Annotated in this window: 48 protein-coding genes and 1 pseudogene (2 of these 49 running past the window's edge); 23 read left to right on the top strand and 26 right to left on the bottom strand. The window is 43.2% G+C overall.

All coding sequences use genetic code 11. The annotated features are described in order from the left end of the window. From dinG to xthA, 5 genes are all read left to right on the top strand, one after another. A protein-coding gene (gene dinG, locus EXA13_RS00735) for an ATP-dependent DNA helicase DinG (protein ID WP_238131417.1) crosses the window boundary here: on the top strand, window positions 1-540 show its 3' end. The gene continues 1,569 nt to the left of window position 1, outside the view; only the last 540 of its 2,109 coding nucleotides appear in the window; its start codon lies off the left edge, out of view; the stop codon is at window positions 538-540. A 195-nt stretch (window positions 541-735) separates the two neighbouring features. Continuing rightward, window positions 736-1,515 carry a sulfite exporter TauE/SafE family protein gene (locus EXA13_RS00730; protein WP_238131416.1) on the top strand — a complete coding sequence of 260 codons (780 nt, stop codon included), beginning with the start codon at window positions 736-738 and terminating at the stop codon, window positions 1,513-1,515. Further along, on the top strand, window positions 1,512-2,075 hold the full coding sequence (gene priC / locus EXA13_RS00725; protein ID WP_238131415.1) for a primosomal replication protein PriC: 564 nt from the start codon (window positions 1,512-1,514) through the stop codon (window positions 2,073-2,075). Before EXA13_RS00730 ends, priC begins: the two co-directional genes overlap by 4 nt. A gap of 16 nt (window positions 2,076-2,091) precedes the next feature. After that, entirely contained in the window at window positions 2,092-2,271 is a 180-nt protein-coding gene (locus tag EXA13_RS00720) for a DUF2496 domain-containing protein (protein ID WP_238131414.1), read from the top strand. Between the two features lie 100 nt (window positions 2,272-2,371). After that, complete coding sequence (gene xthA / locus EXA13_RS00715; RefSeq protein WP_238131413.1) at window positions 2,372-3,187, top strand: exodeoxyribonuclease III; 816 nt, start codon at window positions 2,372-2,374, stop codon at window positions 3,185-3,187. Window positions 3,188-3,256: 69 nt separating this feature from the next. On the opposite strand, the gene EXA13_RS00710 is transcribed toward xthA, so the two are convergent. The 4 genes from EXA13_RS00710 to EXA13_RS00695 all read right to left on the bottom strand — a co-directional run bounded on the left by EXA13_RS00710 (window position 3,257) and on the right by EXA13_RS00695 (window position 6,437). Beyond that, entirely contained in the window at window positions 3,257-3,934 is a 678-nt protein-coding gene (locus EXA13_RS00710; protein ID WP_238131412.1) for an ABC transporter permease, read from the bottom strand. After that, on the bottom strand, window positions 3,934-4,677 hold the full coding sequence (locus EXA13_RS00705) for an ABC transporter permease (protein ID WP_238131411.1): 744 nt from the start codon (window positions 4,675-4,677) through the stop codon (window positions 3,934-3,936). Before EXA13_RS00705 ends, EXA13_RS00710 begins: the two co-directional genes overlap by 1 nt. A 117-nt stretch (window positions 4,678-4,794) precedes the next feature. Next, window positions 4,795-5,571, bottom strand: a complete 777-nt coding sequence (locus EXA13_RS00700) for an ABC transporter substrate-binding protein (RefSeq protein ID WP_238131410.1) — start codon at window positions 5,569-5,571, stop codon at window positions 4,795-4,797. A gap of 95 nt (window positions 5,572-5,666) precedes the next feature. Next, window positions 5,667-6,437: an ABC transporter ATP-binding protein gene (locus EXA13_RS00695; RefSeq protein ID WP_238131409.1), complete on the bottom strand. Its 771-nt coding sequence runs from the start codon at window positions 6,435-6,437 to the stop codon at window positions 5,667-5,669. Window positions 6,438-7,043: 606 nt separating this feature from the next. Here EXA13_RS00695 and EXA13_RS00690 point away from each other — a divergent pair. From EXA13_RS00690 to EXA13_RS00675, 4 genes are all read left to right on the top strand, one after another. Further along, window positions 7,044-8,588 (top strand): DUF3360 family protein, encoded by a 1,545-nt coding sequence (locus EXA13_RS00690; protein ID WP_238131408.1) that lies wholly within the window; start codon window positions 7,044-7,046, stop codon window positions 8,586-8,588. A 338-nt stretch (window positions 8,589-8,926) separates the two neighbouring features. After that, window positions 8,927-11,203, top strand: coding sequence for a formate C-acetyltransferase (gene pflB, locus EXA13_RS00685; protein WP_238131407.1), 2,277 nt, complete (start codon window positions 8,927-8,929; stop codon window positions 11,201-11,203). 193 nt (window positions 11,204-11,396) lie between these two features. Next, window positions 11,397-12,137 carry a pyruvate formate lyase 1-activating protein gene (gene pflA / locus EXA13_RS00680; protein WP_238095984.1) on the top strand — a complete coding sequence of 247 codons (741 nt, stop codon included), beginning with the start codon at window positions 11,397-11,399 and terminating at the stop codon, window positions 12,135-12,137. Between the two features lie 243 nt (window positions 12,138-12,380). Continuing rightward, the gene (locus EXA13_RS00675) at window positions 12,381-12,881 is read left to right on the top strand and encodes a YfbU family protein (RefSeq protein ID WP_238131406.1); all 501 of its coding nucleotides are present in this window, start codon (window positions 12,381-12,383) and stop codon (window positions 12,879-12,881) included. 57 nt (window positions 12,882-12,938) lie between these two features. Here the strand turns inward: EXA13_RS00675 and EXA13_RS00670 are convergent, their stop codons facing one another. Next, window positions 12,939-13,694, bottom strand: a complete 756-nt coding sequence (locus EXA13_RS00670; RefSeq protein WP_430794457.1) for a MipA/OmpV family protein — start codon at window positions 13,692-13,694, stop codon at window positions 12,939-12,941. A gap of 297 nt (window positions 13,695-13,991) precedes the next feature. Between EXA13_RS00670 and EXA13_RS00665 the strand changes: the two genes are divergently transcribed. The 3 genes from EXA13_RS00665 (at window position 13,992) to EXA13_RS00655 (ending at window position 18,863) form a co-directional block, all read left to right on the top strand. Then, complete coding sequence (locus EXA13_RS00665) at window positions 13,992-15,926, top strand: PrkA family serine protein kinase (protein WP_238131405.1); 1,935 nt, start codon at window positions 13,992-13,994, stop codon at window positions 15,924-15,926. 115 nt (window positions 15,927-16,041) lie between these two features. After that, entirely contained in the window at window positions 16,042-17,313 is a 1,272-nt protein-coding gene (locus tag EXA13_RS00660) for a YeaH/YhbH family protein (RefSeq protein ID WP_238131404.1), read from the top strand. Window positions 17,314-17,324: 11 nt separating this feature from the next. After that, the gene (locus tag EXA13_RS00655; RefSeq protein ID WP_238131403.1) at window positions 17,325-18,863 is read left to right on the top strand and encodes a SpoVR family protein; all 1,539 of its coding nucleotides are present in this window, start codon (window positions 17,325-17,327) and stop codon (window positions 18,861-18,863) included. Window positions 18,864-19,060: 197 nt separating this feature from the next. Here the strand turns inward: EXA13_RS00655 and kdsB are convergent, their stop codons facing one another. Genes kdsB through EXA13_RS00630 form a run of 5 tightly spaced genes read right to left on the bottom strand, consistent with a single transcriptional unit; the run spans window position 19,061 to window position 25,005 of the window. After that, window positions 19,061-19,810, bottom strand: coding sequence for a 3-deoxy-manno-octulosonate cytidylyltransferase (gene kdsB, locus EXA13_RS00650; protein WP_238131402.1), 750 nt, complete (start codon window positions 19,808-19,810; stop codon window positions 19,061-19,063). Further along, window positions 19,810-19,989 carry a Trm112 family protein gene (locus EXA13_RS00645; protein ID WP_238131401.1) on the bottom strand — a complete coding sequence of 60 codons (180 nt, stop codon included), beginning with the start codon at window positions 19,987-19,989 and terminating at the stop codon, window positions 19,810-19,812. The genes kdsB and EXA13_RS00645 overlap by 1 nt, the downstream gene beginning before the upstream one ends. Beyond that, the gene (gene lpxK / locus EXA13_RS00640) at window positions 19,970-20,977 is read right to left on the bottom strand and encodes a tetraacyldisaccharide 4'-kinase (protein WP_238131400.1); all 1,008 of its coding nucleotides are present in this window, start codon (window positions 20,975-20,977) and stop codon (window positions 19,970-19,972) included. Before lpxK ends, EXA13_RS00645 begins: the two co-directional genes overlap by 20 nt. A gap of 3 nt (window positions 20,978-20,980) precedes the next feature. Further along, window positions 20,981-22,729, bottom strand: coding sequence for a lipid A ABC transporter ATP-binding protein/permease MsbA (gene msbA, locus EXA13_RS00635; protein ID WP_238131399.1), 1,749 nt, complete (start codon window positions 22,727-22,729; stop codon window positions 20,981-20,983). A gap of 32 nt (window positions 22,730-22,761) precedes the next feature. After that, complete coding sequence (locus EXA13_RS00630; protein WP_238131398.1) at window positions 22,762-25,005, bottom strand: DNA internalization-related competence protein ComEC/Rec2; 2,244 nt, start codon at window positions 25,003-25,005, stop codon at window positions 22,762-22,764. 8 nt (window positions 25,006-25,013) lie between these two features. Here EXA13_RS00630 and EXA13_RS00625 point away from each other — a divergent pair, with 8 nt between their 5' ends. The 3 genes from EXA13_RS00625 (at window position 25,014) to EXA13_RS00615 (ending at window position 28,320) form a co-directional block, all read left to right on the top strand. After that, window positions 25,014-25,529 (top strand): DUF2062 domain-containing protein, encoded by a 516-nt coding sequence (locus EXA13_RS00625; protein WP_238131397.1) that lies wholly within the window; start codon window positions 25,014-25,016, stop codon window positions 25,527-25,529. 251 nt (window positions 25,530-25,780) lie between these two features. Beyond that, window positions 25,781-26,401, top strand: a complete 621-nt coding sequence (locus EXA13_RS00620; protein ID WP_238131396.1) for an NAD(P)H-dependent oxidoreductase — start codon at window positions 25,781-25,783, stop codon at window positions 26,399-26,401. Continuing rightward, on the top strand, window positions 26,398-28,320 hold the full coding sequence (locus EXA13_RS00615; protein ID WP_238131395.1) for a monovalent cation:proton antiporter-2 (CPA2) family protein: 1,923 nt from the start codon (window positions 26,398-26,400) through the stop codon (window positions 28,318-28,320). The genes EXA13_RS00620 and EXA13_RS00615 overlap by 4 nt, the downstream gene beginning before the upstream one ends. Before the next feature lie 58 nt (window positions 28,321-28,378). On the opposite strand, the gene lolE is transcribed toward EXA13_RS00615, so the two are convergent. Genes lolE through lolC form a run of 3 tightly spaced genes read right to left on the bottom strand, consistent with a single transcriptional unit; the run spans window position 28,379 to window position 31,504 of the window. Beyond that, window positions 28,379-29,617, bottom strand: coding sequence for a lipoprotein-releasing ABC transporter permease subunit LolE (gene lolE / locus EXA13_RS00610; RefSeq protein ID WP_238131394.1), 1,239 nt, complete (start codon window positions 29,615-29,617; stop codon window positions 28,379-28,381). Beyond that, window positions 29,617-30,303: a lipoprotein-releasing ABC transporter ATP-binding protein LolD gene (gene lolD, locus EXA13_RS00605; protein ID WP_238131393.1), complete on the bottom strand. Its 687-nt coding sequence runs from the start codon at window positions 30,301-30,303 to the stop codon at window positions 29,617-29,619. Before lolD ends, lolE begins: the two co-directional genes overlap by 1 nt. Beyond that, complete coding sequence (gene lolC, locus EXA13_RS00600; RefSeq protein ID WP_238131392.1) at window positions 30,296-31,504, bottom strand: lipoprotein-releasing ABC transporter permease subunit LolC; 1,209 nt, start codon at window positions 31,502-31,504, stop codon at window positions 30,296-30,298. The genes lolD and lolC overlap by 8 nt, the downstream gene beginning before the upstream one ends. Window positions 31,505-31,677: 173 nt before the next feature. Between lolC and EXA13_RS00595 the strand changes: the two genes are divergently transcribed. The 4 genes and pseudogenes from EXA13_RS00595 to EXA13_RS00580 all read left to right on the top strand — a co-directional run bounded on the left by EXA13_RS00595 (window position 31,678) and on the right by EXA13_RS00580 (window position 37,157). Beyond that, window positions 31,678-32,247 (top strand): PilZ domain-containing protein, encoded by a 570-nt coding sequence (locus tag EXA13_RS00595; protein ID WP_238124541.1) that lies wholly within the window; start codon window positions 31,678-31,680, stop codon window positions 32,245-32,247. A 15-nt stretch (window positions 32,248-32,262) separates the two neighbouring features. Then, window positions 32,263-35,724 (top strand): transcription-repair coupling factor, encoded by a 3,462-nt coding sequence (gene mfd, locus EXA13_RS00590; RefSeq protein ID WP_238131391.1) that lies wholly within the window; start codon window positions 32,263-32,265, stop codon window positions 35,722-35,724. Window positions 35,725-35,787: 63 nt separating this feature from the next. Beyond that, entirely contained in the window at window positions 35,788-36,555 is a 768-nt protein-coding gene (locus EXA13_RS00585) for a peptidoglycan binding protein CsiV (protein ID WP_238124543.1), read from the top strand. Between the two features lie 49 nt (window positions 36,556-36,604). After that, window positions 36,605-37,157, top strand: a pseudogene (locus EXA13_RS00580) (GNAT family N-acetyltransferase). Window positions 37,158-37,213: 56 nt separating this feature from the next. On the opposite strand, the gene EXA13_RS00575 reads toward EXA13_RS00580, so the two are convergent. The 9 genes from EXA13_RS00575 to hinT all read right to left on the bottom strand — a co-directional run bounded on the left by EXA13_RS00575 (window position 37,214) and on the right by hinT (window position 45,398). Next, window positions 37,214-38,245 (bottom strand): cytosolic protein, encoded by a 1,032-nt coding sequence (locus EXA13_RS00575; protein ID WP_238131390.1) that lies wholly within the window; start codon window positions 38,243-38,245, stop codon window positions 37,214-37,216. Between the two features lie 76 nt (window positions 38,246-38,321). Beyond that, window positions 38,322-39,098 carry a cytosolic protein gene (locus tag EXA13_RS00570; protein ID WP_238131389.1) on the bottom strand — a complete coding sequence of 259 codons (777 nt, stop codon included), beginning with the start codon at window positions 39,096-39,098 and terminating at the stop codon, window positions 38,322-38,324. 240 nt (window positions 39,099-39,338) lie between these two features. After that, entirely contained in the window at window positions 39,339-40,628 is a 1,290-nt protein-coding gene (locus EXA13_RS00565) for an NAD(P)/FAD-dependent oxidoreductase (protein WP_238131388.1), read from the bottom strand. 431 nt (window positions 40,629-41,059) lie between these two features. Then, window positions 41,060-41,599, bottom strand: coding sequence for an alpha/beta hydrolase YcfP (ycfP, locus tag EXA13_RS00560; RefSeq protein ID WP_238124762.1), 540 nt, complete (start codon window positions 41,597-41,599; stop codon window positions 41,060-41,062). Between the two features lie 79 nt (window positions 41,600-41,678). Further along, window positions 41,679-42,548: a phosphotransferase gene (locus EXA13_RS00555; protein WP_238131387.1), complete on the bottom strand. Its 870-nt coding sequence runs from the start codon at window positions 42,546-42,548 to the stop codon at window positions 41,679-41,681. A 32-nt stretch (window positions 42,549-42,580) separates the two neighbouring features. Beyond that, complete coding sequence (gene lpoB, locus EXA13_RS00550) at window positions 42,581-43,171, bottom strand: penicillin-binding protein activator LpoB (RefSeq protein ID WP_238131386.1); 591 nt, start codon at window positions 43,169-43,171, stop codon at window positions 42,581-42,583. Window positions 43,172-43,197: 26 nt separating this feature from the next. Further along, complete coding sequence (locus EXA13_RS00545; protein WP_238131799.1) at window positions 43,198-43,587, bottom strand: YcfL family protein; 390 nt, start codon at window positions 43,585-43,587, stop codon at window positions 43,198-43,200. Next, window positions 43,587-44,999 carry a COG3014 family protein gene (locus tag EXA13_RS00540; protein WP_269136820.1) on the bottom strand — a complete coding sequence of 471 codons (1,413 nt, stop codon included), beginning with the start codon at window positions 44,997-44,999 and terminating at the stop codon, window positions 43,587-43,589. Before EXA13_RS00540 ends, EXA13_RS00545 begins: the two co-directional genes overlap by 1 nt. A 48-nt stretch (window positions 45,000-45,047) precedes the next feature. Further along, window positions 45,048-45,398 carry a purine nucleoside phosphoramidase gene (gene hinT, locus EXA13_RS00535; protein ID WP_238131384.1) on the bottom strand — a complete coding sequence of 117 codons (351 nt, stop codon included), beginning with the start codon at window positions 45,396-45,398 and terminating at the stop codon, window positions 45,048-45,050. 352 nt (window positions 45,399-45,750) lie between these two features. Between hinT and EXA13_RS00530 the strand changes: the two genes are divergently transcribed. Together EXA13_RS00530 and EXA13_RS00525 are read left to right on the top strand one after the other, a co-directional pair. After that, window positions 45,751-47,742, top strand: coding sequence for a methyl-accepting chemotaxis protein (locus EXA13_RS00530; protein ID WP_238131383.1), 1,992 nt, complete (start codon window positions 45,751-45,753; stop codon window positions 47,740-47,742). Window positions 47,743-47,946: 204 nt separating this feature from the next. Next, complete coding sequence (locus EXA13_RS00525) at window positions 47,947-49,104, top strand: DUF1887 family protein (protein WP_238131382.1); 1,158 nt, start codon at window positions 47,947-47,949, stop codon at window positions 49,102-49,104. A 69-nt stretch (window positions 49,105-49,173) separates the two neighbouring features. On the opposite strand, the gene fadR is transcribed toward EXA13_RS00525, so the two are convergent. Then, the gene (gene fadR / locus EXA13_RS00520) at window positions 49,174-50,013 is read right to left on the bottom strand and encodes a fatty acid metabolism transcriptional regulator FadR (RefSeq protein ID WP_238131381.1); all 840 of its coding nucleotides are present in this window, start codon (window positions 50,011-50,013) and stop codon (window positions 49,174-49,176) included. A 578-nt stretch (window positions 50,014-50,591) separates the two neighbouring features. Here fadR and nhaB point away from each other — a divergent pair. Continuing rightward, entirely contained in the window at window positions 50,592-52,178 is a 1,587-nt protein-coding gene (nhaB, locus tag EXA13_RS00515) for a Na(+)/H(+) antiporter NhaB (protein WP_238131380.1), read from the top strand. 120 nt (window positions 52,179-52,298) lie between these two features. Beyond that, window positions 52,299-52,820 (top strand): disulfide bond formation protein DsbB, encoded by a 522-nt coding sequence (dsbB, locus tag EXA13_RS00510; RefSeq protein WP_238131379.1) that lies wholly within the window; start codon window positions 52,299-52,301, stop codon window positions 52,818-52,820. A gap of 57 nt (window positions 52,821-52,877) precedes the next feature. Here dsbB and EXA13_RS00505 read toward each other — a convergent pair whose 3' ends face one another. The 3 genes from EXA13_RS00505 to lrp form a co-directional block, all read right to left on the bottom strand. Beyond that, a complete protein-coding gene (locus EXA13_RS00505) occupies window positions 52,878-53,858 on the bottom strand; it encodes a carbohydrate porin (protein ID WP_238131378.1) in 981 nt (326 codons plus the stop codon). Between the two features lie 523 nt (window positions 53,859-54,381). Further along, window positions 54,382-57,213: a DNA translocase FtsK gene (locus EXA13_RS00500; protein WP_238131377.1), complete on the bottom strand. Its 2,832-nt coding sequence runs from the start codon at window positions 57,211-57,213 to the stop codon at window positions 54,382-54,384. Window positions 57,214-57,395: 182 nt separating this feature from the next. Further along, on the bottom strand, window positions 57,396-57,671 hold the 3' portion of the coding sequence (gene lrp, locus EXA13_RS00495; protein WP_004726475.1) for a leucine-responsive transcriptional regulator Lrp. Its footprint extends 219 nt past the window's final position; only the last 276 of its 495 coding nucleotides appear in the window; its start codon lies beyond the right edge, outside the window; its stop codon occupies window positions 57,396-57,398.

Genomic DNA, 57,671 nt, shown 5'->3' with positions numbered 1-57,671 from the left:
GAATATCTCGCTGACAAGATCATCGACTATATTCAGCCGAATAAAGCCAATTTGGTTCTGTTTGCGTCTTACTGGCAGATGAAAGAAGTGGCAGAGAAAATTCGAACCCAATGCATCAAAAACGATTGGTCTTTACAGTTACAAGGAGAAAAATCGAGAAAAGAGATTTTAAACCAACATAAGACGCTGATCCAATGTGGAAAAACCAGCATTCTTTTTGGTACAGGTAGCTTTTCGGAAGGGTTAGATCTACCCGGTGATTTATTAGAGAATTTAATCATCACCAAAATTCCCTTTGCCGTACCAAACTCACCTGTAGAGCAAGCTCATGCTGAGTATATTCAGCAACGTGGTGGTAATCCGTTTTTACAAATTAGTGTTCCCGAAGCCAGTAAAAAGTTGGTTCAGTCGGTCGGCCGCTTACTGCGTAAAGAACGAGACTCTGGTAGAGTTGTAATGCTTGATCGGCGAATCGTTTCTAAACGTTATGGCAAATCCTTGCTTGACTCTCTTCCTCCGTTTAAACGTTCCATTGAATAGGCTCAGCATTCAAATTTTGTTATTATTCTCGGCTCAATATTGGAATTGGCGTTTGTCCTCATCATTAAATAGCCAGTTCTCAATGGATTGATACCCTATCGTAGGAATACCACACTGGCTGATTACAGCTTAAGTGACTAGCGACAGTGATGCGTTGCGATCCGTTTTACCGTTATTTTTAGGACCGAACCATTAATGGAACTTGTCGAACCAACCACTTTATTTATTCTCGCTATCGTTGCCTTTGTTGCTGGCTTTATTGATGCCGTCGCCGGAGGAGGAGGAATGCTCACCGTTCCAACCCTCCTATCTTTAGGGCTACCCCCACATATTGCGCTTGGCACCAATAAGTTAGCCGCAACGTTTGCCTCTTCCACTGCGGCCATAACTTACTATCGTAAACAGCTATTTACACCCAGTTTTTGGAAAAGAACCTTCATTGCCACCTTTATTGGAGCGGTGATCGGAACTTTTGCTGTTGATGCCATCAGTACAGAATGGTTACAAAAAGTATTGCCGTTGATTATTTTGGCTGCAGCTGTCTACACCATCTGGCACAAAACGCCCCACACTAGCCACACTCACCTGCCTGCGACTTGCCCACGTACACATCGCAAGCAATATATTCAGGGCTTTACTCTTGGATTTTATGACGGCTTAGCAGGCCCAGGAACAGGGGCATTTTGGACTGTCAGTTCTATGGCTCTATATCGTCTCAATATCTTACTGGCTTCAGGCTTAGGTAAAGCCATGAATTTTACCAGTAATTTTACCTCTCTGATTACCTTTGCTATTTTAGGGCATATTGACTGGATACTGGGCTTGACGATGGGGTTATGCCTTATGGTCGGAGCTTTTGTCGGCGCTCACTCCGCTATCCGGTTTGGAGGAAAATTCATTCGTCCTATGTTTGTTTTAGTCGTCAGTGGGCTGGCGGTTAAACTGGCCTATGATGCTTGGTTTGTTGGATTATGACCACTCCTTTATCTCAGCTAACCACACAGCTTAATCAGTGGAAACAGCAAGCTAAGCTTATCGATCAACAGTCTCAAACCATGAATGAAGCTTGGTTTGATTCCCAGTTGTTTAATACGGATCGCCGATGGCTAGTACCCTGTGTACAAGAAACGGAGCAAAACTTGGCAAGGCTACTGAAATTGACCCAAAACCCAATATCTGCCACTGCTCAGATAGAACATATCACCGAGCGTTTATTTGCACAGATTGAGGCGCTACAACGTGTCCTCACTCACGCATTAGAGGTATTAAAAAATAAGTCAACAGCAACTAAAATAACCCGTGAGTTAGCCTCGATATCAAAAGAAGCGCTTCAGCAACAGTTAGTGAAACATCAAGAGTGGGAGCAACGACTGCGTCAATTGGTACTGAACAAACAGTATGAATTTGACCATGCGCCTGCTCGTTATCACAGCACGACATTGCAAGCCTTAACAATTGCTAAGCAGAGGCTGGCACGTTGCCAACAAGCAAAATCCCGAATCGAAGCACAACTGCTCAGTTGTCATGTTCTTTAACCAAGAGAGTTTTCCTATGAGTCATTCACCTACCTCACTCCATGATGCTCCTGATGAAATTAAATTGGCGGTCGATCTTATTTATCTACTGGAATCCAATCAAGTTAACTTGAGCATCGCTCTCAAGGCCATTGAACTGGTTAAACGAGATTTAGAAACTCAGTTGGCGCACTCGACAGAAACTTCTTCCTCATAACCCCACACAATGGCCGGTTGTCTCAGTACCATAAATACGTACTATAGACAGCAGAAAGAAACAAAGCTTGTTGATAACAACAAGCCAAAAGGAATAATAGATGAAAGTAATCAGCTTTAATATCAATGGATTAAGAGCAAGACTCCACCAACTTCAAGCCATTATTGATAAACATCAACCTGATATCATTGGCCTACAAGAGATCAAGGTTCACGATGAAGCCTTTCCGGTTGAGGATGTTAAAGCTATGGGCTATCACGTTTATTTTCATGGTCAAAAAGCCCACTACGGGGTTGCTCTGCTCTGTAAGCAAGAGCCGATTAAGGTGATGAAGGGCTTCCCAACTGATAATGATGATCATCAAAAACGGATGATCATGGCTACTTTTCTGGATAATCAAGGAAAACCCATCACCGTATTAAATGGCTATTTTCCTCAAGGGGATAACATTGCCCATGAAACCAAATTTCCATACAAGCGCCAATTTTACCGCGATTTAATGCGTTATTTGAGCGAGCATCATACTCCTGATGAACAGCTTATTGTAATGGGAGATATCAACATCAGCCCTCTTGACTCAGATATTGGTATTGGTGAGGCTAACCGTAAACGCTGGCTGAAAACGGGTAAGTGCTCTTTCCAACCCGAAGAGCGCGAATGGTTAGCCAGCTTGCTTGATTGGGGGTTTGAAGACACATTTCGCCAATTGCATCCTTCGGTTGATGATCAATTTTCTTGGTTTGACTATCGCTCACGAGGATTTGATGACAACCGTGGGCTAAGAATTGATGTCATCTTAGCAACCCCCAGCTTGGCCGCTAAATGTATCGATTCAGGAATTGATTATCCATTAAGAGCCATCGAGAAACCTTCCGATCACGCGCCTATTTGGTCAACCTTTGAGTTAAACGATTAACGCTCCAACCAACCAGAAGATCATCATTCAACTTGTGCCCTACTATTAGCTATTAGCAGGGCACAAAGTTTATTGCCGAGGGGATAAATAAGCTAAATAGCGTTTTTCTGCTTGCTTAAAGCAAGCAATAACAATGAAGGTTAGCGCCATATAAAAAAGCCCCGCCGCTAAGAAAGACTCAAACGGCGCATAGTGCCGAGAGTTCACCAACCGCGCCACTCCCGTTAAATCCATAATAGTAACGATCCCTGCCACTGCACTACCGTGTATCATAAAGATCACTTCATTACTGTATGCGGGTAAGGCTCGACGCAAAGCGCTAGGTAAAATAATACGTCGATACGTTAACCATGGTGTCATTCCATAAGCCTTAGCCGCTTCTAATTCTCCAGTATCCAAGCCATTCATCGCTCCACGAACAATTTCTGCTGTATAAGCTGATGTATTAAGAATAAAAGCGACTAACGCACAAAACCATGCATTCTCCCACCAAGTATCTTTTACCGGGAAAAACTGATCCATTCCGTAATAAATCAAATAAAGCTGAACTAATAACGGAGTGCCGCGGAAAAAATAGATGTATCCCCAAGCAGGAACCCAAATAAAACCATATTGACTATTGCGAGCAATCGCTAAAGGAATTGCCACCGTTAACCCGATGATCAGAGACAAGCCAACCAACCAAGTTGTGGTCCATAACCCACTAAAATACAAGGGCAAACTGTCAACGATGACTGAAAAATCCATCACAACCTCGTATGCATGCTGAATTTACGTTCAACTAATTTCAGTAAACCGGTCGAGACGCTAGTAAAAAATAAGAAAATCAGAGCAACAGTCAGGTAAAAAGTAAAAGGCATTTTGGTTGAACCGGCGGCCATTGCACTGACTCGAACCATGTCTTCTAAGCCAATAATAGAAACCAATGCTGTTGTTTTCAGTAACACTAACCAATTGTTACCAAACCCGGGCAAGGCGTGACGAATCATCTGAGGCAGCAATATTCGGCGAAAAGCTAACGAAGAACTCATTCCGTAGGCTTTTGCTGCTTCCAACTCCCCTTTATCGACCGCCATAATCGCGCCCCGAAAAGTTTCAGCCATGTAAGCTCCAAATATAAAACCGATGGTTAATACACCAGCAATAAATGGGCTAACGTCAATATAATCAGGAAGATAAGAAACCCATTGGTGGTTCGGGTCAAAATAAGAAAAGCCACTGTTTAGCCATTCATTGATAGAATATAAACTGTTGTTTAGTAAGATCTGCCCCCCAAAAAAGATCAGCATCATAAGTACTAAATCGGGGATGCCTCGGATAATTGTGGTATACAGTGTCGCAATCGCTCTTGCCCAACGGAAAGGCGCTAACTTAGCCAATGCTCCTAACATTCCCAACAACATGGCAAATAAAAGCGACAATAAAGCCACTTCAATCGTTAAAAGCGCACCGTTTAAAATCGCAACTTCATATCCTTGCAAATTGAGCATAACTCTCTTCCTAGTCCTTAGAATACCGGGTGGTTGGGTACAGCGTTCAACTAGGAACCAACCATCCGGTTTAACCTCTACAATTAACGCCTATAAGAGGTTGTGAGCGAATGCTGTTTAATCACCATAAACATCATAGTTGAAATACTTAGCGGCAATTTCTTGATAAATACCTTTAGCACGTAAAGAGGCAATGGCTTTGTTGAGCTGTGCAGTTAACTCTTTATCTTGTTTACGAACCGCAATACCGAACCCCTCTCCAAACCATTGTGGATCGGTTAACGAAGGGCCGACAAATTCATAAGCCTCCCCCCCAACTTTATTTAATACCCCTTCTTCCAACGCTGATGCATCGCCTAATACCGCAGAAATACGCCCATTTGCTAAGTCAAGATACGCCTCATCAAACGATCCGTAACGAACAATATTGACCGATTTACCATAGTTGTCAGTTAAGTATTTATCATGAGTAGTTGCTCGTTGTACGCCAATTTTTACCTCTTTCAGCCCTTCCTGACTGAAATCCAATTCAGCCCCTTTTTTGGCAATAAATTTATTCGGAATCAAAGCATACTTGTTCGTAAAATCGACCCGTTTTTTACGTTCTTCCGTAATCGACATCGCAGCAATAATCGCATCATACTTACGAGCCAATAGTGAAGGAATAATACCATCCCAATCTTGTGGCACGATATGACATTTCACTTGCATCTCTTGGCATAGCGCATTCGCCATATCAACATCAAAGCCACGTAATGAACCATCGGCTTCTGTCCAACTAAAAGGGGGATAAGCGCCTTCAATGCCAAAGCGCACCGTTTTCCATTCTTTCGCTTGGGCAAGTCCAGATACCGCAGTTGTAACAACGGCCACCATCAATAACCACTTTTTCATATCCATACTCCTGTGATTGTTTTGTTGTGCTTACTTATTATTGCTGTCAGATAAAATCTGAGTATTCTTTTTTACCGCTCTATCTCTTTATTTTATTAGTAAATGGAAGAAATAAACTGCTTCAATCGTTCTGAATTTGGGTGAGTAAATAATGCTTCAGGTTCGCCCTGCTCTTCCACAATACCTTGATGCAAAAACAAAACATGGCTAGACACATCACGAGCAAATGCCATTTCATGAGTGACCACTAACATGGTTCTTCCTTCTTGAGCAAGATCTTTCATTACCCCTAGCACTTCCCCTACCAGCTCAGGATCAAGGGCAGAAGTGGGTTCATCAAATAGCAAAACCTCCGGCTCGACAGCTAATGCACGTGCAATAGCTGCACGTTGTTGCTGCCCTCCTGATAAGTGCCCGGGGTAATAATCTCGACGTTCATAAAGCCCCACCTTTTTGAGCAGAGCTTCAGCATTGGCAATTGCTTGATCTTTAGGAACCTTAAGAACATGTACAGGCGCTTCAATCACATTGTCCAAAACAGTCATATGAGACCAAAGATTAAATCCTTGGAAAACCATCGCTAATCGTGAACGGATACGCTGAACCTGTTTATCACTCACCGGGCGAACATCCCCTTGCCGAGTCGTTTTCATCTGAATCAGTTCATTATTCACCCAAATCTCACCAGATGTCGGGGTTTCGAGCAAATTAATACAACGTAGAAAGGTGCTTTTCCCTGAGCCGGAAGAGCCAATAATTGAAATCACATCCCCTTTATGAGCTTGTAATGAAATGCCTTTCAGCACTTCATTTTGACCAAAGGTTTTATGCAGGTTTTTGATATCCAGCGCGGGTACATCACTCATGCGCTTTAACTCCCTGTATTTGTTTAAGCCAAGCAATCCAGCTTAGTTTTTTCTACAAATTAGCACTCTACCCCAGCACATGCAACATGTTATTAACCTGCCAACATAAGCGTATTTAGTTAAATAATATGAGTATAAATTCACACAACAACGATTTAAGCTTCTCTCTAATTACATAAAAAACATCAATAACCAGTAAAATCAAGGCATCACACGTTAACAATCATTGCAACATCCACATTTCACTGCCACTTAAAGATAACACCCGTCACATCTCAAAAATATCACTCAGAATTATACATCTTGTTGCAAATGGAAAAATATGAAAAAAAATTTCACCAAAAATCACGCTATATTACTGATTTACCAGAAATAATGTAGTTTTATTTCATATTCATAATTAAAGTGATCAAGATCAATCACCATAAAGAGTTAGCACGTTAAACTCGCTAACCAATAAAAGAGTAAATAATGCTCTATATTCATAACGTTGGTCGGTAAATACTGCATAAAATACTAATGGTTATGCAACGAATACATTGTCGTGTTAGCAAGTTAAATAGAATTCAATAAAGATTTACTAACTTTTATCAATATGAGGAATCTATGTCAGACGTAGTCAATAAAGAGCGCTCAGACATCGAGACGAAAAGTTACCAAGAACTGCATCGTCCATCATCTGAGTTTACAAGCCGCTCCGATTACCTAGATCATGAGTTGCAAATCATGAAGCCACGCCGCTTCGGGCTAAACCTCCCGGGCAGAGACTTTCGTTTTGAATTGGAAGACTTCGTTCCAGCTCTTGCAGGGACGATTGGCATTATTGCCATGTATTCAGCCGTTAGTATGTCTTGGGCTGAAGGGCTAACCCAAACGTGGGATCACATCAATCTCGGAAAAGACTTTGCTATCGAAGTCGCTCGCGTAGAAATGCTATTCCCAGCCCTACTTTTCTGTGTACTCGCCTCTGGCTTTTTTAACCCAAGAGCTAACCTTGCGGGTAACCATGGCCCCATGATTCCACTTATCGGCACAATCGCTCTTGCCGGTGCCCACCCTCTTGCACTCGCCATTTTACTGGGTATCTTCGGACTGATATTGAGCTATTTTAAAGGGGGGTCAAAACTGGTGAACCTCACCTCGGAGGGAACAGCGGGAGGCTTACTTATCTTCCTTGGCTTTACAGGGACCATGAGTCAGATAACCTCAATACAAGAGTGGGCGACCAGCTTACAATCTGCGGAGATTGCTGCGGGTGATATGGGGTATGTTGGGCTCGTCGTGTTAGGTATTAATATTGTTCTGTATGCTTTCCTTGCTAAAATCAATATGCGTTGGTTAGCGATCCCGGTTTGTGCCTTTACTGGGTTATTACTGGCATTAATTTTTGGTGCAGGGTTTGATCTTAAGTTTGAAACACAAACGGGCCTGCCAAACCTTAATCCTATTTATTGGTGGGGCAGCACAGAACAAGGTTGGATGCTTGGTCTACCCACCGTTGAGCACTTCATCGCCTCTTTACCTTTTGCCATTCTTGCGGTAGCAATGTGGTCTCCCGATTTCTTAGGCCATCGCATTTTCCAAGAACTGAATTATCCTCGCAAAACGGAAAAAGTGTTGATGGATGTAGATGATACAATGACCATGTGTTCTATCCGTCAGATGGTGGGTACAGCCTTAGGCGGTGGTAATATCACGTCGTCTTGGGGCACATATATGATTCCTGCGGCTATCGCAAAACGTCCCATTCCTGGTGGCGCAATTATTCTTGGCTGTTTAGTCATGACTATCGCTATTTTAGGTTTCCCAATGGATGTGGCAGTATGGCCTCCGGTTATGCGTATTGCTCTACTTGTGGGTGTCTTCCTTCCTTTATTAGAAGCAGGCATGCAAATGGTTAGAGACACAAAAGATTCACAAGCCGCTGGTATATGTATTTTTGGTTCAGCGGTTGTTAACCCTGTACTCGCTTGGGCATTAACCATGTTATTAGATAACAATGGGCTTATTGGTGATAAATCCCGAGCGGAGAAACTCTCTTTTGTCGATAAAATTATTATCCCAGGTGGTGTACTGATTATCTGCCTCATCGCCATGTTGGCGGTCGGTATGCTTGATGCCCAATACGGAATCAAGGCTTGGTTACACTAAGAGAAAGGATAAACCAAGTGAACAAGATCAAGATTAGAAAATCTGTCTATACTCACTAGGGAATAAACTTATCAATCTTGGGTAGTGTGAATGCACTACCCAAATTTTATCTGTATTTTTTAAGTTTTATTGATTTAGTTTAAGGTTTGCGAATTTTTTTTAGCTTAAATTGGCTCTCAACCGGAACCAATGACAATATTTATATTCAAACCAATGTATATATCGATTCGACTATAGATATTGTTATTCATAGAGTGTACTGCCTCTTGTTTCATGCAAGATAGCTGGCTCAACGGCGAAACAGTACGTGTTTTTTCTACTAAAAAGGTAGGTATGTCATGGCAGAGCAATTTGCTAAAGCTTGGGAAGGTTTTGTTGCAGGTGACTGGCAAAACGAAGTCAACGTTCGTGATTTTATTCAAAAGAACTACACACCATATGAAGGTGACGAATCTTTCCTAGTTTCTGAAGGTACTGAAGCAACCAATAAGCTTTGGGAAAAAGTAATGGAAGGGATCAAACTGGAAAACTCAACACACGCTCCTGTTGATTTTGACACTTCTGTTATCTCTACCATCACTGCTCACGATGCGGGCTACATCAACAAAGACCTAGAAAAAATCGTCGGTCTTCAAACTGAAAAACCTCTAAAACGCGCTCTTATCCCTAACGGTGGCATCCGTATGATCGAGAGTTCGTGCAAAGCTTACGATCGTGAACTCGATCCTGAAGTAAAAAAAATCTACACTGAATACCGTAAAACACATAACCAAGGCGTGTTTGATATTTACACACCAGAAATTCTGGCTTGTCGTAAATCAGGTGTTCTGACGGGTCTTCCAGATGCGTATGGCCGTGGTCGTATCATCGGTGACTACCGTCGTATCGCTCTATACGGTATTGATTACCTAATGAAAGACAAATTCGCTCAATTCACTTCTCTACAAGAGAAATTTGAAAACGGCGAAGATCTTCAAATGACTATGCAACTTCGTGAAGAGATTGCAGAACAACACCGTGCGCTTGGCCAAATGAAAAAAATGGCTGAGAAATATGGTTGTGATATCGGTCGTCCAGCAGAAACGGCTCAAGAAGCTATCCAGTGGACTTACTTTGGCTACCTAGCGGCGGTTAAATCTCAAAACGGCGCAGCGATGTCTCTTGGCCGTACTTCTACTTTCCTTGATGTGTACATTGAACGCGATATGAAAGCGGGCAAAATCACAGAAGAAGAAGCACAAGAAATGATCGACCATTTCGTAATGAAACTACGCATGGTTCGTTTCCTACGTACACCTGAATATGATGAACTGTTCTCTGGCGACCCAATCTGGGCAACAGAATCTATGGGTGGTATGGGTCTTGACGGTCGTACTTTGGTTACTCGCACTAACTTCCGTTTCCTAAACAGCCTATACACTATGGGACCATCTCCAGAGCCAAACATCACTGTTCTATGGTCTGAACAACTACCGGCTGGCTTCAAAAAATTCTGTGCTAAAGTGTCTATCGATACTTCATCAATTCAGTATGAAAATGATGACCTTATGCGCCCTGACTTCGAGTCTGACGACTATGCAATCGCATGTTGTGTATCCCCAATGGTTGTGGGTAAACAAATGCAATTCTTTGGCGCTCGTGCAAACTTAGCGAAAACAATGCTTTACACCATCAACGGTGGTGTGGATGAGAAGCTAAAAATGCAAGTCGGCCCTAAAATGCCTAAAATCACTGATGAAGTGCTTGACTACGCAGATGTGTGGGACAAGATGGATCACTTCATGGATTGGTTAGCAAAACAATACGTCACAGCATTGAACTCTATTCACTATATGCATGACAAATACAGCTATGAAGCCGCTCTTATGGCACTGCATGACCGTGACGTAAAACGTACTATGGCATGTGGTATTGCTGGTCTATCCGTTGCTGCTGACTCTCTGTCTGCTATCAAATACGCGAAAGTAAAACCGGTTCGTGATGAAGATGGTATTGCTGTCGATTTTGAAATCGAAGGCGATTATCCTAAATTTGGTAACAACGATCCTCGCGTTGATGACATCGCTTGTGAATTAGTTGAAGTGTTCATGAACAAAATCCGTTCACTGAAAACTTACCGTAATGCAATTCCAACACAGTCTATTCTTACTATTACTTCAAACGTTGTATATGGTAAGAAAACAGGTAACACTCCTGATGGACGCCGCGCTGGTGCACCATTTGCTCCAGGTGCCAACCCAATGCACGGCCGTGATGAAAAAGGCGCAGTTGCTTCATTAACTTCAGTGGGTAAACTACCTTTTGCTCATGCAAAAGATGGTATCTCTTATACTTTCTCTATCGTGCCAAATGCACTAGGTAAAGACGAAGGTTCACAACGTGCTAACCTTGCTGGTCTGATGGATGGTTACTTCCATCACGAATCAGGCATCGAAGGTGGTCAACACTTAAACGTGAACGTGCTTAACCGTGAAACGCTACTTGATGCGGTTAAACACCCAGAGAAATACCCACAATTGACTATTCGTGTATCAGGTTATGCTGTGCGTTTTAACTCTTTAACTGCTGAGCAGCAACAAGACGTTATCGCACGTACTTTCACTGAATCACTATAATATAACGGTTATCCGTTGCACAAAACCTCGCTCTTTGAGCGGGGTTTTTCTTTTTCTGAGCCATCGACAAAAGAAGCTGTACAGTAGGTGGTAGATTTCCTAGAGCTGACTCCCGAGATAAGACGGTTTCCCCCTATTTAATCCCTACCTTTTGTAATAAAATAACGTTAAACACAGTAAATGAGAGCAGCTTATGTCTACTATTGGTCGTATCCATTCATTTGAATCTTGCGGTACTGTCGATGGACCTGGTATTCGATTCATCATCTTTTTACAAGGTTGCTTATTCCGTTGTAAGTATTGCCACAATAGAGATACATGGGATACCCATTCGGGTAAAGAAGTCTCAGTAGAAGAAATTATTACTGAAGCTAAGTCTTACCGTCATTTTATGAATGCCTCAGGAGGTGGTGTAACCTGCTCTGGTGGAGAGTCCATGTTACAGCCGGAATTTGTCCGTGACTTTTTTCAAGCCGCCAAAGCAGAAGGTATTCATACCTGTTTAGATACCAACGGCTATATCCGAAAATATACGCCGGTTATTGACGAAGTATTGGATGTGACCGATCTCGTCATGTTAGATATTAAACAGATGAAAGATGAGATTCACCAAGACCTGATTGGTGTTTCTAATAAACGCACCTTAGATTTTGCGCGTTATCTGAATAAAATAGGCAAAACCACGTGGATCCGCTATGTGGTAGTTCCCGGTTATACCGATGATGAAGAATCGGCTCACCTACTTGGACAGTTTATTCAAGACATGGATAATATTGAAAAAATAGAGCTTCTGCCTTATCACAAATTAGGCGCTCATAAATGGGAAGCCATGGGAGAAACCTACCCTCTAGACGGTGTAAATCCACCCAGTAAAGAAACCATGGATAGTATCGTTGCGGTATTGAAGCAGTACCATCCAAACGTCAAATACTAAGCTTTAACCATAAAAACACCGGGATATTCCTGGTGTTTTTATGTTCACTCTCATCGTCTTACCAACCCGAAAATGACCATCTCTACAGGTCAATCCAAACGGTTCTTGACACTCTATTCTACTAACGTCGATATTTTATGCTTTTAACATTAAATCTGTGTTGAGATCATGTTTCAAAGTCATCGATTACTGTTAACCTTATCTTAAGCAAATTGACTAACATTGAGTATAGTGAGGCTAGCCATGGAAATGACTAATGCACAGCGTCTAATCCTATCGAACCAATATGTTTTAATGTCCCAACTCGACCCAGCGAATGCGGACAAATATAAGCGCTTACAAACCATTGTTGAACGTGGTTATGAATTGCAGATGTGTGAATTAGACAAGGAGTTTGGATGCTTATCTGAAGCTCAATGCCGTGAAGTGATCGACGTGATGGAAATGTATCACGCTATGCAAGAATCTTACAAAATGCTCGATGATACTCACCGCCAGCATCTTGATGCTCGTCGCCTTAACTTCCTTGGTTATGATATTGCCTCAGAAGCTCAATTAGTTAACTATGTTCGTTTTCTTGTCACAACAGAAAAACTTTACTCACACTTTGAGCAAAGCGAACATCACTTTAATAGCCAAATCCCCATGCAAGATAAATATCGCCGAATGCTGACAACGTGGCGAAATTGTCCAAGGCAATACCATTTATCGGCAAATGAGTTGGCGCAAATCATTAACGCTTAATACGAAAAAGGGAAGCCATCAGCGCTTCCCTTCTATTACCCCCTTGCTAGAGGGCCATTAAAACAAGTAAACCATTCCCAGCGTTCCCATGGTTCCTGCACTACTTCCTACAACAGGGCTTGCAGAGATATCCCCTTCTAAATTGGTGTAACGAATTCCACCAGAAATCCGGATATTATGAGTTACCGCCCAATACGCTGTCACGCCAACAAAATATTGCCCATCCCAGTCGGCATCATATTTCTCCAATCCACTACGAGCAGCTTCATGTGCTGATACCCCATATAGGTGGTTATTGAGTTTGTCGGAGTTATAAGCGTAGCCGACTGAAGGCGTAATTCCCCAGCGTTCAAAACGAATTGGTAAACGCCAAGCTAATTCGCCATAGACACCGTTATGTCTTCCTGCGATATCTGAGCCAAGACTGGCTTCCCACATTCCCAGCATCGTATAAAGCTGGTAGCTCACTCCCCCTAAAACCGTCGCCTTACGCTTATCGAGTAAACGAATTTGTGGATCATCTGAATCCGAAGGTTTTAGCGTTCTTGGATCAAAAGCGACGCGAAAAACAATATTTTGTGTTGAGCCTTGTGGAAATAAACGATATCCCGCATCAAAGCCACGTAAGAAGATATGTTCGCCTTCATAGCCAATCACAGGAATGACCGTTCGATTCGATGGCGTATCTTTATAGACTGCGGGAGAATAAGCTGCCGCCACCCCTAGAGACCATTGGGACATATCCGCATGTACCATTGAAGACATCAACAGAATAGGAAAAAACCACACTCGTTTAAAACTAAAATGATACATACAGGCCTTATATTGAGTAACGATAAACCACCATCGCCAATGATACGACTTGAAACTCATTGATACAATCTTTGTGATTCGATCATTGTCATGGTCAAAAGTATATTATTGGCATTCCCCCGCAAACATCCAATGACATTTCAATGAAAAACCGCTGAACCATTTTTTATAACCAATTTGAAATAAATACATAATCTTTAAGCAGAATCACCAAATGCGATCTAGGCTTAACATGTTAGGGCGTTATGTTTTTAAGCGGTGATATGTCCGACAAGACATTTAAAGAGGGGATGCACAATGAGTATTTTTGACCATTTTCAGGCCCGCTATGAAGCAGCCAAGGATGAAGAACTGTCTATACAAGCCTTTTTAGATCTATGCAAAGATGATAAAAGTGCTTACGCAAACGCCGCTGAGCGTCTACTACTGGCGATCGGCAAACCGGAGCTTATAGATACAGCCAAAGATCCTCGGCTGAGCCGGCTTTTTTCCAACCGAGTCATTTCTCGTTATCAACCTTTTACCGACTTTTATGGTATGGAAGAAGCCATCGAACAAATTGTTTCTTACCTCAAACATGCCGCTCAAGGGCTCGAAGAACGCAAACAAATCTTATACCTACTGGGCCCCGTCGGTGGCGGTAAATCCTCTTTAGCAGAAAAGCTCAAAGCACTGATGCAACAAATGCCTATTTATGTTCTTTCTGCCAATGGACAACGCAGCCCGGTCAATGATCATCCATTTTGTCTCTTTGATGTGAATGAAGATGGTGATCTTCTAAAACGTGAGTATGGCATCGACAAACGCTACTTACGTTCAATTATGTCACCCTGGGCAGCCAAACGGTTACATGAATTTGGTGGCGATATCACCCGATTTAAAGTGGTTAAAGTCCGCCCTTCTATTCTTGACCAAATTGCCATTGCTAAAACAGAACCAGGCGATGAAAATAACCAAGATATTTCTTCATTAGTCGGGAAGGTCGACATCCGTAAGTTGGAGCACTATTCCCAAGATGACCCAGATGCTTACAGCTATTCGGGCGCATTATGTCGAGCCAACCAAGGTTTGATGGAGTTTGTGGAGATGTTCAAAGCGCCGATCAAAGTCTTACACCCACTACTGACCGCCACACAAGAGGGAAATTACAACGGCACCGAAGGGTTATCAGCCCTTCCCTTTGATGGCATGATTCTCGCCCACTCCAACGAGTCCGAATGGCAAACATTCCGTAATAATAAAAATAATGAAGCTTTTCTCGACCGCGTGTACATCGTCAAGGTGCCTTATTGTTTACGCGTCTCGGAAGAAGTCAAAATTTATGAGAAACTGTTGGAACACAGTGAACTCTATCAAGCCCCTCGCGCACCAAGTACGTTAGAACTCTTGGCACAATTTAGCGTGCTGTCTCGTCTTAAAACGCCAGAAAACTCATCCATTTTCTCCAAAATGCGTGTCTATGATGGTGAAACACTGAAAGATACAGACCCGAAAGCAAAAAGTTACCAAGAGTACCGCGACTATGCGGGAATGGATGAAGGGATGTCAGGACTTTCAACACGTTTCGCCTTTAAAATTCTCTCCCGTGTGTTCAATTTCGATCAAGCGGAAGTCGCCGCCAACCCCGTCCATCTATTTTATGTTATTGAACAACAAGTCGAACGGGAACAGTTCCCACAAGAAACGGCTGATCGCTACCTTGAATTTATAAAAGGTTACTTAGTACCTCGCTATGTGGAGTTTATTGGCAAAGAAATTCAAACCGCCTATCTAGAGTCCTACTCGGAATATGGACAGAACATTTTTGACCGTTACGTCACTTATGCCGACTTTTGGATTCAAGATCAAGAATATCGAGATCCAGAAACAGGGCAATTGTTTGACCGATCGGCACTCAATGATGAGTTAGAGAAAATCGAAAAAACCGCAGGGATCAGTAACCCGAAAGATTTTCGCAATGAAATTGTTAACTTCGTCTTGCGTGCTCGCGCCAATAATAACGGCCAAAACCCCGCATGGACGAGCTATGAAAAGCTCCGCACGGTCATCGAGAAAAAAATGTTCTCCAACACCGAAGAGCTGCTGCCGGTTATCTCTTTTAATGCTAAAACCTCTTCTGAAGATCAGAAAAAACACGATAACTTTGTCGCTCGTATGATGGAGAAAGGCTATACAGAGAAACAAGTTCGACTGCTCTCTGAATGGTATTTACGTGTTCGTAAATCCTCTTAATTGTGCAAAGTGGCTCAACCTGTCAGTGGCTTCATCGGCCACTGACCGTCAAGCCAACCCGAAAAGGGATAAGTGATTAAAACTTATTCAGGGTGACGTTTACAGGGAGAATTTCATGGCGCAATTTATTGATAGAAGGCTGAACGGTAAAAATAAGAGTGCCGTCAATCGGCAGCGTTTTCTTCGCCGATATAAAGATCAGATCAAAGAGTCGGTCGCTGATGCCGTCAACCATCGTTCGATTACTAATACCGAATCTGGTGAAGATGTCTCTATCCCACAACGTGACATTAAAGAGCCGATTTTCCATCAAGGGAAAGGCGGTTTAAAAGAACGTGTACATCCGGGCAATGACCAATTTATTCGTGGAGATAAAATTGAACGCCCCAAAACGGGTGGGCAAGCAGATGGCTCGGGAGAAGGAGAAGCGAGCAAAGATGGTGAAGGAGAAGATGCGTTTGTTTTTCAAATTTCAAAAGACGAATATTTGGATATTCTGTTTGAAGACTTAGCCCTTCCTAACCTCGACAAAACCCAACTCAATAAAATTAAAGAATGGAAAACGCATCGTGCAGGTTTCCAGACCGCTGGTGTACCAGCCAACATTGCCATTGTTCGTTCTTTGCAGCAGTCCTTAGCTCGTCGAACTGCAATGACTGCAGGAAAACGGCGTTTAATGCGAGAATTAGAACAGGAACTGGAAAAAATACAACAGGAAGAACCCGCACAATTATTCGCAGAAAAACAACTAAAAGCAGAAATAGCCGAGCTCCGGCGTAAAATAGAAAGTGTTCCTTTTATTGATACGTTTGATTTACGTTTTAAAAATTATGAAAAACGCCCAGTTCCGACTAGCCAAGCGGTGATGTTCTGCTTAATGGACGTATCAGGGTCCATGGACCAAACGACCAAAGATATCGCCAAACGTTTTTATGTACTGCTCTATCTATTTCTGACTCGGACTTATGAAAATGTGGAAGTCGTCTTTATTCGCCACCATACTCAAGCCAAAGAAGTGGATGAGCATGAATTTTTCTATTCACAAGAAACAGGAGGGACCATCGTTTCCAGTGCACTCAAACTGATGCATGAAATTGTTACAGAGCGTTACCCACAAAGTGAGTGGAATATTTATGCAGCACAGGCCTCCGATGGGGATAACTGGGCTGATGATTCACCGCGTTGTAAAGAGCTACTGACTAATCAATTACTCCCCGTATGCCAATATTTTGCTTATATTGAAATCACTCGTCGCTCTCACCAAACCTTATGGCATGAGTATGAAAAGCTGCTCGATACTTTTGATCACTTTGCGATGAAGAACATCCGCAGTGTTGAAGATATATTCCCTGTGTTTAGGGAGCTATTCCACAAGGAAACTGCATAGAGGGAATGTCAATGAATAATAAAAAATCGGCAACGTGTTCGAAAAAAACTCGCTTACCCGATGGCCCTGATTGGACGTTTGAATTGCTTGAGAAATACCACCAAGAAATTAAACGGGTAGCCAAATACTATCGTCTAGATACTTACCCAAACCAGATCGAGGTTATTACCTCAGAACAAATGATGGATGCCTACTCGAGTATTGGTATGCCGATCAATTATAACCACTGGTCATTTGGCAAAAAATTCATTCAAACCGAACAAAATTATAAACATGGGCAGATGGGGCTTGCGTACGAAATTGTAATCAATTCTGACCCTTGCATTGCTTATTTGATGGAAGAAAACACCGTCACGATGCAAGCATTAGTCATGGCGCATGCCTGTTATGGACATAATTCGTTCTTTAAAGGCAACTATCTGTTCCAAACGTGGACCGATGCCGGTTCAATTATTGACTACCTCTTATTTGCAAAAAACTATTTGGCACAGTGTGAAGAAAAATATGGTATTCACGAGGTTGAACAACTGCTCGACTCTTGCCATGCGTTAATGAATTATGGCGTGGATCGTTATAAACGGCCGGAGAAAATCTCGATTGCGGAAGAAAAAGCTCGCCAAGAAGAACGGGAAGCGTATCTGCAATCTCAGGTGAATGCACTCTGGCGCACTGTGCCACAAAAAACCAAAGAAACCGAATCTCAACCGCATTTTCCTAGTGAACCTCAAGAAAACATTCTCTACTTTATTGAAAAACATGCCCCACTACTTGAACCTTGGCAGCGAGAAATTGTGCGAATTGTACGCAAAATCAGCCAATATTTTTATCCGCAAAAACAGACCCAAGTGATGAATGAAGGCTGGGCAACCTTTTGGCACTATACCATCCTCAATCATCTCTATGATGAAGGGGTGGTTTCCGATCGCTTTATTCTTGAATTTTTACATAGTCATACCAGCGTTGTAGCTCAACCGGCTTATAACAGCCCTTATTATAGTGGTATAAATCCTTACGCTTTAGGTTTTGCGATGTTCCGAGATATAAAACGCATCTGTGAAGAACCGAGCGAAGAAGACAAGTACTGGTTTCCTGAACTGGCGGGTAGTAATTGGTTAGATGCCGTCCACTTTGCTATGCATAACTACAAAGATGAAAGCTTTATTAGTCAATATTTATCACCGAAGTTAATTCGAGACTTTAAACTATTTGCCATTTGTGATGATGACCATAAAAATTTCATTGAAATCAGTGCGATTCACGATGAAGTCGGCTATCAAAAAATTCGTGAAAAACTGGCGGCACAATATAACTTGAGCCATTTAGAGCCCAATATTCAAGTCTATAATGTGGATGTTCGGGGGGATCGCTCTATCACCCTACAGTATATTCCCCATGAACGAATTCCTCTCGACCCCAGCTACCATGAAGTGCTCAAGCATATGCATCGTCTATGGGGTTTTGAGGTCAAACTTGAAGAGCTAAAAGAGAGTGGACGACATGAATTGCTGGCAACCTGCCCCCCAAAAAATGATCATGAATGTAAGCACTAACTTTCTCTTTCAGAAACATAATAAAAGGAATAACAGGTTATATAGGCAGGTAAAGATGCATTCCCGATCGCGCCAAGGGCACCTAATCGGGAATGCATCTTTACCACTGGTGTTGGGCACCTTATGGTCAGCGCCCAAACAATATAGATAAGCCAACATCTGTCTGAAAGCTTATAGCTCTTTATAGCTACTTATTTTTAGCAAGCAATAATTCGGCGTACGGCCGCTAAATCTTCTGGAGTATCAACCCCTGCTGGGGGCGCTTCAAGGGCAACGGCAACATGAATTTTTTCGCCATGCCACAGTACTCTTAACTGCTCTAAGCTTTCAATTTTTTCTAAAATACTCGGCTGCCAATGAATATAAGTATTAATAAAACCTGCACGGTACGCATAGATACCAATATGACGCATCAGAGGTTGAACAATAGGTTTATCCGGCAGAGCAAAGTTATCCCGATCCCACGGAATCGCCGCGCGGCTAAAATACAGCGCGTAGCCCTCTTGATCGACCACCACTTTAACTGCATTAGGGTTAAAGACTTCATCCTGATGATCAATTTCAACCGCTAAAGTGGCCATAGGGGCTTGGCTAGACGACAGATTATCCGCCACTTGGCGAATAATACTAGGCGGAATAAGGGGTTCATCCCCTTGAACATTGACAATGATATGATCATCCTCAATTCCCATTAAGGCGACGACTTCCGCTAAACGCTCTGTTCCTGATTGGTGTTCAGCCGATGTCATACACACCGTTCCACCGAAATTTTGCACCGCTTGTTCAACTCGAGGATCATCGGTTGCGACAATGACTCGTTCAGCTCCCGATTGTAAAGCTTGTTCATACACCCACTGAACCATCGGTTTACCCGCAATATCAGCCAGAGGTTTGCCCGGCAATCGGGTCGATTGATAGCGAGCAGGAATCACCACGGTAAATGACATTAGCGTCCCTCTTCCATTTTCATTGTTCGAGCTTCCGGTTCAAGCAAGACAGGTATACCTTCTTTTATGGGGTAAGCAAGGCGATCAAGTTTACAAATTAACTCTTGATTCTCTTTATCATAAGTTAATTTACCTTTACAAACCGGACAAGCCACGATTTCAAGCAGACGATGATCCATACTGTTCCATAACCTCTTTAATTTTCTTCAAAATGCACTGTTTATCGTTAGAAGCGATCTGAGCAGAAACCGGTAAATACCACCAGTTGGCTTCTGCAAACCCAGTACACTTAACGGCATCTTTTTCCGTCATTATTACGTTATCGCCTTTCTCCGCTAACGCTTTCAATTGTGACTCATCAAAGGCTTGATGGTCCGCAAACCCATGCGTGAAGACAGGATCCACCCCTAACGTTTCTAAGGTTTTAAAAAAACGCTCCGGATGGCCAATACCTGCCCATGCCACCAAATGAGTAAGCTGACCAAGCTCGGCTCGTTCACCCGTCACTAGGTTGATAGCCAAACTGGGCGCTAAAGTCATTTCGATTTCCCCCGTTTTTGCCTGACCACCATTGGTAATAATAAAATCCACCTCTTGTAGTCTTGCAATAGGCTCACGCAGTGGGCCAAGGGGAAGCAACTGCTGGTTTCCAAAACGGCGAACCCCGTCCACAACGGCAAATTCGATATCTCGTTTTAATGCATAGTGTTGTAAACCATCATCAGTGACAACCACATCAACCCCTTGTGCTAAAAGGGCTTTAACAGCATTTGCTCGTATAGGGTCAACGGCAACAGGGGCTTGAGTTCGCTGATAAATTAATTTTGGTTCATCACCACAATGTAAAGTAGACGTGTGATCTGTCACCAGCAAAGGATACATCGGAGCTTTAGCACCATAGCCACGAGAAACTACACCAGGTCGATAACCTTGCTGCTGTAATGCTTCCACCAACCAAACAACAAACGGGGTTTTACCATTGCCTCCTGCAGTGATGTTTCCCACAACAAAAATAGGAATAGGCGCTTTATAACTCGCTTTTTTTCCCTGCTGAAAGGCTCGACGCCGAGCAGAACTGATCATTTTGAACAGCCAACTCAGCGGCCACAAAAGTGGCCATAACAGAAAGTAGCTCAGATGACGCCCAAACCAAAGTTTTTCAATCACGCTTTAATCACCAAACTGGATACGATGAAGTTGAGCATAGGCCCCATTTTGAGCGATCAACTCAGCATGTTTTCCTCGCTCAATGATCTCGCCATCATCCACAACTAATATTTCATCGGCTTGTTCTATCGTTGAAAGACGATGAGCTATCACCAAGACGGTTTTGTTTTTCTGCAGCTCATCTAATGCGGCTTGAATGGCACGCTCTGATTCAGTATCCAGTGCCGATGTTGCTTCATCTAAAATCAGGACGGGAGCATCTCTTAGTAAAGCCCGAGCAATGGCCACTCGCTGACGTTGCCCCCCCGAAAGACTCGCTCCGTTTTCACCAATCATGGTATCGAGACCATCCGGCATATGCTGAATAAAGTCCATCGCATGGGCCAGACGCGCCGCCTCTTCTATCTGTTCACGGGTGTACTGACCTTCAGCCGCATAGGCAATATTATTAGCTATCGTGTCATTAAATAAATGGACGTTTTGTGAGACCAGGGCAAAATGCTGACGTAAATTGGTCAGGGTATAATCACGAATATCATGATCATCAAGGCAAATGGAACCTGAATCAACATCATAGAAACGAGTAAACAAGTTCGCTATGGTTGATTTCCCTGAACCAGAACGCCCAACTAAGGCAACGGTTTTCCCCTGTGGAATAGTAAAATTAATATGAGATAACGCGGGTTTCTCTTTACCTTGATAGGTGAAGGTCACATCTTTCACGGCAATATCACCACGGACTTTATCGGTTTCAAATTTACCGTGATCCCGTTCTGTTTCCAGATCCATTAATGCAAACAAGGTCTGTGTTGCGGCCATCCCTCGTTGGAAATCAGAGGTGACGTTAGTTAACGCTTTCAGTGGACGCATTAAGCCAAACATTGCAGAAAAGACTACCGTAAAAGTTCCTGGTGTTAAATCCGCACGAATGGTGTCAACACTGGCTAAAAAGAGGACTGTCACAAGCGCTAATGAAGCAATCATCTGAATGATAGGATCTGCGACAGCTTGTGCTGAAACCAGCTTCATAGTTTGCTGACGCATACGGTTACTGACATTGTCGAAACGTTTCCGTTCAACTTCTTGCCCACCATAACTCAACACCACTTTATGGCCTTTTAACATCTGTTCCGCAGAAGAGGTCACGTGCCCCATCGTGGTTTGCATGTTTTTGGATATCTTACGGAATCGTTTAGAAACAACACGGATACCTAATGCCACGATGGGTGCCACAACAATCAGTACTAGTGACAGTTGCCAGCTATTCCAAAACATTAAGGTTAACAAACCAATAATGCTAGCCCCTTCACGAACAATGCTCACCAAGGCTCGGCTGGTTGCCCCGGCCACTTGTTCTGAATCGTAGGTAATTCGAGACAGTAACCCACCGGTGGACTCCCGATCAAAAAAGCTGACCGGCATATGCATAAACTGATGGAAAATACGACGACGCATCTGCATTACAACATTGCCTGAAACCCAACTCAAACAATAAGCAGAAACAAAACTACTGCAACCGCGGATAAACATTAAACCTAAAATAATAAAAGGTAGAATTTGTAAGAAGTGGGAATCTGTACCGCCAAATCCTTCATCCAACAAGGGTTTGAGTAACGAGATCATGTATGTATCAGATAATGCGTTGATCACCAGCGCAATGACTGCTAACACTAACCCCGCTTTATATAGACGGATGTAGGTCCAAAGACGTTTAAAGGTTTGCCAAGTTGTTTCGTCAGAATTGAGAGACATAGAGATGCTTAATTAATATGACAATATTGTTCTTATTCTACCTCGTTACGTAGCATCTGCCTATACCAAGGCGTCATTCCCCACTGTCGTAAAGCCCGCAATTGGCGTTCTTTCTTACGATACAATAAAGAAATTTGTCCAGATTCTCCGGTATCTTGCCAATCAACCCCTAAATCTTGATAGCGAGCGAGCACATCAGGATGAGGCAATCGCCAATGATGCCCTTTAGCCAAAGAGGCTAAAGCAAGCTGCGGGTTGACTTTCTTGATAAAATTCAGTGTTGAAGACGTTTGGCTCCCATGGTGAGGCACCAACATAACATCACTGGCTAACACGGTGGGTTCTCGACTGAGCAACCATTCACCTATCGCCGTCACATCTCCCGAAAGTAACAAGGTGTGCCCATATTCAGGTTCCTCGACTCGCACAACACAAGAATGCGGGTTCTCAGCCCGAGAAACCAAACGAGGCGGCCAGAGCGCAGTAAAGGTTAACCCTTGCCAAAACCAAGACTCACCTTGGACACAAGGTTGAAAGGTTCCTTTCTTCTGGCTAGCACGGATCCAACGCGGAGACAATAATCGTTGAATATCATCAAGACCACCCGCGTGATCATCATCAAAATGACTAATAATCACTCCATCAAGAGTTGCGTGGCCTCGACGAATAAGCAAAGGGGCGATCAGTGATTGGGCATAGCTACCACCTTCCCAGCCGCTCCCCGTATCATATAGAACAAAAGCACCATTTCGTTCAATCAATACTGCTAATCCATGCCCCACATCCAACACATCAACTCGCCAACCTTGTTTATTCGGTAGGCTAAGCCATATCGCTCCTGCAACAATTGTGATTGCTATCCAAGCTCTTTTAGCCAATAAGGGCTTAAACAACCATAAAGCCAGCACCATCAATAATAAATGCTGAGAAAGTTGGCTTAGATCAACCCAGCTCTGTTCTGATAAAGCCAATGAATGGCTCAGCGGCCATAGTGACCAATCAACCCACTGCCACCATCCAGATGCCGCCTGCTGAAAAATGAAAGTGCCAATTAATGCTAAAAATAACAGTGGAATAACAACGAAACTAAACCAAGGAATAAATAATAGGTTGTAGAAAACGGAATACAAGCTTACCCCAGCGAAGAAATAAGCACTCATTGGAGCCATAAGGATAGCCAATCGACACTGCCCTACGAGAGTTTTCTTCCACCAAGTAAATTGCGGGTTGATGGTGGATATTTGATAAATCACCACACTGACAGCGAGGAAAGATAACCAAAAGCTGGCAGAAAGCGCCGTAAAGGGGTCCCATAATAACACGGCCGCCAAAGTCAAAAGTATCCGCTGTATTGCCGTCACTCTAATGTTGAGCATCAATAGCCCAATATTCAACCAACACATGATCAATGCACGTTGGGTGGGAAGCGTAAAACCAGCAAGCCAAGCATATCCGAATGCCAGTACGCCACCGAGTACAAAAGGAAGCCACAACCCACGCTTGAGTACTCGACTCAATATCAGCCCAAAACCGTACCCGACCCCAAACGCCATACCGATATGTAACCCTGATATCGCGGTTAAGTGAATCAACCCGCTATTGCGTAACCCATTCCACTGCTCTTCTGTTATCAGACTCCGCTCACCAAAAGTCAGTGCAAGAATAATACCTTGTACTGCGCTCAATTCCGTCAACTGTCGAATACTTGAGTAGAGCTTTGACCGTAAATGGGCATGAGGGATCACATGATAGGGAGAATGGGACTTGACATTAGCTCGGGCCACCCAACGCTGGCTGAGATAAAAAGATTCTAGATCAAACCCAACTTCATTTAAGCGTCCATAAATCGGCTTTACTTGTACGATAAACTCAAATTGATCGCCGGGTTGTAATGCAACTGGAGCCGTTAAGCGTATTTTCGGAGTAAGGAAATATGGTAAAGAATGATCATTTATTGATCGAACTACCACTGAACCAACAAAACCGTGCTGAGTTGTGTTAAAAAAGCTGTTAACTTTTCCTTTTATGGTAATATCACCCCCAGATTGTAAGATAATATTGGACTGCGCTCTTACTAAGTTACCCTGTGTTATTATTACCACTAAAGCCAGAGCAATCCCGACGCATCCTCTGCAACGGTTAACGAGAAAACTCAGACTCAACACGATAAACATGCCTAATGCCATAAACCCATTTGGCATCCAAGGCCAATATGGGGAAGAGAGCACCGTCAATGAGAACGAAGCCAGTGTCCAGTAATTCGAGAAGAGAGTCATAATTCCCTATGCCAAGAAAATTTATTAAGCGTTTTATGCCAGACCACACGGTAATTAAACGTCAAAAGGCATTGAAAGTTTTTGGCACTGTCCTATATAACCCCAATTTATGGTGTCTCAACCGTCGCTCAGCCGCGGGAGCTTTTGCTGTTGGGCTGTTTATGGCTTTCATTCCGTTACCTAGTCAAATGATTATGTCAGCGGGTATCGCTATCTTATGCGGGGTTAATTTACCGCTGTCTGTGGCTTTAGTGTGGATCACCAACCCCATTACCATGCCTTTTATCTTCTATTTTTCTTACAAAGTAGGCGCTTGGATAATGAAAGTGCCACCACAAGATTTTCATTTCGAACTAAGCTGGGAATTTCTTCTTCACCAGATGCACACCATCGGTCCTCCTTTCCTATTAGGCTGTATCATCTGTGGGATTATTGCCTCCCTTTTGGGCTATTTTGGAATCCGTGGCTTGTGGCGCTATTCCGTTGTGCGCAGTTGGCAAAAGCGTCATACCAGCAAACTGTAATGCATTGGATAAAATCGTAGTAGCGAGACATTCAGCTTAAAATCAAAACACGAGATAAATTGCGAGTGAAACAGACATTCATTTGCAAATCGTTGTGATTTAAACATGAGAAAAAGCCCAGTCTTTTTTCGTACCTTTCCTACTCACTTGTAAAAATGGTGTCAATTTGAGTTTTTGCTCCAATATTCCATTGAATGGTCCGTGAATTTGGATAACTATTCTCGCAAGAACAATAATATTCAAAAAGACACATGATCAGCCAAAAAATCCTACTGCTCTACGCCCACCCCTGCCAGCATAAAAGTAAAGTAAATGCTCGCTTGTATAAATCGGCTCGTTACATTGATAACGTAACGCTTGTTGATCTGTATGCTGAATACCCAACTTTTCATATTGATGTAGATAAAGAGCAACAACGCCTACTTGAGCATGACATCATTATTTTTCAATTTCCTATGTATTGGTACTCAACCCCTTCTATGCTTAAAGAATGGCAAGATTTGGTATTGGAATATGGTTTTGCCTATGGTCAGAACGGGCAAGCACTGCATGGAAAGACACTACTATGTATCACCTCTGCAGGAGGCAAAGCCGAAAATTACCAAAGTAGTGGTTCAAATCATTGCACAGTACGAGAGTTACTTCGCCCTATCGAACAAATGGCTGGGATGATAGGCATGCATTATCTCCCTCCATTCGTCCTGTTCGATGCTCGTGCCGCTTGTGAAGATGAACGGCTTAATGAACATATCAAGGGTTACTTAAATGTGTTACAAACACTAAAGCACAACCAAATTGACCTTAAGCAAGCCAGCAAATTGCCAACTCTGAATCATTACTTTAATCCTTTAGAACTGAGACATTCAGCATGACAAGTTACGTTATTCAGGCTTTTATTTACTTTATTGCAGCGGTGATCGCGGTACCACTCGCCAAACGGTTCGGATTAGGTTCCGTACTTGGTTATTTGATTGCCGGTGTCGTTATTGGCCCGATAGTAGGCTTAGTCGGAGATGAAACCGCCACCATTCAACATTTTGCTGAATTTGGTGTCGTCATGATGCTGTTTCTGGTTGGTTTAGAGCTTGAACCTAAAATGTTGTGGTCCATGCGTAATCGCTTATTAGGTTTAGGCGGGCTACAAGTCGGGGTTACCGCCTTAATCACCATGGCCGCTTGCTTGATGTTTAATCTGGCTTGGTCAATCGCACTCACGATTGGCTTCATTTTCTGTCTATCCTCAACCGCGATCGTACTCCAAACATTTAATGAAAAACACCTTAACCGAACCGAAGGTGGCCAGAATGCTTTTTCCGTATTACTGTTCCAAGATATCGCGGTTATCCCTATGCTGGCATTTATTCCTCTGCTTGCATTACCTGAGTTAGTTGAACAAGCACAAAATGCGGCAACGATCGCGGCACAGCATCATGAAGAAGTGTCACTCATCGCCGACTTGCCCGGCTGGGCATATGGTTTAATCATTACCGCAGCCATCGCAATGGTTGTGGTCGGTGGACATTACCTAAGTCGACCTCTTTTTCGTTTTGTCGCCAGTGCAGGCGTTCGAGAAATTTTTACCGCTACCGCTCTTATGTTAGTGCTTGGTATCGCAACCTTAATGAATGTGGTCGGGCTTTCGCCAGCCTTAGGCACCTTTCTCGCTGGGGTTGTCCTTGCCAACAGTGAATTTCGCCATGAGTTAGAGGCAAATATTGAGCCGCTTAAAGGGCTATTACTTGGGCTCTTTTTCATTACGGTGGGAGCGGGGATCAAATTCGATATTCTGTTTGACCACTTTTTCTTAATTATTGGAGCCACATTAGGCGTCATGTTATTAAAAGCAGCCATTTTATATTTGCTTGCACTAATTTTTCGAATTAAAGGCAGCAATCGATGGTTATTCACTCTCAGCTTGGCACAAGCGGGAGAATTTGGATTTGTGCTATTAAGCTTTACTGAGCAGCGTCATGTGTTACCTTCCGATCTTGTACAAATTCTATCGCTGGTTGTCGCGTTATCAATGTTCCTCACTCCGGGGTTATTTATTCTGTTTGATAAAGTCATTTTGCCTCGTTTTGAACAACAAACCAATGAACGGGAAAGCGATACAATCGATGAGCAAGGAACCGTCATCATTGCAGGAATTGGTCGCTTTGGACAAATCGTTAACCGTCTTTTAGTCGCCAATGGCGTCAAAACCGTCGTACTTGATCACCAAGCCGTTCAAGTAGACAACTTACGCAAAATTAAAACCAAAGCCTATTTTGGAGATGCCACGCGTCCAGATCTCTTGCATACCGCCGGTATAGAAGAAGCTTCATTGTTGGTTGTCGCGATTGATAACCAAGAAAGCAGCGTAGAACTGGTCAAGTATGTGAAACACACTTACCCCCATGTCAAAGTACTGGCTCGCGCCTTCGACCGAGGACACGGTTATCGCTTACGTCAAGCAGGGGTTGACATCGCCGTTTCTGAAACCTACCACTCCGCACTAGAAGTAGGCGCAGCGGCGATGACAAGCTTAGGTTTTCATCCTTTCTTTGTCGAACACCAAAAAAACACCTACAAGAAAGTAGAAAGTACTCACTCAGACAGTATGTACACGGCATGGAATGCAGAAGCTCAAGGTAAAGAGCGGGTAGATAACAACTACATTAAACTGTTTATCGAACTGGAAGAACGACTAAAGCAAGAAATGGCGTTTGATAGAACGGATCGACGTTTTGATGCTGAACGGTCATGGGCACCACCCCCCAAAGAATCCAACGCCCACCTTGATTCAAAATAAATTCACGTTTTTGGTTACACGGTAGAGGCATCCACTCCGTGTAACCATTCACGAAAAACTATTTACTGCTAAGCACCGATGCCGGATGTAAACGGCTAGCTCGAGACGCGGGATACCATGTCGCTAATAAGCTAAGAACAATGGCTGTTCCAGAAACTAAAAAGACATCACTCACCATCAGTTGTGAGGGCAGAAAATCCACAAAATAGATGTCACCAGAAAGGAATGAATGACCGATAAGGGATTCAAGCCCTTTAATCAAAGGGGTTAAATTCAATGCAATCACCACCCCAGCCAAACTTCCCACAAGGCTACCGAATACACCAGAAAAAACACCTTGCCATACAAAAATCCTTTTCACTAAGCCATCACTGGCTCCCATAGTGCGCAAAATAGCAATTTCAGCGGCCCGATCTTTCACGGCCATCATTAATGTTGAAACAATATTAAAGCTAGCCACACCAATAACCAGCACCATCACTAAATACATGATAGTCCGAACCATCTGAATATCCCGATACAGAAAACCATACTTTTGCTGCCAGCTGCGCAGATAGACATATTCATGCAAGGTATTACCCACTTCCCGGACAATTTGGTTGGCATTCAAGACATCCGTGACTTTAAGTGCCACCCCTGTAACCTTATTCTCTAGCTGACGGTATGACTGAGCATCTTGCAAGGGTAAAAGTGCGAGGTTGTGGTCGATTTGTCCATTTAAGCTTAGCAAGCCTACAATTTTTACCCGTACTCTTTTCGGCGCTTGAACTCGTTTACCGTTCTGTTGAGTTGGGATCATTAATGTAATCCAGTCACCCATATTGGCCTGTAATTGTTGAGCAACTCCCTGCCCTAAAATGACTTGCTGCTCCCCAGGCAGAAATCGAGGCCAAACTTCTGGCGTCACAAACTGAGCGAGACGGGAAACCGCACGCTCTCTATCAGGATCCACCCCTCGAACTTCGATCGCTTTTAGCTGCGTTCCTTTTTCCGCTAAAGCGGTAAACTTCACGTACGGTGCGGCAGCTTGAACACGTGGATGACGAGTGGCTTGCTGAACGATATCCGGCCAATCGTCAATCGGGCCTCGAACCCCTTCAAACTCACCATGAGGAATGACAGATAAAACACGTTGTTGTAACTCTCTTTCAAATCCATTCATCGCTGATAAGCCAATAATAATCACGGCCACTCCCACTGCGATCCCAATAATTGAAGATAAAGAGATAAAAGAGACTAATTTATTACGTTGTTTGGCACGGCTAAAACGTCCCCCAATCAGTAAAGATAAAAACATTATGCCTCCGCAACCGTCAGCAATAGACCGTCTTGCATATGTAACTGACGATCCATCTTGGCAGCTAACTGCCCATCATGAGTGACCACGAGAAAAGCCGTGGCAAACTCACGGTTCAGCTCACGCATTAAATCATAAATCCCCAATGCGGTTTTATTGTCTAAATTTCCCGTGGGTTCATCGGCCAACACCAAATCCGGTTGATTGACCAAAGCACGAGCGATCGCCACTCGCTGGCGCTCTCCCCCTGAAAGCTCTGATGGACGATGTTGTAATCGATGTGCTAAGCCGACACGAGTAAGTAACTGTTGCGAAGCCTGTTTGGCTTGTGCAACCGATTGACCACCAATCAGTAAAGGCATGGCTACATTTTCTAATGCGGTAAAATCCGCTAATAAATGGTGAAATTGATAAACAAACCCTAAATGTTGATTACGAATTTTGGCTTGTTTATTTGAACTTAAGGCATTGAGATCATGACCAAGAAATTCTATTTTTCCACTGCTCGCTTCATCAAGTGCCCCTAAGATATGTAGCAGGGTGCTTTTTCCCGAACCAGAGGAACCAATGATCGAGACCAGATCACCACGTTGCATCTCAAAACTGACGCCGTTGAGCACCTGCGTCTCTAACTCCCCTTCTTGGTAAGTTTTACAAATCTGGTGACAACGTAAAAGGTTATTCATAGCGTAGAGCCTCAGCGGGTTTAACCGCAGATGCGCGGTAAGAAGGAAATAACGTAGCCATAAAACTCAATAGAATAGCTAACAAAATAACAGCGATAATTTGCAAGGGGTTGATCACAACAGGAAGTTCTCCTCCCAAGGCAAAAAGAGCAACCCCAACCGAGTCCAAGAGCGTATTCAGGTTCATTGCAAGTACAATCCCCAACGTACCACCGACAACGGCACCAATCACCCCACTACTGGCACCTTGCACCATAAAAATCATCAATATTTGTCGATCGCTCATGCCTTGCGTTTTTAAAATCGCCACTTCAGCTTGTTTTTCCATCACCACCATAATCAACGCTGAGATAATATTGAATGCAGCCACACCGACAATCAACCCAAGCATTAACCCCATAATGTTTTTTTCCATTCTGACCGCCTGAAATAATTCGCCCCGCTGCTCTCGCCAATCTCGCCACTGCCATCCTGTAGGTAATGACGTCTGAGATAAATCAGCCACATCAAATGGATCATGCAAAAAAACTCGCCAACCGGAGATAGTGGTATCATCAAAGCGCAGTAATCGCCCCGCATCCCGAAGGTGGGTGATCATCAGTTGTCCATCCACATCCGATCCAGTATTAAACATCCCGGCCACGGTAAAATTACGTTGGCTCGGTATTCGTCCCAAGGGAGTAAATTGGCTCGCTTGAGTGACCATCAGTCGAACCGTATCACCCAGCGACACATTTAAATTACGAGCGAGTGTATGACCTAAAAAAACTTGATAAGCCCCTTGTTGTAAATCAACCACTCGACCTGCTATGAGATAATGATTAATTGGATCATCAGCGCTGGGGTCAATACCCACCATTAATCCTGCAGAAAGCTGTGCCGCACTTTGAATCACCGCCTCGCTCCGTACAATAGGTTCAGGGGCTTTTTGTGGGGATAACTGGCGAACAAACTCTGGAGCTTGAGGCTGCCAAGGCGTTTTCTCTTGTGCTTGGCTAATCACCGCTTGAGGCATGACCCCTAGCACACGGGTTTTTAATTGTGCTTCAAAACCATTCATGACGGAAAGAACCGTCACTAACGCCATTACACCAATCGTGATTCCAGCGGTTGACATATAGGAAACAAAGCGGCTAAACCTATCACCAGAGCGACCGCGTAAATAGCGAAACCCGATAAATATCGAAATAGGGTGAAACATAATAAAAACCCAATAAATACAGTACCGTTACTGTAACGATATTCCCGCTAAGGTTGTAGTTTTTCTTTGCTAAATCTCTGTAAGTCATTACTTGATTCACACCAATAACAAGGACATAGCTTGATTACTTGGTATTAATGACGATAATCAACACAGGTGAGAAGGAACCAACTATGACTGACCAAGAATTTTTTACTGTACACCACACACTCAATATTAATGTCGAGCCTCTACCCGCTGAATTTACTTTACCTTCTCAAATGGAGTTTGAAGCAGAAATTCCTGCCCCCTTCGTGGTCGCCAGCGAATTTAGTCAATTAGACCAGCTCAATGATGCGGCTCGCTTAGAACTAAGAAACAGCGACTTTAAACACGTTATTCAATTATTAGAAACCCAGAACAGTAAGTTGAACTTACTCCTAAGCTTTATGCTGTCTCAACAAGATGACCCTGAGTTGCGCACTTCAACAACCTCGTTTGGTGCCAGTCAATTGACTTACCGCTCGGATACCCACTTAGCATTAGGAACCCAGCTTAGGTTGAAGCTATTTTTAGAGCACCCGGCCGCAGCAATATACTGCTACGGACAAGTCGTCGATTGTGACGATGAACAAAGCCCTGCCATTATCACCGTTAAATACACGCTCTTGCGTGATAATGACCAAGACTTACTTATTAAAGCCGCTCTTTATCGCCAGCAGAAACTGTTACGCCAGCGCTCTTTAGACCGAGACAAATCATAACGAACCACACGACTCATGATAATAAATACTCTACTTGATCTCCCGGTACTCCGCGGTGCGGGCGACAAAAAACATTTAGGTAACCTACAAGGTGCCAGTTTGGCGCTCACCATTGCTGAAGTCGCCCATCGCCATACAAGCCACACCTTACTGGCAGTGCCGGATCCACAAACAGCCTTAAAGCTTGTTCAAGAAATCGAACAGTTTAGCCAAGTACCTGTCGCTCTGTTTCCTGATTGGGAGACGCTCCCTTACGACAACTTTTCACCACATCAAGAAATCATTTCTGATCGTATCGCTCGACTGTATCAGTTGCCTTCACAGGAAAGTGGTATCACTGTTGTGCCTGTCAGCACCTTATTGCAACGCCAAAGTCCACGTGATTTTTTATTGCAACACACGCTAATGGTGACAAAAGGCGATCGCTACTCGTTAGACAATTTACGTATCCAGTTAGAAAATTCAGGTTATCGCCACGTTGATCAAGTGTTTGGACCCGGCGAATATGCCAGCCGAGGTTCGATTATCGACTTATTCCCAATGGGCAGCCATGATCCCTATCGAATCGATTTCTTTGATGATGAAATTGATACTATTCGTACCTTTGATCCAGAAAATCAGCGCTCAATTGAAGAAATTCAGCATATCCGACTTTTACCCGCTCATGAGTTTCCAAGCACAGAGGATGCGATAGAAGCTTTCCGTTCTCGCTGGCGGCAGCGGTTTGAAGCACGCCGAGAACCTGAATCTATCTATATGCAGGTGTCGAAAGGCACTTGGCCTGCCGGTATCGAGTACTGGCAACCTCTCTTTTTTGAACACACGGAAACGCTGTTTGACTATTTACCCGAAAACAGTCAACTCATTACCTTAGGGCATCTTGAAGCATCTGTTGATCAATTCTTAACTGACGTCGCTTATCGTTATGATCAACGCAATGTTGACCCTCTTCGGCCACTTCTTCCTCCAGAAGAGTTATGGCTAAAAAAAGAGACACTCTTTGCCAAGCTTAAACTCTTTCCTCAATTACAACTCTCAACCGAATCGATTGGTGAGAAAACCGGGCGCAGTAATCTCAAGGTTTCGCCATTACCCGATCTAGCCGTACAGCATCAGCACAAAGAGCCACTGACAGCGCTGCGCCAATTTAGTGAAAACTTTGCCGGAAAGATTATTTTTTCGGTGGAATCAGAAGGCCGAAGAGAGGCGCTACTGGAGCTGTTACAACGCATTAAGCTTCGCCCTCTCCCTTACCCATCTTTTACACAAGCTTGGCACAGTCAGGAAAAATTTTCCTTAGTACACGGCTTTGCCGAAAAAGGGGTTATCTTTGGTGGTCAAGAAGTTGCCTTAATTTGTGAAAGCGATCTACTCGGTGCAAGAGTGGTTCAGCGCCGCAAAAAAGATCGTAAACACGTCAATAGTGATGCTGTTATCCGCAACCTTGCGGAACTTAAACCCGGACAACCCGTTGTCCATATTGATCATGGCATTGGTCGCTACCTTGGGTTACAAACACTGGAAGCTGGGGGAATGACCACCGAATATGTGACATTAGAGTATCAAAACGAAGCCAAGCTTTATGTTCCCGTCTCTTCACTAAACTTGATCAGCCGCTACTCAGGAGGAGCAGAGGAATCGGCCCCATTACATAAGCTCGGTGGAGAAGCTTGGGTTAAAGCTCGGAAAAAAGCCGCTGAAAAAGTTCGTGATGTCGCCGCAGAATTATTGGATGTGTATGCTAAACGAGAGTTAAAACCAGGTTATCAATTTCATCTTGATCGTGAACAATACGCCACATTTAAAGCAACCTTCCCCTTTGAAGAAACAGACGATCAAAGTATGGCCATTAATGCTGTACTTTCTGATATGTGTCAACCTAAGGCAATGGACCGTTTGGTTTGTGGTGATGTCGGATTTGGCAAAACGGAAGTCGCCATGCGAGCGGCCTTCGTCTGTACCGACAATAGTAAACAAGTTGCGGTGTTAGTCCCTACCACACTCTTAGCGCAGCAACATTTTGAAAACTTCCGAGACCGCTTTGCAAACCTTCCTGTACGAGTTGAAGTTCTCTCACGTTTTAAATCGGCTAAAGAACAAAAAGCGATCATGCAGGATGTGGCCGATGGCAAAGTGGATATTGTGGTCGGCACCCATAAATTGCTTTCCAGCGAATTAAAGTTTGCTGACTTAGGTTTGTTGATTGTCGATGAAGAACATCGCTTTGGCGTTCGTCAAAAAGAAAAAGTCAAAGCCATGCGGGCAGATGTCGACATTCTCACACTGACCGCGACGCCCATTCCACGTACGCTCAACATGGCAATGAGTGGCATGCGAGATCTCTCAATTATTGCCACCCCCCCCGCTCGTCGTTTAGCCATTAAAACCTTTGTACGACAAAGCGAAGAGAGTGTGGTTCGGGAATCAGTATTACGGGAAATCATGCGTGGTGGTCAAGTTTACTTCTTACATAATCAAGTCGAAACCATCGATAAAGTGGCGGCAGATTTAGAGAAACTCATTCCTGAAGCGCGTATCACAGTGGCACATGGTCAAATGCGCGAGCGCGAGCTAGAACGCATCATGAATGATTTTTATCACCAGAAATATAACTTATTGGTGTGTACAACCATTATTGAGACAGGCATTGATGTTCCAACCGCGAACACCATTATTATCAACCGCGCCGATTCACTAGGCTTAGCTCAGTTACATCAATTACGTGGCCGGGTGGGTCGTTCTCATCACCAAGCGTATGCATATTTATTGACTCCACATCCTAAAGCGATGACGAAAGACGCCGTCAAACGATTGGAAGCCATTGCATCACTCGAAGATTTAGGTGCAGGCTTTACCTTAGCGACTCATGATTTAGAAATTCGTGGCGCAGGTGAGTTATTAGGTGATGAACAAAGTGGGCAAATTCAATCGGTTGGGTTCACGTTGTATATGGAGATGCTGGAACAGGCTGTGGAAGCATTAAAATCCGGCAAAGAACCATCGCTAGATGAGCTATTGCGTGAACAAACTGACGTTGAGCTGCGTATTCCCGCTTTACTACCCGATGACTATATTCCTGATATTAATACCCGCTTATCCATGTATAAGCAGATTGCCAGTGTCCTTCACCAAGACGAGCTGGCTGAGTTGAAAGTTGAGTTGATCGATCGATTTGGCAAACTCCCTGATGCAGCCTTAAATCTGTTGACGATTGCCGATCTCAAACTGACGGCCGCCGCCTTAAAAATTCGTAAAATCGAAGCGCATGATAAGGGCGGCTATATCGAGTTCTATCCAAATGCTGACATTAACCCGATGTTTTTGGTTAAACTATTGCAAGCTCAGCCCAAACTATTTGCAATGGACGGTCCGACCAAGTTTAAATTTACTCGTACCTTGGTCGATAGAAGAGAAAGAATTCAATTTATTGCAGACATGCTCAATGAATTCCAGCAAAATCTACTACCCAGCGCCTAATGGCTGTGATTTCTGCTGATGAAATAGAACACGTGCCAACGAGCACATAATGACGGAGTCATAATGAAAAAACTGATCCCACTACTACTTTTGCTGGTTTCTATGCCCAGTTTGGCACAACGGCAATTTGATATTGAAGTGATCATCTTTCAGCGAGCGGTGAACCCAGAGCAGACCAGTGAGTCATGGCCGAATTCGCTTCCTGAAATTAATGTTACCCAAGCGGGCAGCTTTAATGATACACAATACCGTCATAGCAAAGGCGTAATGATGCTCCCTTATTCTAACTATAAACTAACGGAGCAAGTACAACGCTTGAGAAATCACGCGGGTTTCCAGGTGATGTTACATACCGCGTGGCGACAAGGTGACCAAGGTAAAGCTCGTGCGCCGATTTTCCATATTCAAGCGGGCAAAGATTACTCACAACAATTTAACCCAGATGGCCGTGAGCGAGAACAAGCCGAACACGCTGAAGCGCCCATTGATGGTGTCGTTGAGCAGACAATCAACCATCCGCTTTATGAATTAGATGGTACATTACAAATTTATGTTCAGCACTTTTTGTATGCCGAAGCTATGCTTGATCTGAAAAAACCAAGTGTACGTGAAGTCATTCTTCAAGATCAAAAACTTGACCTTGATTTAGAAGATGAACAAGACTCAACGGTCCAAGTCGGCCATCTTGCCGCCATTTCGCCCACGGTGGAAACGGAATCTTTCCTTAAATCTTATCGATTAGACCAAAAGCGTCGTATGCGTAGTGGTGAAACCCATTATTTGGATCACCCACTACTGGGGATCATTATCCAAGTTCGAAAAGTGAAGTAATTGACTAACGCCCCTGAGGGGCGTTTTATTATTATCCATTAGGCTAACCATGCACTGTGAATTTCTTATCAACACTCAACATTTACATTTACGCCTAATGACTCTTGATGATGCGCCCGCCTTATCGGCCTTAATTAGCCATTCCCCTTCACTCCATCAATGGATCGATTGGTGCCACCCAACCTTTACTCAGGAAGACGCTAATCGCTTTATTTTAGCGACCCGTCTCAACTGGGTAAAAGCGCAGGCTTATGGGTTTGCTATTATTCAAAAATCCACCCAACAATTAGTGGGTATGGTGGCGATTAATGAATTTTATCCCACCTTTAATATGGCAAGCCTAGGTTATTGGATTGGTGATGCTTTTCAGCAACAAGGGATTGCACTAGAAGCCTTAAATGCCATCACGGAATGGTGTTTTAGCCAATTACAGTTAACCCGCCTTAGAAATCGTCTGCGACCCTGAAAATATCCCGAGCCAACACTTAGCCAAAGCGTGTGGCGCCAAGCCGGAGTACTTAGCGAGAAATCGATTTCTCTTCCATGGTGAGCCTAAAGTAGGAATGGTTTTTTCGCTCATACCGCAAGATATCAATTTGTAAGCGGCTAAGTCTATCGTAAATGAGAAGCGCCATAAGGCGCTTAGATTACCTTCTGCTTATAGCAATTGTTGCAGCTTGTACTCAATTAAGGGATTGTTAGGGACTATTTGCTGAGCAATTTCCAATAGCTGTACGGCATCTTCAGGGTTGTCTTGTTGATGCTTCACCGCAATATCCACTAATGGTTGAATATCAATGGTTGTCTGATGTTCCTTCACATGCTCTTTTTTTTCAGCAATAAGCACATTGTGAGCTTTACTCAGTAAACCCAGACGGTGAGAGGAATTGGCGTTCGCTTTGTTGAGGCGATGGTAATAGTCCTCTTTAAAGCGCAGGGTTTTAGTTTGATGCCGAAAGTGAGCAATATCGATATGCTGATGGCGAATAAAATCGATCGCTACCTGTTTATAAAAACCAAATTTATTAAGATAGGTGGCGTGAGTACCATGGCCCATACCAAAAACTCTTAGATGGGTCAGCTCAGGATAACGCTTCGCATGGCGTTGATCGATTTTATTGGTAGGGTCATAAATAATATAGCCTTTGGCGCTTCCCAAATCTAAGTCGTGGTAATCTCCTTCCCAATCAAACTGTTGAGCAATATCCGTGCTCGAACGAGTATCCCATGGTACTAACCTTTTGTTTTTGGTGCTCACTGGATAAAATAGCAGTACTTGATGTAATTTCAGCAAATTAGCAAAAGCGCCAACAGCAAAACCGCCTCGGCTCAGTCCGTACCCCAAACGACATTCAAAAGGCGTCAGCAAGGTTGATAGTTGCTCTAGGAAGAAAATTAAGTTACGGCTACGAAACCAGTTACTTTTACCTAAGTGCTGAAAGGCAATAATATTCACGTTCTGCTTTTGGGCAAGACGATAACCCCAAGGTGAAAAATCTGAATGTAAGTCTTGTTCCTGTAAGTTGGTGCCCGCGGGTGAGAAGGTGAATAGCAGGGGTTTATTGAGATCCACAAATTCATATTTAACGAAAATATCGTCAAGCAAATCCTCACCAGACATCGGTAACTTGGCCTGTTGATCATCTTTGGAAAGAGACAACCATTCATCCAACCAATACAGTAACTTCATTTATCCTCCATCTAAATTGCATTAAGCAATGGTATTAAAAATCTCGTTTTTCGTGTGCCGTATCCCAAATGGGACGCTATCCATCCTCTTTTAAAAACCAGTGCTTGGCTTGCTCGTGAAAATCAGCAATATCTATCTTTTGATGATGGATAAATTGTTCAGCCACTTGGTTATAAAAATCTAACTTATTAAAATCGTGGGAATATAGACCATGTCCCATCCCAACCACCTGAAAATGGGTCAACTCTGGGTAACGTTTGGCATGAAGTCTATCGATATCATCGGTAGGGTCATAAACAATATAACCTTGGGCATGACCAAGATCCTTATCATGATAATTCCCTTCCCAATCAAACTGTTGAGCAATATCGGTACTGGGTCGATCATCCCACGGCACCAGCATTTTATTTTTAGTGCTGACGGGGTAAAACAGCAGAACATGATCAAGCTGAAGCAAGTGGGCAAATGCGCTAATAGCAAAACCTCCTCGGCTCCAGCCATAACCCAAACGGCACTTGAAAGGAGACAACAACATCGATAATGGTTCAAGGAAAGCGATCAAAGAAGGGCTGCGAAACCAATTGGTTACCCCAAGATGTTGAAAGGCAATAATATTGATGTTTTGTTGTTGCGCGAAGTGATAGCCCCAAGGGGCAAAATGCGGATGTAAATCCTGCTCCTGCACATTGGTACCAGAAGGGGAGAAAGTAAACAATAATGGTTTAGTGACATCCACCAATTCATACCGAACAAACACATCGTCAATGAGGCTATGTCCAGATAATGGTAGACGGACTTGCTGCTCTGGTTGCGGGAGAGAACCCCATTCATTCAACCAGTACAGTAACTTCATTTCTCTTCCCCAGCTCCACGACATAAGCCGCAAACTTTACCAAAAATCGACTAGGGATGATATTTGAAATCAAAAATAATAGCCGATCTCAGTGTAAACGTAGTACGTCACGAGGTTGAAAACATATCAAATTGAAAAACGATGGTTGTCACCATCGTTTTTCTCTATTCATAGGAAAGGCAGAACACATACACTAACTTGTATACAACTGCCCTCCTAGCTTTACCAATCTCACGCTTATTAGTGCAGTTTGAGGTTGGGTCTCAGCACTCGGTTAATCCGCCCTACCAGCATCATGAGGCCCGTTTTTATCATGCCATGTAAAGCCATTTGGTGCATACGGTACAGCGAAATATACACCATACGAGCAATACGTCCTTCAACCATCATTGAGCCTTTGGTTAAATTCCCCATCAGGCTTCCAACCGTAGAAAATCGGCTTAATGAAACCAATGAACCATGATCTTTATAGAGGTAAGGTTTAAGCTCACGACCATTTAATTTAGCAACAATATTCTTGAAGGCTAAACTGGCCATTTGGTGCGCAGCTTGTGCTCTTGGTGGTACAAAAGAGCCATCGGCTTGTGTGCATTGCGCTAAGTCACCAATCACAAAAATGTTGTCATCTCGTGTGGTTTGTAGTGTCTCTTTAACCACTAATTGATTAATTCGGTTAGTTTCTAAGCCCGCAATGTCTTTCATAAAATCCGGAGCTTTAATCCCGGCGGCCCACACCATAATCGTGGCGGTAATTTTTTCACCGTCTTTGGTGGTTAAACCGTCTTTTTCTGCCTGTGTAACCATCGTTGAGGTTCGAACATTTACGCCAAGTTTTGTCAATTCACTATGGGCTGCCGCTGAAATTCTTGGTGGTAAGGCGGGTAAAATGCGCTCCCCAGCTTCTACAAGGTTGACATTAAGTTTGCTTGAATCGAGATCGCCAAATCCGTAAGTACGCAATTCTTTCACGGCATTATGCAATTCAGCAGAGAGTTCAACGCCAGTGGCTCCTGCACCAACAATCGCAATATCGACGGTACCTTGACCATTTTTGGCATGCAGTTTTAGAAATTCATTATTCATTTCTGTGCGGAAACGGTGGGCTTGTTCAGGGCTGTCTAAGAAAATGCAATGCTCACGAACTCCCGGAGTATTAAAATCATTGGAGGTAGAACCAATTGCTAACACCAGTAGATCATAGTTTAGCTCACGCTTAGGCATCAGCAGTTCACCCTGTTCATCGGTCAACTCACTCAAAACTATTTTTTTGCTGTCGCGATCGATTGCTTCCAAACAACCGAGTTGAAAATCAAAGCTATGATTTTTTGCATGCGCTCGATAACTTAAAGCATCAACACCTTCATCGAGTGATCCGGTTGCGACTTCATGCAGCAAAGGTTTCCATAAATGGCTGGAGTTTCTATCCACTAAAGTAATGCTAGCGCGATTTTTACGCCCCAAAGTTCGCCCCAGTTTCGTTGCTAGCTCAAGCCCACCAGCTCCGCCACCGACTACAATAATACGTGTCACTATTGTCATCCTCAAAAGTATCAATAATCAGGTTCAGCATGATGAATCATACTGATAAAATTCTTTTTAAATCAGTGTTATAGGTTTGTAGAAGTCAGCGTGTTCATCAACGAGTATTATTCTTTTTGGTTATTGACCCGTTTTGGTACACCAAATCTGCAAGGCAGTATCAACCTTAATTTCTTGGTAAGTTATTTTCTTACCTACCACCCGTTTTTTGATGTCCATCAAGTTTTTTATTTTTGATTCATTATATAGAGCAAACACTAGGGTGCAAGCCAAGATTATCTTATTTCTTACCTCACAATTCAGCGAGTTTGATCTGTTTGATTAAGGATTCAACGATACAAAGATAAGAAGGTATGAATGAAGTGGAGATGATTCAGGATGAAAAACAAACAGCAGCTTCAGAGCTGAAGCTGCTGTTTATTTTAAGCTTCTTTAAAGACTTTAATGGACTGTAAATGTTGCGATATTTTCTTAAATTTATGCGGCTGTTTATCATCCCAGATTATTTGATAATAATCTTGTAACTCTTGAGCTGCCTTTTGATTATCCAGTAACTCATCATGACGAGAAAGAAAAACCAAACATCGTCCTTTATTCTTCATTCGATACTGTTCGACGCATTTTGTCGCAATATCTTCATACTCTTCCGGCCGATCAATTTTTCCAGACATGTTGTTTTCTGGATGTAAATTAGGATTAAACATAACTTGCTTAATCCCACATAAAAAGCCAATTCGTTCTGCCCAATAGCCGCCCAGCCCAACGCCACAAATGACTGGATGTGGATCATTGGATAGTTCAATCGCTTTATGAACTTCTTTTAGTAAGTGCTGCATATCATGTTTCGGATGTTGGGTGCTGTAGCTGATAAAACGAACATCATCATCGATAAACTGTAACTGAAGCACTTTTTCGTGATTCCCAGGACTTGTTGAATCAAATCCATGCAAATAAATAATCATACTACCCCCGCTTGCTGGAGATTTTAATTTACACATGAAAGGCATGGTTTTAAAGCGTTAAATGCCTTCTCTCCCTCATTTATGATAACGTGTGCTCAGCAATTAATTGATCTTTAAAACGTAGTGCTTGTTGATAGTACTCTTCGCCCCCCCACAGCTGATAAGCTAATAAATACCAAAGCATCGCCATCATTCTGACTTTTGGCTGCCATGCTTTCACACCTTCAACCCAAGTATCTACCTGTTGAATATTTCTCAACTGACAATAACGAAAAACGGTGTCCAATAATTTCTCCCCTGCTACATCAATGCTAAGAGCAAGATCTAAGCGAGGGTCGGCAATACTGGCGTACTCCCAGTCAATAGCACGAAGCCCAGTTTCTGTTTTGATGAGGTTATAACCCGCTAAGTCGAAATGACAAAGTGTAAGTGGTAAAGGTTCACAATTTGGTAGCGTGCGCCATTGCTGGTATAACACTTCAAACAGCGAAGTTTTAAGCTCAGGTTTAAGCTGTAGCCAATAATGATCCACTCGTGCTGTATAGTTAAAAGGGGGGGCTGGAATTCGAGCACTATCTAGTTGATGGATTTGAACCAATAGTTTGATCAGGCTCTCCCATACATGTTCGTCAGCAAGCGACTTACCTGCTATCCATTCAACAAGTAAACCCTGATCATTAATGGTAATCGCTTTAGGACCAAGATGGCTTGACTCAATCGCTTTTAGAATTTGATATTCTTGAGCACGAGAAATAGATAATCCTTTCGTAATCGGCGTATTGGGACGCCAGACAAAAGCCAAATCCGCTGACAGGGTGATTTTCCAACATCGGTTGGTCAACCCTCCAGTCAGCGTTTGGGCATATTCAGGCGTTGAGGTAAAGAAGTGAGTTAACGACTGTAATGTTGGATCGAGTTGACAGGCTTCACGCCATGACATCCTTGCCATTTCTCACCTCTTTTACGAGTAATGAATAATGATTACCAACCCAAGAAACTTTTTGACTGTTGTTTACGAATTTCTGTTTCATCAGCCCATTCGATTAAACCCGTCTTTAAATCCATTAGGCGCATTGTCATTTTATAGTAGACATCTTTATCGTTACCGGCATTTTTTACGATGCTGGATAAATTGCCATACAGCATATATTGCGCCCCAACCATTTTACCAAATTGAATTGCTGTACTTTGATCAACCAACTCATCGTTGTTCTGGAAGTTCAGTTGTTCACGGACGGCATCAACACGATCCATATCAACGAAGCGGAACTTACCTGAATTCAACATTTTAGTACTGATGGTATCGGTAATCGATTCAGTATCGATGTGCTCACTAGTCTTGTTCTTAATTCGCTCGACAAAAACAATCGGACGAGCATCACGAGTAATCGCGGCCACTGAGCCTGACATCATCATGCTATCTACCATATCTGCCGCAATTTTTTGCAAATCAGTAGAACCAAAATCAACCGTTACAGTTTCCACTGCTTGGGCATCACCATAGCTAACACGGTTAGAACACCCACCGAGCAAAACGGCAAGTCCAAGGAGCGCTACAACACTTTTTTTCATTTTTTTTCCTCTACTCATCCTATCCACTAATTGTCAAGCTCACGAATTTGAACTCGAAACTGCTTACCTTGTGGATTAACGGATACTTCTGACAGTGATAACATTTCATCACCACGTAAAATAATTTGTCTCCAAGGCCCCGGCTGAATATTCACTTCCAGTCCATCTGCATCGTACCAATAGAAGCGGTACTGCAGATGTTGATCACCTCGATATTGGCTGGAAACACGAACAATACCACGCGTTTGTCCGTGAGTTTCTACAGTTGAAATATCATCAATTTGTACACGACCAGCAAGAACCTTATCCCCAAATAACACGCGCTGACTGGCACCATCAACACTCAACCCCGTCGTATGGCTTGCGCAACCACTGATCAACCATGCCGCGAGCAAACCAACCACTATTTTTTTCATCATAACCTTCCCAATTGTTTATGCCAGAGAGTGGCATTACTCCCCTGACGGGATAACCAAACTAAGGTTGTCCCCCCTTCTGGCACGGTAAATCGATAATGCTGAGTCCCCACCTGCAACACCTGCTCTCCAGAACCAACCACTTCACTGTGAGTCAGAACTCGGTCTGGTAAGGTTAACCAGCTTCGAGTATCAGGTTGCTCAGTTAACGTATTAAAAACATTAAAAATTAAGTTTCCAATCCCATCACTTTGCGTGCTTTCTTTACGAATTTGATCTTTCACCACCACTCGTAATGCTTGCCGAATCACCATCGTCGGAATACGCTCGGATAAATCATGCTGGGCCATTAAATGCACATCCGTCAATAAGTCGCCCATAAACATCGACTGATTGAGCTGTAACGGTGAAAATGTCTCTTGCTGACTCGACCCATAATAAGGCAAAGCTAAAGAATACAGCGCCGTATTTCCTCGGCTGTCAGATAAGGGTAAAGATAAACGCCAACCCTGCCGAGAGTCGACCACGCCTTGCTCTTCAATAATAATGACTCTTCCTTGCTGCGGTCTTAACGAGCTCGACACACCATAGCGTTCACTCAGTTGACGCAAATCTTCTCGCATCCCCAAGCGTTGAGCGACTCTTAGCGTCCCATCAATCACTGATTGGTTGTCTTCCGCGACGGCTAAAGCCCGTCGATAATCAACATAAGCACTGTTTAAATCGTTCGACGCCTCGTACAACAAGGCTGACAAATAGAGCAAATAACCATTCTGTACTGCTTGCAATGTGGTACCCGCATCAGGATATTGAGCCAACACTGCCCCTAAATTGGGTGAAACACCATTACTGCGCAACTCTTTTTGTGCACGTTCAAGTTCCGCCTGCCGGTTTTGTCTCGCTTGCTCTTGCACCAGATTAGCGCGGCGCATTTCAACAAGCGCCCCTTCTAATTGGTTTCTTTGAAGATAGTTCAATCCCAAATAAAGATGCAAGAATCCCAGCTCATAATCCGCAGGCGTATATTCACTTAAGTTGTCATTGATCGCGAGCGAACCAACACTGGTCGCCGTTGAGCTGACCGAAATGACGGCTTGATCTTGCTGCTGCGTAACTGCCGAATCAGATAATTCTAACGCCGTTTTACTCTGCTCATACTGTTGATCAAGAAAATAGACACGACCTTTTTCTAAATTATCAAGAATATCTCCCGCCACCTGATCGGGTACATGCTCAGCGGCACGTGAATAATCGCCGACCTTTACCGCTTGATGAAGATCATTATTTTGGGCACTGTAGTGACTAAAGAGATTGCCTGCACTGAACTGAGCACAGGCACTGAGCGATAAACTGGCGAGTAAGAGGAATATACGTCGTAAATAAAAGCTCACGCCATTCTCCGCCTCAAACAAGAGTCTAAACGATAAACATATGGCCCAACTATGCTGGGCCAAACGAGATTAACCAATCAATAAGGGCCCAAGAGGGCGACCACCCACTAAGTGCATGTGTATGTGATACACCTCTTGCCCACCATGAGCATTGCAATTGACCAACAAACGATAGCCATCTTCAGCAATGCCTTCTTGCTGCGCAATTTTCTTCGCAACCGTAAATAACCGACCAAGAGCCCGTTCATCTTCAGCGTCGACGTCATTGACGGTTGGAATCAATTTATTAGGGATAATTAAGATATGGCTAGGTGCTCTAGGATTGATGTCTCGAAAAGCGGTGACGAGTTCATCTTGGTAGAGGATATCCGCTGGAATTTCTTTACGAATGATTTTACTGAAAATAGTTTCTTCAGCCATGAAGCGCTCCATCGATAGAATAATTAGGCCATTAAGTCTGGCTGAGTATGCGACAAGGTGTAGTAAATCTCAATAAAAAACACCGTTCACTTATCAAATCCAGAAGTTACATTCACAAATAAAATGCCAAAAAGTATTTTTGCAGCCTAGGTCATAAAATGCGTATTTTAAACTCCATACAATACTGATTAATTTGTTAATTTTTTATGACTGTTTGTCATTACTATATTCAGGCCTCCAAACACAACGATAGGTAGTACGTTTCACCGGAAAAACATAACGGTATCTATCAAGCCATTTTATGTTGGATGAGTCATTTTTTTAAATGAGAGAGATTTCAAGGGAGAGAAGCATGCAAGGTTCCGTAATAAGGCGTATGTATGCCGGATTTACACTAATTATTATTATGTTTGCTGTGACCGTCGCTATCATGATGGACGGAATGGAACAAATACATTCCAATTTTGAAGGAGTATCAAAATCTGCATTACCACTGGTTTCTTTGTCTAACCAAACCAGCGTCCAGCTCCTGTCTGCGGACAAATCATTTAAGGATTTCTTAACCACCCAAAATAGTGAGCGGATGGCAGAAAGGCGTACCGAATTCACTCAGGCACAAACTGACTTTCGAGCGGTATTACAACAATTGGCCGACGCCAGTTCTTCCCACCCAGAGCTGACTGAACGCATCGAACAGCTAAGACAATTGGAACAACGTTATTTTACTGAAGCTTATGATGCAATGAGCAACTATCAAGCGATGTTTACGTCACAAGAGAAAGTCCAACAATCGACACGTAACTTTCAGCGTCTGCACTCAGAACTCAGTGTTGGCATGAAAGAGTATGTCGATGATCAAAGTAGTATTTCCGTCAAAGTGATGGCAAAAAGCTATTTCATCAAGCTTCGCGATGCAGAAGTGATTACCTCTGATGCCCTTGCCAGCTCCGACATGGATTTTGTTGAAGAGGCGGTAGCCAATAACCGTAAAGCGGTTGCTCATCTCAATTACTCCTATCGAGGTCTAACAACACAGCTTCCCGAACTAAAAAAAGTCTTTGATGAGTCTGTTGCTCAATTCACACAAGATATTGGTCAAAAAGGTGGGGTACTGGATCAACACAATGAGTACCTCAAAGCACGCTCAGCGTTGTATGACAATATCGCCAACTTAGCCGCAGAAGTGGACAATGCGATGGTTATTCTTGATTCATTTAACCAAACTGCCACTCAAGAACTCGATGCCGCACTAACCGAAGCCGGTGAAGTCTATGATTTAGGTGTATACCGTGCAATTGGTATTGGCATTTTGGTTGTCTTACTTGCTACTGGTATCGGCTACCATATTGCACACAGTGTTCGTAGCCCGCTTAATCGTATTCTTTCCACACTGGAAAGCCTGACACAAGGAGATATGACTAAGCGCATTGAAGTGCGTTACAACAACGAATTTGCTCGAGTAAGCACACATATCAACTCACTGGCCAATAACCTGCATGATATTCTGATGAAGCTCAATGAAGCTTCTGATAATTTGACAGCTACAGCAAACAGTAACCAATCAACGTCACAAAGCGCACAAAACAAGCTGAACAGTCAACGTGAACAAACGGCTAACGTGGCCACAGCCATGACCGAAATGGCGCATTCCGTTCAGGAAGTGGCGCACAGTGCACAGAGTTCACTACACATGGTTCAACAAGTTGAAAGTGCTTCTGAGTCTGGTCGACAGGTGATGAGCAATAACATTTCCACCATCAATCAATTGGAAGCTCGTCTTAATGACTCCGTCGATGCTGTCGGCGAATTACATAAAATGAGTAGTCAAATTGGCTCAATTTTAGACGTCATTCGTAACATTGCTGAACAAACCAACCTATTAGCCTTGAATGCCGCGATTGAAGCTGCTCGAGCTGGAGAGCAAGGACGAGGCTTTGCAGTCGTTGCCGATGAAGTTCGTGTTTTGGCACAACGGACAACCGAGTCTACCTCAGAAATTGAGACCATGATCAGTAACCTTCAAACCAGCTCTGGTACTGCAAGTAAAGTGATTGAAACCTGTATGCAGGATATGGAGCAATCGGTTGAACAAGCCTCCAGTGCGAACAGTGCCATGGAAGAAATTCAAGCATTGATCATGGAAATTAGCCAAATGAGTACTCATATTTCTCAAGCGGCCGCAGAACAAAGTGAAACCACCAGTTCGATAGCGCGTAGCATTGAAGATATCAACCATATCGCGGACGAAAGCTATCAAGCAATGAATCAGATCGCACAGACCAGTGAGAGTCTAACTCAACTCGCCAATCAGCAAGGTCAACTTGTCCATCGGTTTAAATTATAAGGAGTCAAGGCTTGGTTGACCTTTTAACCGATCATTAAGCTGGCGCAGTGTCGATTGTTAGCACTACGTCAAAACTTCTCGCAAGGGTGACATTTCCATACGGTCACCCTTGTTTTTTTGCCAACCCGCCGTTATATGATGAATAAGGCTTGCTCGCTTCTTTTTCCTTTTCTCCACTCTGCAAGCCAAACATGAGGATAAAATATGGCCGTTCATGTTGGCATCATAGATCAGGATCCGGTACGTTTGGTCACCCCACTACTGGATAATCGAACCATTAGTCGACACATTGTCTTTATCGGTGACCATACCCAAGAGGCCATGTATGTTCGTTTACATGCCGTATTAGCCCAAAGAGAGATTACCTCTGAGTTTTTTGAAATTCCTTACGAAGCAAATATTACCGAAACAAAATTAGCCATTCGCCAGCTCGCAGAAGACCTCAAACAGCGCCAAGTGGAAGTAAAACTTAATGCCAGTTGTGGGTTGCGCCATCGATTATTGTCTGTCTATGAAATTTTTCGAACCTATCACTGGCCCATTTTTGTCGTTGAACCACGTAGTGATCGCCTATGCTGGCTCTATCCCGATGGCAGTCAAGATACTCAAGTACAAGATAATATTACGATCGCCGACTATCTGACCATTTTTGGTGCCCGTGGTGAATTTTGTGAGCATAATCGCCCGCCTCAATTGGATCAAAAACTGTATCAATTAGGAGAACGTTGGGCTAGCCATGCATTAGAACTCGGGCCAGGCCTTGCGACCTTGAACTACTTAGCCACCACCTGTCGAAAAGAACAAAAACTGGATGTTGAACTCTCCGATAAACAGCAAAGTTACCGTGAACTCAATTTACTAATCACCGATCTCGTGGAAGCCAATATTGCCACGTATCAACAGGGCTTACTGACTTTTTCTGATGAAGATGCTCGCCGCTTTGCCAATGGTGAATGGTTAGAAACGCTGGTGCACAGTACAGTAAGGCAAATCCAAGATGTGATGCCGACAATACAAGACCGCTCGCTTAACGTGCAGGTTTATCGCCAACTCGGGGAACGAGAAGTCCGTAATGAATTAGATGTCGCAACCGTCGTCAATAATAAACTGCATATCATTGAATGTAAGACAAAAGGCATGCGTGATGATGGTGATGATACCTTGTATAAGTTAGAGTCCTTGCGTGACTTGCTCGGGGGGCTGCAAGCCCGTGCTATGTTAGTCAGCTTTCGTCCATTACGCCATAACGACATTACTCGTGCAGAAGACTTAGGGCTAGCGTTGATTGGACCTGACGAATTAAAAGATCTCAAGACACACTTAACACGTTGGTTTCAAGCGGCGGGAGGCGGCGAGCTATAGTTTCTCGCAGGTAAAGAAAAAGCCCCAAGGGGCTTTTTCTTTACACTTTCATTTTAAACCATCGAAAAATCAGCTATCGTCTTCAGTAAAGTTTGACGGTAAGGTCATTTTCATTTGATTCCAGATTTGCGCACTTTCAATACCATAATGACGAATCACGATGGGTAATTGCTCACGAGCATCAGAGTGACACACTTCTAGTAAATCACGGTAAAAAGATAGCGCAAGTTGACGTGCTTCTGCGTTTGAAAAATAATAACTCCCCACACGGTCATACAACTTCTTTAAACCATTAAAAATTAGACCGTAGATCTGATTACCAGAATGGAAGGCTAGGCGCTGAAATAACATGTAATCGTAAAAGTTAAATGTTTTTGCGATTAACATCTCTTCTCGCGTGTATTCCTCATTGTCACTTTCATCTTTAATGTGCTGCTTAATTTTATCAGCATAGGGTGAGGTCGTAATAAAAATATCCCAAGACTCTGCTGCTAATAATGCCTCACAAGACTCAATCACATTGCTGATCGTTCTCTCAGAATTCTCTTTGTTCACTTTGAATGCATAACGCATAAAGATAGGGCTGATATTCGTACGAGCGGCAAGTAAATCCTCAACAATACTGGTGGCATTCTCAGCATCCAATGTCATTAACGTATCTAAAATATGCAGGCCCGATGTTTCCATAAATTGATTTACTTTGGTCGGTTTACCATGTTGAATGGTTAGCCAGCCATCTCGGGCAAGACGCTGAAGGACTTCTCGTAATGTGGTACGAGTGACCCCGATAAGTTCAGAAAGCTCTCGCTCGGCAGGTAAAATGGAGCCTGGTGGGAAACGACCATTCCAAATGCTTTCAATAATGTATTTTTCTGCAAAACCTGCTGGGCTTTTTGCTTTAATGACCATTAACTACTAATCCAGTTTCTAATTTATTTGGGTCGAATAGGACTCATCATACCACTAGTTTTCATTGAGCGGAAACAAACCCTAAGTAAACTTGTCACATCTTCAATATTAGAGTAACAACTCGATTTCAATCGTTAATTGATTCAGCAAAGAGATTATATCGACTCATTTATTCAATTTAATTTATCAAAAAGCACCAGTGAAAAGCGCTACCGTGTGGTTTACTCCCACCACATCATCCACTACTCTTTTACACTCGCAATTGGGTCTTATCGTTTGAATGTCCCATTTAGCGTGTGATAGGTCCGCAAAGTTATCAAGTAAGGAGATGAGTAAATTTATTCATTTAGCGCGGTTCGTGCCTAAGTACATCAATGTACTTATTCTTTTAGGGAATGACTCAGTAACAGTATGAACGTATCCGTTTATAGTTTTACTCAGTCATTATGAGAAATGATTCCATTAGATTCTTCACACCAGAAACCCCACGTTCTTAACGATAGGCCATGAAGAAAGATTCACTGGCTAATGAACCTTGGATAGAAGCGTCTAATCTGACTAACACAAGAGTAATAATCATGCCGATATCACTCGGAAGTGCCTTTATTAAGAACTTTCTGGGCAAAGCACCTGACTGGTACAAAATTGCCATCATTGCCTTTTTAATCATCAATCCTATCGTCTTCTTTTTTATTCATCCTTTCGTCGCAGGTTGGTTATTGGTCGCTGAATTTATTTTCACTTTAGCCATGGCGTTGAAATGCTACCCTCTACAGCCCGGGGGATTGTTAGCGATTGAGGCAATCGCCATAGGCATGACAAGTCCAGATCAAGTGAAACATGAACTGGTTGCGAATATTGAAGTACTGCTACTGTTGATGTTTATGGTTGCAGGTATCTACTTCATGAAGAATTTACTGTTATTCATCTTCACCAAGATTTTATTAGGTATCCGCTCAAAATTGATTTTATCAATGGCCTTTTGTGTGACGGCAGCTTTCCTTTCTGGATTTTTAGATGCTTTAACGGTAATAGCGGTAATAATCAGTGTTGCAGTTGGCTTTTATTCTATCTATCACAAAGTGGCATCCGGGCAACCTTCCACTTCCTCTCACGATCACACCCATGATGAACAGATCTCAGAACTGACTCGTGATGATTTAGAAAATTATCGCGCCTTTTTACGCTCACTACTGATGCATGCAGGGGTCGGAACGGCACTGGGCGGCGTAATGACCATGGTTGGTGAACCACAAAACCTCATTATTGCAGACCATGCCGGTTGGTTGTTTGGTGAGTTTTTTATCCGTATGTCCCCCATTACGGTTCCGGTTTTTCTTTGTGGGCTTCTCACTTGTCTATTTGTTGAACGCTTTAAGCTCTTTGGCTATGGTGCCGAACTGCCAGCAAATGTTCGCCAAATTCTGATGGATTTTGATAATCACACCCGCTTGAATCGAAATCAGCAAGATATTGCTAAACTTTGGGTACAAGCCATTATCGCCGTCTGGTTGATTGTCGGATTAGCCTTGCACTTAGCTGCCGTGGGGCTGATTGGTCTATCCGTTATTATTCTTGCGACCAGTTTTTCAGGTATTGTGGAAGAGCATGCCCTAGGAAAAGCATTTGAAGAAGCCTTACCGTTCACCGCACTATTGGCCGTTTTCTTCTCCGTGGTTGCCGTCATTATTGATCAACAATTATTTACTCCGATCATCGACAGTGTGCTGCATATTGACGATAAAGGAACGCAATTAGCTCTATTTTATGTGGCCAATGGCCTCTTATCCATGGTGTCTGATAACGTCTTTGTGGGTACTGTGTATATCAGTGAAGTGCAAGCGGCATTAACTCATGGGCTGATTTCTCGTGACCAATTCGACCTACTTGCTGTAGCAATCAATACCGGCACCAACCTACCATCGGTTGCCACACCGAATGGGCAAGCCGCTTTCTTATTCCTACTCACTTCAGCACTTGCACCACTCATTCGCCTCTCTTATGGACGAATGGTTGTGATGGCTTTACCTTATACACTGGTGATGAGCTTAATCGGTTTAGGGGGAGTAATTTTTCTACTTGAACCGATGACCAGTTATTTTTATGAAATGGGTTGGATTACCCACCATAGCCTGAAAGCGGCCGCTGAAATCATGGGACATTAAAAAATTTGTATTGAATAAGAAACTATTCCACGTTAAAAAGCTCTGACTATTATGCCAAGCCATTGATGTTCATAAACATCAATGGCTTGAATACTATCTTAATTACGCAAGGATGATGATGTGAACGCTCTTTTGCTACTCAAACGTTTCTCTCACAATCGCCTCTCTTGGGCTCTTTTATTGATTTTTGTACTCTTTTTTGAGCTTTGTGCGCTTTATTTTCAACATGTTATGCTTCTTGCTCCTTGTGTTATGTGTATTTATGAGCGCATAGCTATGCTTGGCATAGGGATTGGAGCATTCATCGGCTTCATGAATCCAAAACATCCAGTCCTTCGCTGGCTAGGGCTTATAACTTGGGGAGGAAGTGCCTATCAAGGTTTAACCCTTGCCCTACAGCATGTGGATTACCAACTAAACCCTTCTCCATTCAATACTTGCGATCTCTTTGTCACCTTTCCAGATTGGGCTCCACTCAATCAATGGGTTCCGTGGCTGTTTGAAGCTTATGGGGATTGCAGTGATATTTCTTGGCAATTCCTAACCTTAACGATGCCACAATGGTTAGTCGCCATTTTTACGGGTAACTTAATCGTACTTGGAGCCGTAGTCGTAGCACAGTGTATTAAACGCGTAGAATAAATGAACAACAAAAAAGCCCACCAATCGGTGGGCAAAATAAGCAGTGCGAATAACTAATTAAAAGAAGTACTTGAAGCGAACACGAACACCGACATCTTGATCATCGGCATCATTATCTACTTTTGAAAGGTAAGAACCTAGGTAGATAGAAAAGTCTTCAACATCTAATACATTGGCTATCTCATACGATGCCCAAGTCGTATTCATTTTCAGTTTGCTTGTGGTTTCTTCCTGAGAATAAATGTGACCTAAACCAAAGCGTTTATATTGGATTACGGCACCTACTGATGAATCTTCTCGATCATTGGTATCAAAATCACGGTATGCATAGCTCAGATCTAAGCTAAAATCCTGTACCGCATATTTAATCGTTGCCCCATAGCCAAGGTAATCATTGTCAGCATCCGCTTTATCAGCCGTTAAGTTCGCTTCCATACCTGCCGCAAAACGTAGGCTATCGGTTGCTTGGAAAGCGGCAACAGGTCGAACGAAAACCGCATTCTGATCTGCGCCATTATTTTCTTTGAATAATGACCCCATCTCAAAATACAGTTTATCAAGCGATTTTGCATAGCTCACTTGCCCATAGTCACCACGACCACGCGCATCTTTTAAACGGTAAGGCTCCGTTCCCGCAAAATCAAGCATCGTATCTTGACCAACTGGAAACATATCAAATGCTTCAAAACGGCCTACTTTTAATTCCCAATCAGCTTGGCGACCGATAGCGAAGAATGCATCATCCAGATCGACATCGCCTGTAGATTTCAGTAGCGGTTGAACTTGTACTTTTAGATAGTGATCGTTAGCGACAGCGCGTTCGGCAGCAATTTGCACCAAAATACGGCCACTCTGGCTAAAGTCTTGGGTATCTTGGTTATTTCTATCTTTGTCTACTGCGTTGAGATCGTACTCAACATCACCACCAATTGTGAATAGACCCTGTTCATTTTCAACACTGATTCCGGCATTAGCTGCCAGTGCAGTCGAAACTAAAACGGAAGCAAGAGAAAGTTTACCAAAGGTATTAAATTTCATTATTATCTCCATTGACCTTAAGGTCATTGTCTTGATTTTATTGATTTAATGCTTTTCCTTAGCACAACTCAGAAATGAAACTGATTAGGGGGTACATTGTTTCAATGTGGCAATCTTTTCATTTCCAAGGTCAGTGACCACTGTACATGCGCATCCCTGCATGCCACTGACGGAGGAGAGTCTACATTCACCAAAACCATAGAAACCATGAATTTGATCACACAAGGAACCGTTCCCAATTAATGAATGATGAGGAATATTCTCTTCATCACGCTTATAGAATTAATTTGGATAAGAAATTAATTCTTGGCACGATTATTATTGTTAATTTTTTTACTGAAAAAATTAATTCAGCTGATGAATGTAAATAAATAGAAAAGGAAAAGAATAAGAAAGAAGGTGAGGTTCCATTTTCTTACTTAAGAGGTTAAACGTTAAAACGGATAATCTGTAAAAATAGTGGAAAATAAAAAAATGCTGCCGAGATCACTCTAAGCAGCATAATGTAAAGAAGTAAAAGAAATTAATCTCTAGGAGGAGCTGGAGCCAGTACTTCTCGATTACCATTGTGCCCAGGTGCACTCACAATTCCTTGAGCTTCCAGCTGTTCAACAATACGAGCAGCACGGTTATAACCAATTTTAAAGCGGCGCTGAACACCAGAGACAGAACCTCGACGAGTTTCAACCACATGTTCTACAACTTGATCAAAGAGAGGATCCATATCCTCATCGTCTTCCATTCTTTCACCCGGCAGCAATGCCTCTGGCCCTTGATCACCGTTAATAATATCGCTGATATAGTTAGGTTTACCACGTGCTTTCCAGTTATTTACCACTGCATGAACATCATCATCAGAGGCAAATGCACCATGAACTCGGACCGTATGGCTTGACCCTGCAGGCAAGTAAAGCATATCCCCCATTCCTAATAACGACTCAGCCCCCCCTTGATCCAAAATGGTTCGTGAATCCGTTTTAGTCGAAACCGTAAAGGCAACCCGTGTAGGAATGTTGGCCTTAATTAACCCGGTAATTACATCCACTGAAGGTCGTTGTGTTGCCAAAATAAGGTGAATACCCGCAGCACGCGCTTTTTGCGCTAAGCGAGCGATCAACTCTTCAACCTTTTTCCCTACCACCATCATTAAATCGGCAAATTCATCAACCACCACCACGATGTAAGGCAGTTTTTCCAATAATGGAGGTTCAATATCCATACTGTCCCCTTCATTCCAAAGAGGATCATGAATGGGGTGCCCTGCTTCTGCCGCCATTTTCAGCTTATCGTTAAAGCCTTTGATGTTTCGGACACCTAATACAGACATCAATTTATAACGGCGTTCCATTTCTCCCACACACCAACGCAATGCATTGGATGCATCTTTCATGTCAGTAACCACTTCAGCAAGTAAATGTGGAATACCCTCATAAACCGACAACTCCAACATTTTTGGGTCAATCATGATAAAACGAACATCTTCCGGAGTAGACTTGTACAGCATACTGAGGATCATGACATTCACACCAACTGATTTACCCGAGCCAGTCGTTCCCGCAACAAGAACATGAGGCATTTTTGATAAATCGGCCACCACGGCTTCACCAGCAATGTCTTGCCCTAGTACAATAGTAGTCGGTGATTTTGATTCTTTAAATTGACGACTACTGATCACATCAGACAAGTAGACAGTTTGACGGCTCATATTAGGAAGCTCTAACCCAACATATGGCTTACCTGGAATGACCTCTACGACCCGAACAGCCATAGCGGACAGAGAGCGAGCCAAGTCCATTGATAAGCTAGAAATTCGGCTTACTTTAACACCGGGAGCTAAATCTAACTCAAAACGGGTAATGACCGGACCAGGGAAAATGTCCACTACTTGCGCTTGAATCTTATAATCAGCCAATTTTGATTCAACCAAGCGGGCTATCTCTTCTAAAGCGGCTCGGTCGATAAAGTTTTCTCGTTTTTCAGGATGATACAACAGCTCCAAAGTCGGCATAGGTTCTGTTGGTTTTGGTAAATGAACATCTTGTTGCATCAAAAATGGGTTTTGCTTAGCTGCGATGTTAGCTTGAGCCTCTGAAACCAATGTTTGAAAAGCCTGTACATCAGGATCATCGTCACGTTCAGCCTCTGTTGTGGGTTCGTCCATGCTCATCGACTGTGTTTTCGATTGATTTTCTTCTACTGGCATTTCAACCACATCCAGAGTTGAGATCATCGGTTCAGTAAAATCGTCATCCCCGTCTTGTTTAGGTAATGAAGAAATAGTGTGGCGACTCTCTTGCTCATCTCGTTCGATGGCTGCCGTTAACGGGGCCGATGAAGCGTGATCATTCGGTAGATGTCCTTCGTCGAGATCCACAGCATAATCGTTATTCTGGCGAGCCGCATTCTCTAGCTCTTCGATGGTCGTACAAAGCTGCACCTCACGCGATGGCGTGGGAGATAATGGTTCACCGTCATCTGGATAAGAAAATTCAGGAGCTTCCTGCAAAGAAACGCCCTTTGGTTGAACTTCAGCGGGACGCGGCTCTGGTATATGGATATTAAAGTGTCGCTCTTGCGGCTCATCCTCTTGATCCATTGGTGATGATGTCACCTGCGGTTCATTCTTCTCAGGCTCCTGAGATTGAGAGACCGAAGACCGTTCAGCCACTTGAGGTTCGACCAATTGTGGAGCTACTAACTCAGGAGCGTCACCACGAAAACGATTGACCAACCATTGAAAAGCACTGATCCCCCCCTCTCCTAGCCATTCCACTATCGTCAACCAAGAAATACCGGTCAGTAAGGTGAATCCGGCTCCCCATAAAAACAGTAAAACCAACGTGGTACCTAATAAATTCAACGTCGGTAACGCAAGACTGGTTAATACATCACCAATGACCCCACCGGAGGAAAAATACCAAATATCATCAAAATTAATATCCGCAAGACCACAGCTCGTTAAAATGAGCATCACTAAGCCAAGTAGCCTTGTACCCCACAAGGTAAAATCTAAACGTTCATCTTCATCTCTTAGCCGTAAAAAGATCCAAGCACTGAGTGTTAAAATAATGGGTAATAAATAGGCTAATGAACCAAAAACAAAGAAAAGAGTATCTGCCACCCACGCACCAACAATACCACCAGCATTTTGAATATCAGAACCCCAAGCCGTTTGTGACCAAGATGGGTCGGCGGGGTGGAAAGTCAGTAACGCCACCGCCAATAAAATGGAAGACAGTACGGCCAAAATCAACCCGCACTCTTTTAACCGTTGTTTACCATTCAAGCGTAAAGACTGAGGCTCTTCACTGGTCTTGATGATTGTTTCAACTTTATGATTGTTCTCTTTGAACATAAACCAACTTGACTATGATAATGCCCAATATGCAGCACACTATACGCATATCGGAGGGGTGAAAACAGTCCGAGCGGCTACTGCCGCTCGGTTTGTTTGTTGATTTAACCATACCAAGGTCAAAAACCCAATCTATCTACGTCAGAATGTGGCAAGAAGTCTCTTTACCCCGTTCTAAACGATTAACGAGTTTTAATCACCAACTGGTTGGTTTGTTTCACTTCTTCCATAACCACATAGGTACGGGTGTCATTTACACCGGGTAGACGCAACAAAGTGTCTCCCAAGAGTTTACGATATGCCCCCATATCCGATACTCGTGTTTTCAGAAGATAGTCAAAATCACCAGAAACCAGATGACATTCTTGAATATCATCTAACTTTTGTACCGCAGTATTAAATTGTTCAAATACATCAGGTGCACCACGATTCAATGTAATCTCAACAAACACGAGCAA

It is taken from the genome of Vibrio cincinnatiensis, assembly GCF_022113815.1.
Taxonomy (GTDB): Bacteria; Pseudomonadota; Gammaproteobacteria; order Enterobacterales; family Vibrionaceae; genus Vibrio; species Vibrio cincinnatiensis_A.
This window is presented reverse-complemented; position numbering and strand designations above follow the sequence as displayed.

What these genes read in the sequence shown, in the direction of transcription:
- EXA13_RS00730 (WP_238131416.1), top strand. Translation starts at nt 736, where the DNA reads ATGGAACTTGTCGAACCAACCACTTTATTTATTCTCGCTATCGTTGCC.
- priC (WP_238131415.1), top strand. Translation starts at nt 1,512, where the DNA reads ATGACCACTCCTTTATCTCAGCTAACCACACAGCTTAATCAGTGGAAA.
- EXA13_RS00720 (WP_238131414.1), top strand. Translation starts at nt 2,092, where the DNA reads ATGAGTCATTCACCTACCTCACTCCATGATGCTCCTGATGAAATTAAA.
- xthA (WP_238131413.1), top strand. Translation starts at nt 2,372, where the DNA reads ATGAAAGTAATCAGCTTTAATATCAATGGATTAAGAGCAAGACTCCAC.
- EXA13_RS00710 (WP_238131412.1), bottom strand. Translation starts at nt 3,934, where the DNA reads ATGGATTTTTCAGTCATCGTTGACAGTTTGCCCTTGTATTTTAGTGGG.
- EXA13_RS00705 (WP_238131411.1), bottom strand. Translation starts at nt 4,677, where the DNA reads ATGCTCAATTTGCAAGGATATGAAGTTGCGATTTTAAACGGTGCGCTT.
- EXA13_RS00700 (WP_238131410.1), bottom strand. Translation starts at nt 5,571, where the DNA reads ATGAAAAAGTGGTTATTGATGGTGGCCGTTGTTACAACTGCGGTATCT.
- EXA13_RS00695 (WP_238131409.1), bottom strand. Translation starts at nt 6,437, where the DNA reads ATGAGTGATGTACCCGCGCTGGATATCAAAAACCTGCATAAAACCTTT.
- EXA13_RS00690 (WP_238131408.1), top strand. Translation starts at nt 7,044, where the DNA reads ATGTCAGACGTAGTCAATAAAGAGCGCTCAGACATCGAGACGAAAAGT.
- pflB (WP_238131407.1), top strand. Translation starts at nt 8,927, where the DNA reads ATGGCAGAGCAATTTGCTAAAGCTTGGGAAGGTTTTGTTGCAGGTGAC.
- pflA (WP_238095984.1), top strand. Translation starts at nt 11,397, where the DNA reads ATGTCTACTATTGGTCGTATCCATTCATTTGAATCTTGCGGTACTGTC.
- EXA13_RS00675 (WP_238131406.1), top strand. Translation starts at nt 12,381, where the DNA reads ATGGAAATGACTAATGCACAGCGTCTAATCCTATCGAACCAATATGTT.
- EXA13_RS00670 (WP_430794457.1), bottom strand. Translation starts at nt 13,694, where the DNA reads ATGTATCATTTTAGTTTTAAACGAGTGTGGTTTTTTCCTATTCTGTTG.
- EXA13_RS00665 (WP_238131405.1), top strand. Translation starts at nt 13,992, where the DNA reads ATGAGTATTTTTGACCATTTTCAGGCCCGCTATGAAGCAGCCAAGGAT.
- EXA13_RS00660 (WP_238131404.1), top strand. Translation starts at nt 16,042, where the DNA reads ATGGCGCAATTTATTGATAGAAGGCTGAACGGTAAAAATAAGAGTGCC.
- EXA13_RS00655 (WP_238131403.1), top strand. Translation starts at nt 17,325, where the DNA reads ATGAATAATAAAAAATCGGCAACGTGTTCGAAAAAAACTCGCTTACCC.
- kdsB (WP_238131402.1), bottom strand. Translation starts at nt 19,810, where the DNA reads ATGTCATTTACCGTGGTGATTCCTGCTCGCTATCAATCGACCCGATTG.
- EXA13_RS00645 (WP_238131401.1), bottom strand. Translation starts at nt 19,989, where the DNA reads ATGGATCATCGTCTGCTTGAAATCGTGGCTTGTCCGGTTTGTAAAGGT.
- msbA (WP_238131399.1), bottom strand. Translation starts at nt 22,729, where the DNA reads ATGTCTCTCAATTCTGACGAAACAACTTGGCAAACCTTTAAACGTCTT.
- EXA13_RS00630 (WP_238131398.1), bottom strand. Translation starts at nt 25,005, where the DNA reads ATGACTCTCTTCTCGAATTACTGGACACTGGCTTCGTTCTCATTGACG.
- EXA13_RS00625 (WP_238131397.1), top strand. Translation starts at nt 25,014, where the DNA reads ATGCCAAGAAAATTTATTAAGCGTTTTATGCCAGACCACACGGTAATT.
- EXA13_RS00620 (WP_238131396.1), top strand. Translation starts at nt 25,781, where the DNA reads ATGATCAGCCAAAAAATCCTACTGCTCTACGCCCACCCCTGCCAGCAT.
- EXA13_RS00615 (WP_238131395.1), top strand. Translation starts at nt 26,398, where the DNA reads ATGACAAGTTACGTTATTCAGGCTTTTATTTACTTTATTGCAGCGGTG.
- lolE (WP_238131394.1), bottom strand. Translation starts at nt 29,617, where the DNA reads ATGTTTTTATCTTTACTGATTGGGGGACGTTTTAGCCGTGCCAAACAA.
- lolD (WP_238131393.1), bottom strand. Translation starts at nt 30,303, where the DNA reads ATGAATAACCTTTTACGTTGTCACCAGATTTGTAAAACTTACCAAGAA.
- lolC (WP_238131392.1), bottom strand. Translation starts at nt 31,504, where the DNA reads ATGTTTCACCCTATTTCGATATTTATCGGGTTTCGCTATTTACGCGGT.
- EXA13_RS00595 (WP_238124541.1), top strand. Translation starts at nt 31,678, where the DNA reads ATGACTGACCAAGAATTTTTTACTGTACACCACACACTCAATATTAAT.
- mfd (WP_238131391.1), top strand. Translation starts at nt 32,263, where the DNA reads ATGATAATAAATACTCTACTTGATCTCCCGGTACTCCGCGGTGCGGGC.
- EXA13_RS00585 (WP_238124543.1), top strand. Translation starts at nt 35,788, where the DNA reads ATGAAAAAACTGATCCCACTACTACTTTTGCTGGTTTCTATGCCCAGT.
- EXA13_RS00575 (WP_238131390.1), bottom strand. Translation starts at nt 38,245, where the DNA reads ATGAAGTTACTGTATTGGTTGGATGAATGGTTGTCTCTTTCCAAAGAT.
- EXA13_RS00570 (WP_238131389.1), bottom strand. Translation starts at nt 39,098, where the DNA reads ATGAAGTTACTGTACTGGTTGAATGAATGGGGTTCTCTCCCGCAACCA.
- ycfP (WP_238124762.1), bottom strand. Translation starts at nt 41,599, where the DNA reads ATGATTATTTATTTGCATGGATTTGATTCAACAAGTCCTGGGAATCAC.
- EXA13_RS00555 (WP_238131387.1), bottom strand. Translation starts at nt 42,548, where the DNA reads ATGGCAAGGATGTCATGGCGTGAAGCCTGTCAACTCGATCCAACATTA.
- lpoB (WP_238131386.1), bottom strand. Translation starts at nt 43,171, where the DNA reads ATGAAAAAAAGTGTTGTAGCGCTCCTTGGACTTGCCGTTTTGCTCGGT.
- EXA13_RS00545 (WP_238131799.1), bottom strand. Translation starts at nt 43,587, where the DNA reads ATGAAAAAAATAGTGGTTGGTTTGCTCGCGGCATGGTTGATCAGTGGT.
- hinT (WP_238131384.1), bottom strand. Translation starts at nt 45,398, where the DNA reads ATGGCTGAAGAAACTATTTTCAGTAAAATCATTCGTAAAGAAATTCCA.
- EXA13_RS00530 (WP_238131383.1), top strand. Translation starts at nt 45,751, where the DNA reads ATGCAAGGTTCCGTAATAAGGCGTATGTATGCCGGATTTACACTAATT.
- EXA13_RS00525 (WP_238131382.1), top strand. Translation starts at nt 47,947, where the DNA reads ATGGCCGTTCATGTTGGCATCATAGATCAGGATCCGGTACGTTTGGTC.
- fadR (WP_238131381.1), bottom strand. Translation starts at nt 50,013, where the DNA reads ATGGTCATTAAAGCAAAAAGCCCAGCAGGTTTTGCAGAAAAATACATT.
- nhaB (WP_238131380.1), top strand. Translation starts at nt 50,592, where the DNA reads ATGCCGATATCACTCGGAAGTGCCTTTATTAAGAACTTTCTGGGCAAA.
- EXA13_RS00505 (WP_238131378.1), bottom strand. Translation starts at nt 53,858, where the DNA reads ATGAAATTTAATACCTTTGGTAAACTTTCTCTTGCTTCCGTTTTAGTT.
- EXA13_RS00500 (WP_238131377.1), bottom strand. Translation starts at nt 57,213, where the DNA reads ATGTTCAAAGAGAACAATCATAAAGTTGAAACAATCATCAAGACCAGT.